Genomic DNA, 57328 nt, shown 5'->3' with positions numbered 1-57328 from the left:
TCGGCGGCGCCGGGCGGCCCTCGCAGTCGAGCCGCGCCCCCGGTGGCAGGACGGGGTCGGTGAGCCGCAGTCCGTACACCGGACGGTTGCCCGGGTTGGCGACGGCGTACTGGATGACCGCGCGGTCCCCGACCACCGCGCGCACCGCCCCGGCGACGGCCAGGCCGCCGGCGACGCCGGTGTACCCGGCGGTGGCGGTCGCGGCGGGGCGCAGCCCGAGGGAGGGGATCTCGGCGCGGGCCCGGACCGTCGCGGTGTGCCGGCCGGGCGCCGCGGGGACGCGGGAGGTGCACACGACGCTGGTCATGCCGCGCATCCAGAAGCTCCGGCCGCCCGGGCAGCGCAGGGCCGCGCCGGGTACGGCCGGGTCGGTGACGGTCACGCGGTGGAGGTCGGCGCCGGAACGGTTGGTGAGCGTGTACCGCTTGACGACCGTGTGGCCGAGGCGGACGCCGGGGTGCTCGGCGCCACGGCCCGGCCGGGCGTTGACGGTGACGGAGAGGCGCAGCGCGCCCGCGGTGCCGGCGCCGTCGGCGGCGGCCCGGGGGGCGGTGTGCGCCGACAGGAGCAGCGCGGCCAGGGCGAGCGGCAGCGAACCGACGAGGAACGTACGCCCGACCCTCATGCGGGCCCTCCTTCCGTCGGACTGCCGTGGCCACCGTGGGGGTGCGCCGTGGTCAGCGTCCGTCGGCGCGGGGGCGCGGCGACACCCGGACTGGGCCGGCCGAGCGCGAATGCACCGTGATGGCCGACGCCCGCCGGCAGCCGAGCGGGGGCGCGCCGACGCCGGCGGGAGACGCACCACCCGACCGTGAGGAGCCCGCACCATTGCTGCTGCACGCCACGATGGACACGACCATGGGCAATGACGCCGCCCGCCCCGGACACGGCGGCGCCGCCCGCCCCTGAGGGCGAGCGGCGCTGCCGGACCGCGGGGCCTACGCCGTCACCAGGCGAAGGCCTCCGGGGAGGGGCCGGGGCCCGGGAAGATCTCGTCCAGCCCGGTGAGCACCTCGTCGTCCAGTTCCAGCTCCAGGGCGCGCAGCGCGCTGTCCAGCTGCTCCGGCGTGCGCGGGCCGACGATCGGGCCGGTCACCCCGGGCCGGGTCAGCAGCCAGGCGAGGGCCACCTCCCCGGGCTCCAGGCCGTGCTTGTCCAGCAGGTCCTCGTACGCCTGGACCTGGGCGCGCACGGAGGTGACGGCGAGCGCGTCGGCGGACCGGCCCGAGGCGCGCCGGCCGCCCTCGACCTCCTTGCGGAGGACCCCGCCCAGCAGGCCGCCGTGCAGCGGCGACCAGGGGATGACGCCGAGGCCGTACTCCTGCGCGGCCGGGACGACCTCCATCTCGGCGCGCCGCTCGGCGAGGTTGTACAGGCACTGCTCGCTGACCAGGCCGACCATGCCGCGGCGGGCGGCGGTCTCGTTCGCCTGGGCGATCTTGTAGCCGGGGAAGTTGGAGGAACCGGCGTAGAGGATCTTGCCCTGCTGGATGAGGACGTCGACCGCCTGCCAGATCTCCTCGAACGGGGTCCGGCGGTCGACGTGGTGGAACTGGTAGAGGTCGATGTGGTCGGTGCGGAGCCGCTTGAGGCTGGCGTCGACAGCCCGGCGGATGTTCACGGCCGAGAGCTTGTCGTGGTTGGGCCACGTCTCGCCATCGGGGGCCATGGAGCCGTAGACCTTGGTGGCGAGGACCGTCTTCTCGCGCCGGCCGCCGCCCTGGGCGAACCACGAGCCGATGATCTCCTCGGTGCGGCCCTTGTTCTCGCCCCACCCGTAGACGTTGGCGGTGTCCACGAAGTTCAGGCCCGCGTCGAGCGCGGCGTCCAGGATGGCGTGGCTGGTGGGTTCGTCGGTCTGGGGTCCGAAGTTCATCGTGCCGAGGACGAGTCGGCTGACCTTGAGTCCGGTGCGTCCGAGCTGCGTGTACTTCATGGGGCACAAGCCAACTGCTTCGAGTCCGCTCCAGGCAAGGGCGGCCGGAGCGCGGAGGCCGGAGGTCGGCGAGGCCCCGTCCGGCGCGGCGGCGTGCGGGGTCGCGGACCGTCCGGCGCGGTGGCGTGCGGGGTCGCGGACCGCGCGGCACGGTGCCGTGCCGCGCGGAGGTGCGCGTGTGCGTGCGGGCGGGGCTGAGGGGGCTACCGGCCGCCGAGCGACGCCACCGCGATGATCGCGAACATCAGGACGAGCACGACGGCCATGATCCGGTTTCGGGTCTTCGGTTCCACCCCTCGAGGTTAACCGGAGCTCATCGGGCGCCGCCCAGGGGCCACGTTCCGACCGTCTCGTACCGGGGTCCCTCGCCGGGCACGCCGGAGACCGGGAGGTCGCTGCGGACGAGGGCGAGCTCGGTGACCTCCCAGCGCGAGCCCTTGAAGTGTTCGAGACCCGCCACGAACGGCCGCAGGTCGGTGTCCTGGCGGCTGCGGGCCAGGGTGAGGTGGGCCTGGTAGCGGCGGTGCTCCTCCATGGACACCCCGGCCCGCCGCGCCGCCGCGTCCGCGCGCTCGGCGAGGAGCCGCAGGTCGTCCAGGCCCCCCGCGGCGCCCGCCCACAGGGCGCGGCGGCCGAACCGTCCGCCGCCGTGGACGCGCAGCGGGAAGGGCTGGGTGCGGTGCGCGGCCCGGGCGAGGCGCTCGGTCAGCTCGGGGAGCAGGTCCTCCTCCACCTCGCCCATGAAGGCGAGGGTGTAGTGCCAGCCGGGGCGGCCCGTCCACCGCAGCTCGTCCGCGCCCGGCAGTGCCCGCAACCCGTCGACGAGCGCGGCCAGTTCCCCGGCCGCCGCGGGGGGCGGCAGCACGGCAGCGAAAAGCCTCATGAGCCGAGTCTGTCACGCGGTGGCGGCGACGTGACCGGGTCGTTCACGCCCTTCCCGGGGGACGACGTGGACGTGCGGGTGGCGCACCAGGCGCCCGCGCCGCAGCTCGACGCGGACCCGCAGTCCGGCCGCGCGGGAGAGCGCGAGCCCGATCAGGGCGGCCGCGGCCAGCGAGACGACGCCGCCCGTGGCGAAGCCGATCCGGGCGCCGTACGTGTCGGTGACCCAGCCGACGAGGGGCGCGCCCAGCGGCGTGCCGCCGGCGAACACCATCATGTACAGGCTCATCACGCGGCCCCGCATGGCCGGGTCGGTGGCCAGCTGGACGAACGAGTTCGCCGTGACGTTCACCGTCAGGCCGAACATCCCGATGGGGACGAGCAGCAGCATGAACAGCCAGAAGCTGGGCGTCACCGCGGCCGTCACCTCCAGGACGCCGAAGGCCACGGCGGCGCCGACCAGCATGCGCAGCCGGGAGGTGCCGCGCCGGGCGGACAGGAGCGCGCCCGCGAGGGAGCCGACCGCCATCAGCGTGTTCATGAGGCCGTACGTGCCGGGGCCGACGTGGAAGACGCCGTCCGCGAAGGCGGTGAGCCAGATCGGGAAGTTGAAGCCGAAGGTGCCGACGAAGCCGACGAGCGCGATCGGCCAGATCAGCTCCGGGCGGCCGGCGACGTACCGCAGCCCCTCGCGCAGCTGGCCCTTGCCGCGCGGGACGCGGGCGACCGGGTGCAGCTCGGCGGTGCGCATCAGGAGGAGGGCGGCGAGCGGCGCCAGGAAGGACAGGCCGTTGACCAGGAACGCCCAGCCGCTGCCGACGGACGCGATGAGCAGACCGGCGACGGCGGGGCCGACGAGGCGGGCGGACTGGAAGTTGGCCGAGTTGAGGCTGACGGCGTTGCGCAGGTGGGCGGGGCCGACCATCTCGGAGACGAAGGACTGCCGGGTCGGGTTGTCCACGACCGTGACCATGCCGAGGAGGAAGGCGACCAGGTAGACGTGCCACACCTGGACGTGCCCGGAGAGGGTCAGCGCGGCGAGGGTGAGCCCGCACAGGCCGAGGGCGCCCTGGCTGAGCAGGAGCAGCCGCCGCTTCGGGTAGCGGTCGGCGATGACGCCGCCGTACAGGCCGAAGAGGAGCATGGGGAGGAACTGCAGGGCGGTGGTGATGCCGACGGCGGCGGCGGAGCCGGTGAGGCTCAGGACCAGCCAGTCCTGGGTGATGCGCGCCATCCAGGTCCCCGTGTTGGAGACGATGGCGCCGGTGAAGAAGAGGCGGTAGTTGCGCACCCGGAGGGAGGAGAACGTGTCGCCGGTCCGGGGTGTGCGGGTGGTGTCGTGGTCGTCGGGGTTGTGTCCGGGGGCGGAGTGTTCTCCGGTTCCCGTCCTCAAAAGGGGTCGCCTCCTCTGTTCGTCGTCCTACAGGTGCGCGAGCTTCTCCAGGACCGGGGCGGCGGCGCGCAGCCGGGCCCATTCGTCCTCGTCCAGCCCCTCGGCGAGCGACGCCAGCCAGGCGTTCCGCTTGCGGCGGGACTCTTCCAGCATGGCCTCGGCCCGCCCGGTCTGGCTGACGACCTTCTGCCGGCGGTCGTCGGGGTGCGGCTCCAGCCGGACCAGTCCCTTGGCCTCCAGCAGGGCGACGATGCGGGTCATCGACGGCGGCTGCACGTGCTCCTTGCGGGCCAGTTCCCCGGGGGTGGCCGTGCCGCAGCGGGCGAGGGTGCCGAGCACCGACATCTCGGTCGGGCTCAGCGACTCGTCGACACGCTGGTGCTTCAGGCGCCGGGACAGCCGCATGACGGCGGAGCGGAGCGCGTTCACGGCGGCGGCGTCGGCCTCGTTGCCGGGACCGCCGCTGGACAGGTCGGGCATCTCGTTAGGGTAACTCATTACCCTCGCTAAAGACCAGTCGGATTATCTGAGGGGCGTGTCACTCGAAAGAGTGAGAAGCGACCGAAAAGCGACACGCGGGCGACGGGCGTGGCGCGACTCTGTCCGGCATGGGATCGACGGTGCTCAGCCTGCGCGTGGACGGGGAGCTGCTCGACCGTGTCCGGCAGCATGCGGCCAGGAGGGGGATGAGCGTCCAGGACTACGTGGTCCGGACGCTGGTCCGCGAGGACTTCGACGAGCGCTTCAGCGCGGCCGTCGACGAGACGGAGAAGTTCTACGGCGTGCCGTGACCCGCTCCCGTACGGGCGGGCCTGCGTACGTACGGGGCGGCCGGGGCGGCGCCGGCGGATTCCCCGGCGGGCGGGGCGGCGCCGGGCGTGCGTACGGGCGGTGCCGGGCGGGCGCGGTGGCGCGGGGCGGCGCCGGGCGTACGGGCGGGCGCGGTGGCGCGGGGCGTAAGCGTGACACCGAAAGGCCGTCCGGGACGTACGGGCCGCCCCGGCGGGCGGGGTGCGGGCCGGCCCCGGTCGGGCCGGCCCGCACCGGCCGTCAGGTGAGGCCCAGCGCCGGCATGGCGTAGTAGAAGACGAAGACGCCCGACACGGCGTACATCGCGACCGGCACCTCCCGGCCGCGCCCGGCGGCCAGGCGCAGCACGCAGAAGGAGACGAAGCCGATGCCGATGCCGTTCGTGATCGAGTACGTGAACGGCATCATGACCATCGCCAGGAACGCCGGCACCGCGATGGTGAAGTCGCTCCAGTCGATGTCCCGGACGGAGCCGGCCAGGATGAGGAAGCCGACCGCGACCAGCGCGGGCGTCGCCGCCTGTGAGGGGACCATCGTGGCGAGCGGCGTGAGGAAGAGCGCGACCGCGAAGAGGCCGCCCGTGACGACGGAGGCCAGCCCGGTGCGGGCGCCCTCGCCGACGCCCGCCGTCGACTCCACGTAGCAGGTGGTCGCCGAGGACGAGGTGGCGCCGCCCGCGGCGACGGCCAGGCCGTCCACGAGCAGGACCCGGTTGATGCCCGGGAACTCGCCCTTCTCGTCCATCAGCCCGGCCTCGTCGCCGACACCGAGGATCGTGCCCATGGCGTCGAAGAAGCAGGACAGCAGCACGGTGAAGACGAAGAGGCAGCCGGTCAGCAGGCCGACCTTCTCGAAGCCGCCGAAGAGGCTGACCTGCCCCAGGAGCCCGAAGTCGGGCGAGGCCACGGGGTTGCCGGGCCACTCGGGTGTGGTCAGGCCCCAGGACGGCACCTTCGCGACGGCGTGCACCACCATGGCGAGGACCGTCATGGCGACGATGGAGATGAGGATCGCGCCGGGCACCTTGCGGACGAGCAGCGCCAGCGTCAGCAGCGTGCCGACGGCGAAGATCAGGACCGGCCAGCCCCCGAGGTGGCCGTCCGCGCCTAGCTGGAGCGGGACGGTGGTGTGCGCGGCGTCCGGGATGCGGGAGACGAAGCCGGAGTCGACGAGCCCGATCAGCATGATGAACAGCCCGATGCCGATGGCGATGCCCTTGCGCAGGCCCACCGGCACGGCGTTCATCACCCGCTCGCGCAGGCCCGTGGCGACCAGCAGCATCACGACGACGCCGGCGAGGACCACCATGCCCATCGCGTCCGCCCACGCCATGCGGGGCGCGAGCTGCAGGGCGACGACCGTGTTGACGCCGAGGCCGGCGGCGAGGGCGATGGGCACGTTGCCGATGACGCCCATGAGGAGCGTGGAGAGCGCGGCGCTCAGCACCGTCGCCGTGACCAGCTCGCCGCTGTCCAGCTGGTGGCCGTACATGTCCTTGGCGCTGCCGAGGATGATCGGGTTCAGCACGATGATGTAGGCCATCGCGAAGAAGGTCGCGAAGCCGCCGCGGACCTCCCGGGCGAGGGTGGAGCCGCGTTCCGAGACCTTGAAGAAGCGGTCCAGGGCGCTGCCGGTACCGCTCGGTGGCTGCTCGGGCGCGTCCGGGGAGGCGGAGACCGTGGAGGGCATGCGGAACCTCGTGGTGCGGAGGGGGTGGGGGTGACGGTCCGCCGCGAGGCCGGGTCGCTTTCGTGTGTTCGTACGAAGAGAACCGGTCGACGGCAAACCGTTTCAGTATGAACATATGACTCGGTGATCGCTATCTCCGCGCGTAGACGAGGGGGCCGCATACGATGGGCCCATGGCGAAGTGGACCCCCAGGCACGAGGCACCCGAACCCCTTGAGGGGCCCGTGGTCGCCACCATCACCGGCGGCACGATCCTCTGGTTCGTCCTCTTCCTCGTCCAGCTCCCCTTCTACGGCTGGTTCGCCGACCGCGACCTCGACTGGTGGGTCTGGACGTGCCTCGCCGGCGCGGGCCTCGGCCTGCTGGGCATCTGGTACGTCCGCCGGCGCGACGCCGCGATCCGCCGCGCCGGGGCCGACACCCCGACGGAAGCCTGACCCCGGCGCCCGGCGCCCGGCGCCCGGCGGGCCCCCGGCGTCCCGCCCCCGCCCGGCGGCCGGTCCCCGCGCGGGGCGCGTACGACCGCGGGAGGGTTCCCGTCCTCCCGCGGTCGGATTCTCCTCCGCGCCCGGGGGGTGATCGGCGCCCGCGACCCGTACCGTCGGAACCATGACGCAGCGTGCCAGGACCGAGGACGCGACCGAGGGCGGGCCCGGGGACACGACCGTGGGGGCCGGCGGGGAGCCGGACCCGCCGTACCGGCCCGGGGGGCTGACCGCCGCCGAAGTGGCCCGCCGGGTCGAGCGGGGCGAGGTCAACGACGTCCCCGTCCGCTCCTCCCGCTCCACCGTCGACATCGTCCGGGGCAACGTCCTCACCCGCTTCAACGCCCTCATCGGCGTGCTCTGGGTGATCATGTTGGCGGTCGCCCCGATCCAGGACAGCCTCTTCGGGTTCGTCATCGTCGCCAACACCGGCATCGGCATCATCCAGGAGCTGCGGGCCAAGAGGACCCTCGACGGCCTCGCCGTCATCGGGGAGGCCCGGCCGACCGTCCGCCGCGACGGCACCGCCACCGAGGTGCCGACCTCCGGGATCGTGCTCGGCGACCTCATCGAGCTCGGCCCGGGCGACAAGATCCCCGTCGACGGGGTCGTCGCCGAGGCCGACAACCTGGAGGTCGACGAGTCCCTGCTCACCGGCGAGGCCGACCCCGTCCACAAGAAGCCCGGCGACACCGTCATGTCGGGCAGCTTCGTCGTCGCCGGCGGCGGCGCCTTCACCGCCACCAAGGTCGGCCGCGCCGCCTACGCCGCGCAGCTCGCCGAGGAGGCGTCCCGCTTCACCCTCGTCCACTCCGAGCTGCGCTCCGGGATCTCCACCATCCTCAAGTACGTGACGTGGATGATGGTCCCCACCGCCACCGCCCTCGTCATCAGCCAGCTCGTCGTCAAGGACACCGACGTCAAGGGCTCCGTCGCCCGGACCGTCGGCGGCATCGTGCCGATGATCCCCGAGGGGCTGGTGCTGCTCACCTCCGTCGCCTTCGCCATCGGCGTCATCCGCCTCGGCCGCAAGCAGTGCCTCGTCCAGGAGCTCCCGGCGATCGAGGGCCTCGCCCGCGTCGACGTCGTCTGCCTCGACAAGACGGGCACCCTCACCGAGGGCGGCATGGACGTCACCGAGCTCCGCCCGCTCGGCGGCGCCGACGAGGCGTACGTCCGCAAGGTGCTCGGCGCGCTCGGCGAGTCCGACCCCCGCCCCAACGCCTCCCTGCGCGCCATCGTCGAGGCCTACCCGGACAACGACGACTGGCGCTGCACCGAGGCCCTGCCGTTCTCCTCCGCGCGCAAGTACAGCGGCGCCGCCTTCAGCGAGGGCGACGGGCAGACCAGCGCCTGGCTCCTCGGCGCGCCCGACGTGCTGCTCCCCGACGACGACCCCGTCCTCGACGACATCGACGGGCTCAACCGGCAGGGCCTGCGCGTCCTGCTCCTGGCCCGGGTCGGCGGCGACCTCGACGACCCGCACATCGCGGCGAAGGCACAGCCGACCGCGCTCGTCGTCCTCGACCAGCGGCTGCGGCCCGACGCCGCCGACACCCTCGCCTACTTCGCCGAGCAGGACGTCGCCGCCAAGGTGGTCTCCGGCGACAACGCCGTCTCCGTCGGCGCCGTCGCCGCCAAGCTCGGTCTGCCCGGCGCCGGGCAGACCGTGGACGCCCGGCGGCTCCCGCAGGAACGGGAGACCATGGCCGCCGCCCTGGAGGACGGGGTCGTCTTCGGGCGGGTCAGCCCGCAGCAGAAGCGGGACATGGTCGGCGCGCTCCAGTCCCGCGGGCACACCGTCGCCATGACGGGCGACGGCGTCAACGACGTCCTCGCCCTCAAGGACGCCGACATCGGCGTCAGCATGGGCAGCGGCTCCGAGGCCACCCGGGCCGTCGCGCAGATCGTGCTCCTGGACAACAGCTTCGCCACCCTCCCCTCGGTCGTCGCGGAGGGCCGGCGGGTCATCGGCAACATCACGCGCGTCGCGACGCTGTTCCTCACCAAGACCGTCTACTCGGTGCTGCTCGCGGTCCTGGTCGTGATCGCGCAGGTCGAGTACCCCTTCCTGCCGCGCCACCTGACCCTGCTGTCGACGCTCACCATCGGGGTGCCGGCCTTCTTCCTCGCGCTGGCGCCCAACACCGAACGGGCCCGACCGCACTTCGTGCGGCGCGTCATGCGGTACGCCGTGCCGGCCGGCGTGATCGCCGCGGCGGCCACCTTCACCACGTACCTGCTCGCCGGCGCCCACTACAGCGGGCCCGAGGCGCTCGACGCCGAGACCAGCGCCGCGACGCTCACCCTGTTCCTCGTCTCCCTGTGGGTGCTGGCGATCATCGCCCGCCCCTACACCTGGTGGCGGGTCGGACTGGTCGCGGCGATGGGGGCCGGGTTCCTGGTGGTCCTCGTCGTGCCGTGGCTCCAGGACTTCTTCGCCCTGCGGCTCGTCGGCACGACGATGCCGTGGGCCGCCGTCGGCATCGCCGCCGCGGCGGCCGCGCTCCTGGAGGGCGCCTGGCGCTGGGTCGACCGCAAGGTCCCGGCGTAGGGCGCGGCGCGGCGGGCGGAGCGGTACGGGCGCGCCACGCCGGGCGGAGCGGTACGGGGCCGGGCGGTACGCAGCCGGGCGGAGCGGTACGCGGGCGGCGCGGGGCCGGGCGCGGTACGGGGCCGGGCGGTACCGGGGCGGGGCCGGGCGGTACCGGGGCGGCGCCCGTGCCGCCCCCCCCGTACCGCCCGGTGGCGGTCAGTCGAACCAGCGGTCCCGCGCCAGCTCCTCCGTGCGCGACGGGTCCTCCAGCAGCGCCGCCACCTCGAACCGGCGCGGCCACTGCCCCGCCGCCCACGCCAGGCCGGCCGCCACGCCCTCCAGCGTGGCCGCGTGCAGCGTGCCGTCCGGGGTGAGCCGCCAGTCCAGCTCGGTCCCGCCGGCCACCAGCTCCTCGTGCTCCACGTACACCTCCGGCGTGCCGGGCCCCAGCAGGGTGAGGACCGAGGGCGGGACGGCGTGCTCCGCCCCGTCCGTGGTGACCTCCGCCCGTACCGTCTCGCTCAGCCGCCGCACCTGAAGCAGCTCCGCCAGGTCCGCGGCCCGCGCCGGGGCCACCGGCAGCAGCGGCACCCCGGACGTCAGCGGCAGCAGGTCGGGGGCGTCGGCCACCACCGCGTCCGCCGCGTCCACCACGCGCACCTCGCCGTCCACGACCACGCGCAGCTCGTCCGGGAGCGTCACCTGCTCCGGGTCCAGCTCCGCCAGCGCCGTGTACAGGGCGTGCAGCTGGGCGCCCGTCACCTCCCGCGCCGGGTCGGCGAGCCGCCCCAGCAGCTCCGCCGCGCCGCCCGGCTCGTCGAGCAGCGCCGCCACCGACGTGCGCACGCCCAGGGCGCGCAGCACCTGCGCGTCGTCGAAGCCGGTCGTGTCGACCGACTCGTACAGGCCCGCCAGCAGCGGGTCGGCGCCCGCCGCGCGCAGTCCGGCGGGGCGGCGGCCGTCGAGGACCGGGTGGTCGCGCAGCCACCAGGCGGTGTACGGGCGGACGGTCTGCGTCGTGCCGTCCGGCAACAGGACCCGCACCGGCTGGGTCAACGCGTCCCGCAGCGGCGGCCGGGAGAGCAGGGCGAGCGCGCGCGGCCAGGCGTCGTCGTCGACCATGTCCAGGTCGCGCACGGCCACCAGCTCCGTGGCGACCGGCGGCACGGGGGCCTCGGGGAGCCGGTCCAGGACGTCCTCGCACCACACGTCGACCGCGTCGAGGAGGCCGGCGTCGTCCGGTTCGGGGTAGTCCGCGTCGCGCGGCTCCAGCTCGTCCGGGTCCAGGACCACGTCCGTGGCCCGGACGAGTGCGAAGTCGGCCAGCACCCCGCAGGCCGCGAGCGGTTGCTCGCCCCAGCGCTCCGCCAGCTCCTCGTCGCACAGGGCCAGTTCACCCGGGCGCATCACCGAGGCGAAGGGGCTGCCCGGCAGGACCAGCTCGCCGGCCGGAGCGGGCTCCCCGTCCTCGTCGGGCAGGGCCAGCGCGCCGAGCCACGGCTCGTCACCCGGTTCGAGACCGGCGTCGCGGACCAGCGCGAGGACCGTCTCCGCCAGCTCCCCGGCGTCCGGGGCGTCGTCGTCCCACGTCTCGTCCGCGTCGAGGGACGCCGCGACCGCCGCCCGCACCTGCGGGGTGGTGAGGACCGCGCGCGGGGTCGCCGGCAGGGCGCCCAGCTTCTCCAGCAGCGGGTGCGCGGCGTCCGGGTGCGCCACCTTCAGGCCCAGCCGGGCCAGGTCCGCGGGCGTGTCCGCCAGCGGCAGGAGGACCTGGCGGGGGCCGATCGTGGTCCGGCCGTCGGCGAGCGGCACCGGCAGCCCGCTGAGGCGGTCGGGGTCGACGCCGGCGAGCGAGTCGTACAGCCGGTACCACCACTCCGGGTCCCGTTCGGCGCCCGCCAGCCGGTCGACGGCGTCGCCCAGCGACAGCCGGGCCACGCCCAGCGCGCGCAGCTCGGCGCGCCGCTCCAGGCCCGCCGGGAGCAGCGTCGGCAGCACCTCCGCCAGGACGCGGACGGTCTCGGCGCCCGCGCCCTCGACGACCTCCGCCTCGAACGGGCGCAGCGCGGTCAGCTCCTCGGAGGGCGCCGCGGGGGCCAGGAAGGGGACGCGGGGGAGGAGGCCGAGGATCGCGCCGCGGACGGCCCCGTCGAGGACGCCCTTGCCGAGCGGGCCGGGCACCAGGTCGAGGGTGCCGGTGGACACCGGGCGCCAGTCGGCGAGCAGTTCGACGTACGCGTCGGCCGCCCGCGCCACGACGAAGTCGCTCAGGGGGCCGGGGGCGGGGTGGCGGCGCGTGGAGTCCAGCGGGAACGACGCGATGAGCAGCGCGGGCAGCGTCAGCGGCTCGTCGGTCGGCGTCGGCGCGTGCACGACGGGCGTGGTGTCCGGGCGGGCGGGGGCGCCCTCCGCGTCGACGGGGACGGCCCAGGTGACCGACCAGTGCGGACGCAGGCGCTCCTCGACGGGGCGGTCCTTCAGCAGCTCGGGCGGGAGGGGGCCGGTACGCGTGACGGTCCGCCAACGGGCCGTGCCGCGGGCGGAGTCGTCGACGACCGTGTACGCGGCGTCCTGCCCGCGCGTGAGGGTACGGGTGCCCGACGGGGTCTCCACGACGATCTCGGCGAGGCCCGGGAGGGTGAGGAGCAGGGCGTCGCCGACACCCGAGAGCAGCCGCTCCACGAGGTCGACGGCGGCGGCGTCGCGCAACGGCAGGACGACGACCGTGTCGTACCCGGCGGGCGGGGCGCCCTCGGCGGGCAGCGGCAGCCGCAGCAGTGGCACGTGGCCGTCGCGGCGGCGCAGCTCGTCGCCGAGGCCGGGGCTGGCCTGGGCGGCGCGGGCGGCCAGGTCGCGGGCTTCGGCGAGGGACCAGCGGACCCCGCCGTGCCGGCCGATGACGGCCGGTTCGTCGCTCACCGCGAGGACCGCGGCGAAGCCGACGCCGAACCGGCCGACCGCGCCCTCGTGGCCCTCGCGCTTGGCGGAGGCGCGGAGCGTGGAGAGCGACTCGACGCCCGTCGCGTCGAGCGGGGCGCCGGTGTTGGCGGCGGCGAGCAGGGCCGGGCCGTCGGCGTCCGCCGGGTGCAGGGTGAGCCGGAGCCGGCCGGGGACGCCGGCGCGGGCGGCCGCGTCGGCGGCGTTCTGCGCCAACTCCACGACCAGCCGGTCGCGGTAGCCGCCGAGGCTCAGCTCCTCCTCGGCGTTGGCGTCCTCCCGGAACCGCGCGGGTCCGGCCCCCCACGCGTCGAGCACCCCGCGCCGCAGCCGCGCGGTCCCGAACGGGTCGGTTCCCTCGCCCGCCGCCGTCGCCCTCACGCTCACGATGTGCTCCGCTCTCCTCGACGTACGAACCGGTCTCCGGCCGAAGGTACCGCGCGTCCGTCCGCGCCCCTGAACGGCCTGGTGGAGGCGGTGTGCGGGGGTCTCGAAGATCTTCGAAAAAAACTTCTGAAGTCACCTGCAACCCCCGTGGGGGCCGCACGTCTATCCAAGTGAGGGCAGCGATACGGCCGATGGGACCGGGGGGACCGGGACGACAGCCGAGCGACGCCGATCACACCGAGAACATGCGCTCCCTGGGGGAACTCCGTCATGCAGAAGCACCTTTCGTCCCGCTTTGCCCTGCGCTCCGTCGTCTCCGCCGCCGCCGTACTGCTGACCGTCGTCACCCCGGTCGCCGTCGCCGTCCCGGCGGCCGCCCGGCCGGCCGCCGCCACCGCGGCCTCCTCGGCGCAGGCCCTGGAGGTCGGCCGGGTCTCCAAGGCGGACGCCCCGTTCGTCGTCGGCGAGAGGAACGACTTCTTCGCCGAGCTCGCCAACCGCTCCGCCGAGACGGTCGCGAACGGCACGGGCCGCGTCACGGTCGCCTACGGCAAGCACGTCGACGCCGCCCTGCAGGCCGTGCCCGCCGATGGCTCGAAGGTCTCCGTCCGCTTCCGCGTCGACGGCTCCTGGCAGTCGGTGTCCCTCTCGCCGGGGGCCGGCGGCGCCCTCCAGGGCAGCTTCCCGGTGGGCGAGGTCAAGCCGGGCGCCACGGTCCGCGTCCAGTTCCAGGTCACCTTCGACCGGTCCGTTCCGGAGACCGTCACCATGGGCGAGGTGTCCGTCGCCGGGTCCGCGGACGGCACGGGCGCGCGGACGGTCGGCTTCGGCATCCCCCGCCACGTCACCGCCCACGAGCCGGAGGTCACCTTCGGCGGGCTGAGCGGCCGCCCCGTCCTGGACACCGGAGGCAAGGGCGTCCCGTTCACCGCCAAGGTCACCAACAACACCGGCCGCGCCCAGAACCCGCTGGACTTCTTCTTCGTCGACGGCAAGGGCGTCGACCTCGACCCCGCGCACATCACGCTGGAGCGCCGCACCGCGGCGGGCGCCTGGGTGCCGGTCGCCCTCGGCGAGCAGGACCAGGTCGTCACGGGCAACCTCGACCAGGGCCCCCTCGAGAACGGCCGGTCCCGCACCTACGAGCTGCGCCTCGGGGCGAGCAAGTACTACCCGGGCAACGTCAAGCAGGGCACGTTCACGCTCATCTCGGGCAACGGCTCCGCCTCCTTCACGTACGGCGTGGAGCACGGCACCCCGCAGACCGGCGACCCGGACGTCAACCGCGAGCTCGGCATCACCGTCAAGGGCGCCGACGGCGTCACCCGGATCGAGAAGGGCGCTGCCAAGGAGTTCACCGCCACCGTCACCAACAAGGGCGACATCTCCCAGCGCATGCACGTCCTGATGGAGATCACCGACCAGGACGTCAAGCGCCGCATGGCCACCGGCGAGGTGCGCGTCGAGCAGTACGCGGTCACCCCGAAGGCGTGGCACGCCACCGAGCTGCGCGCCTCGGACGAGGGCGGCCACCTGATGGCCCGGATCATCCCGACGCAGCCGAAGCTCGCCCCCGGCGAGAGCCTCACCTACCGCCTCCGGATCGTCGCCACGCCCCGGATGAAGGCCGCGTCCTTCTTCGTCGACCTGGAGGCCCGCACGGCGCTCTCCTCGACCCGTAAGCGCCTGCCGTTCACCCTCACCGGGTCCGCCGCGGGCTCGGGCACCGGTTCGGGTACGGGTACGGGCACGGGTGCGCAGGCCGGTGGCACCGCGTCGCCGTCCGCCGCTCCCGGCAAGGGCGCGGGCGCGGTGACCGGCACGGCCGCCCGGACGGGCACGGGCACCACGCCGACCACCGCCGACACCACAGGAGAGATGGCCAAGACGGGCAGCACCGACAGCACCCCGCTGCTGGTCGGCGCCACCGGCCTGCTGATCGCGGGCGGCGCGGCCTCCCTGTTCATCGCCCGCCGCCGGGCCGTCTGACCCCCACCCTTCCAGTGATCATGTCGAGTAGCCTGCGGGGGCTGAAGGTCGCGGGGGTGGGGATCACCGGACGCTGCGGCACGAATCCTGTGTGGCTCCGGAGGACCCGACACCATGAACACGGCCTTAGTCGCCCCTGTGCCGCCCCTCGCCGCCCTCTGGGGACGGTTGTTCCGCTCCCTGTCCCCGGGCCCGGGCGTCGACGACGCGTCGGCGAAGCCCTCACGGCCCCGTTTCCGGCTGCTGGGCGGCGGCCGGGAGCGGCCCGGCCCGGCCACGGGCCCGACCGGCTCGGCCGGGCCGGCGGAGGACCCGGCCCGGCCCACGGTCACCGAGCTCTACCACGCGCACCGGCTGTCCCTGGTGCGGCTGGCGATCCTCCTGGTCGACGACCAGTCGTCCGCCGAGGACGTGGTCCAGGACGCGTTCGTGGCGCTGTACAAGCGGCACGGCGAGCGGCTGGACGACGTGGACAACGCACTGGGCTACCTGCGGACCTCGGTCGTCAACACGGCCCGTTCCATGCTGCGCCGCCGCAAGACGGCTCGCGCGTACGTGCCGCCCCACGAGGCGGACGCGGCGTCGGCCGAGGACCACGCCCTGATCAGCGACGAACACCGCCGGGTGCTCGCCGCGCTCCAGGGCCTCACCTCGCGGCAGCGGGAGGTCCTGGTCCTGCGTTACTGGTCGGACCTGAGCGAGGCACAGATCGCCGAGACGCTCGGCCTGTCGCGCGGGGCGGTGAAGTCCACCGCCAGCCGGGCCCTGGACGCGTTGGAGCGGGCCCTGAAGGCCCAGGACCACGACTGACCGTGCCCGAGGAGAGGAGGACCCCCCGATGAACGCCCCACGCGACCACGATCCGCGTGACCGGGACCCGCGTGACCGGGACCGGCGCACCACCGACGGGCCCGTCCCGGACCGGCACGCACCCGGCCGGCAGGCCACGGACCCGCCCGCCGGGGACCTGCCGGACGCCGGCCCGCTGGAAGGCGACCGGCACGCCACCGGCCCGTACACGACCGGCCCCTACGACCCGCCGGCCGCGTCCGGCCGGCCAGGCGCGCCCGGCCCGTCCGGCGGGGCCGGCCGCACCGAGTCCCCCGGCGGGCCGGGCTCCCCCGGCTCCTCCGGGACCCCCGGGTCCCCTGACTCCTCCGGCCGCTCCTGGCCCTCCGGCCGGACCGGGCTCTCCGGCGGGACCGGGTCCTCCGGCGGGACCGGGTGCTCCGGCGGGACCGGGTCCTCCGGCGGGACCGGGTGCTCCGGCCCCCCGGAATCTCCCGACGCCTCCGGCGGGACCGGCCGCTCCGGCGCGTCGGCGCCGTCCGGTGGGAGCGGCCGCGCCGGGCTCTCCCGGGCGCCCGGCGGTACCGGGCACGCCGGCGATCCGGAGGAGGCGGACGGCCGCCCCGGGCTCACCGAGACCGAGGACCTGCTCGTCCGCGCCCTCGCGGCCCGGGCCGGGCAGCTCACCCCGCACTCGTTGAGGCCCGCCAGCCCGCCCACCGTGAACTGGGCGGCCCGCGGCCGGGGCCCGCTCGTCCTGGCGCTCGCGGCCTCGGTGGCGGCCGCGGCCCTGGTCGGAGGCGCCGCCGTGTCGCTGCTCCGGACCCCCGACCGGACGGACGTCGGTGACACCCCGCCCTCGCGGGTGACGGCCCCGCCGTCGCTCGGCCCCTCGCCCAGTGGCAGCCCGAGCACCCGGGCGAGCGACCCCGGCACCCCCGACGGCTCCCAGCGCCCGTCCACCGGGGCCACGGCACCGTCCAGCCCCGCCGGGGCAGCGGCGCCACCCCTGCCCGAAGGGGAGACGACACCCCCCTCCCGGACGGTCACGCTCGTCTACGGGGCGATGGCGAAGAGCACCACCCTGCGCACCGGTGGCGACGGGACGGTGTTCGTCGCGACCGTCGCCAACACGCTGGGAGAGCCCGCGGAGAACGCCTCCGACATCCTCACCGTCCAGGTCGCCGAGGGGACCGGCACGCTCGAACCGGGCGACGTGAAGGTGTCACTGCTCGACGGCGGGACCTGGCAGGCCGTCGGCTCGACGGGCCCCTCCGGCGTCGAGGCCCGCCTCACCGGCCCCGACGGCAAGACGCTCGCCGAGGACCAGGAGCGGGCTCACGAGGTGCGCATCGCGCTCGGGGAGGACTTCCCGAAGGGCGTCACCCGGCTGCGGATCACCGTGTTCAGTGACGGGGGGTCGGAGATGCTCGAACTCAGAGACTGACACCGGCCGCCGACGAGGTGCCCGCGCGACGAGTCGGGCGCGGGCGCGGACGCCGAGGCAGGCCCCGCCGTGGCATGCGGTCCGCCAGGGGCGGGAGGGGCGGGAGGGGCGGGCGCGGCGGAGCCGAGCGGCACCCGGCTGCCGGGCCCGCGCCCCCAGGACGCCCACCGGTGCCGCGGTACCGCGTGACATGCCCACATGGCGCGGCAGCCGGGCGGGCCGCCGAACCCGCGGCCGACTGGGCGCCGAACCACTTACGGTCGGGCGGGCGCCGAACCATCCGGGGTCGGGCGGGGCGCCGAACCACTCACGGCCGGGTGGGCGCCGAGCCATCCCCGGTCGGGCGGGCGCACCGGACCGGGCGGACCACGGCGGGCGCGGGACACCGCGGAGCGCACCGGGGCGGGCGCAGTGCTGCGGGGCTCAGCACGGGGGCCGTCCTGCCGCCGGGCGGTCAGGAGTGGCCCAGGTCCTCCGACTCCGAGTCGGGAGCGTCCGGGACAGACCCGCCCTCGGGAGACGGCCGCAGCGAGAACGCGTCCGCCCCCATCGAGTCCAGCACCGGCGGCGCCGGACGCGGCGGCTTCGGCATGACGGCCGCCTCGGAGTGCCCACCGCAGCCGTACTCCAGGGACACGACGCGCCCGTCCGCCGGGGAGAACTCGTTCGCGCACACTCCGAAGGCCTGGCCGAGGGACCCGCCGATCGGCGTGAGGAAGCCGCAGGAGATGCACGAGGCGGGCGCCGCCTGGGCCATCGGGGTCTTCGCCCCGTACGCCTCCTCCCAGCGGTCCGCGGCCGTGTGGAGCCCGTAGCGCGACAGCACCCGCGCCCGGCGCAGGCCCAGCTCCTCGGCGATCGCGGCGATGGTGCCGCGCGACGGCGTGCGGGAGACGAACTCGGCGTCCTCGGTGTCGGCCCGCTCCGACATCTCCTCCGACACGGCGGCGTTCGGCGGCGGGGCGTCGTCACCGGAGTAGCCCGGCTCCAGGCGCAGGTCGTCCGCCTCGGTCGGCAGCAGGTCGCCGGGGCCCATGTCACCGGGGCGCAGCCGCTCGCTCCACGGCACCCACTCCGGGGCGAGGAGCGCGTCGGGGCCCGGCAGCAGCACCGTCTCGTCGAGCGTGACGTTCTTCGCGCGCGACGCGCGGGTCACCGTCACCGCCCAGCGCCAGCCCCGGTAGCCGGGTTCGGCGCACTCGAAGAGGTGGGTGACGACCCGGTCGCCGTCGGCCACCGCCTCCACGTACCGGCCGACGACGCCGGGCGCCGCAGCCTCTTCGGCCGCCTCCCGGGCGAGGTCCACCGCCTCGGCGCACAGGCGGTCCAGGGCGGGGGCACGCCGGGCACGGCTTCGCGTCGTCGCAGCACTCACAGGTTCGCTTCTCTCCTACGCCGTCTCACAGGTGCGCCGGGCGCGACTGCACGGGCGGCGGACGGAGCGGACCCGAGGACCGCATCGACGTTCGCGCCCGACGTGCTCGGGCCCACCTCACTTCACCCATTCTGCGGGATGCCGAAGAGGCGCGCGGCCGAGAACTTTCCGCCGGTGGCGCGCTACGCACGCTACCCCCTCCGCAGCCCGCCGCCCACACGGCCGCCCCAAGTAACCCGCCACGAACGGGTCAGGTGGGGCACTATGGCGACGTGGCAACCGCTCGGTGGTCCCCGGAACCGTCGCGGCGCGCCGGCCGGGGCGGGCGTGCCGGACGGCTCCGCGCGGTGGGCCGCCGGACGGGTGCGGCGGGCCGCAGGTTCGGCCGCCGGGTGGGGCGCGCGGCCCACTGGCCCTTCACCTCCACCGCCCGCGGCATCCGCCGGGCCACCCACGCGCACGGCGCGGGCGAGTCCGGCCTCGGAAAGCTGATCGAGCTGCACGCCGTGAACGGCGCGGGTGACGTGATGATCACCGTGGCGCTCGCCTCGACCGTCTTCTTCGCCGTGCCGACCGACGAGGCGCGCGGCCGGGTCGCGCTGTACCTGGCGATCACGCTGGCGCCGTTCGCGCTCCTCGCGCCCGTCATCGGTCCGCTCCTGGACCGCGTCCCGCACGGCCGCCGTGCCGCCATGGCGGGCTCCATGCTCGCCCGGGTGCTCCTGGCGCTCACCCTGTCGACGGCGGTCGCCACGGGCGACCTGGAGCTGTACCCGGCGGCGCTCGGCGTCCTCGTGGCGTCCAAGGCGTACGGCGTGGTCCGCTCGGCCGTGGTGCCGCGGCTGCTGCCGCCCCGCTTCTCGCTGGTGAAGGCGAACTCCCGGGTCACCCTCGCGGGGCTCCTGGCCACGGGCGCGGCCGCGCCCGTGGGGGTGCTGCTGCACCGGGTCGGGCCGGAGTGGCCGCTGTACGGGGCGTGCGTGCTGTTCGGCGCGGGGGCGTTCCTCGCGTTCACCCTGCCGCACAAGGTGGACTCGGCGAAGGGCGAGCGCAAGGCGCACATGCTCACCCACGGAGAGCGCAAGCCGGGGCTGCGGACGGTCGGCCCGGCCGTGCTGCACGCCCTTCAGGCCAACGCGGCGCTGCGTGGCCTGTCCGGGTTCCTGATCTTCTTCCTGGCGTTCCTGCTGCGGGTCCACCCCTTGGGCGGGCAGAGCGCCGCCGTCTCGCTCGCGGTCGTCGGCGTGGCCGCCGGCACGGGCAACGCCTGCGGTACGGCGGTCGGCGCCTGGCTGCGGGACCGCGCTCCCGAGGTGATCATCGCCACGATGCTGGGACTGGTGCTCACCGCCACCGTGGTCGCCGCGATCTTCTTCAGCGGGATCCTCGTGGCCCTGCTCGGCGCGGCCGCGGGGTTCGCGCAGGCCCTGTCGAAGCTGTCCCTCGACGCGCTGATCCAGCGGGACGTGCCGGAGTCGGTGCGCACCTCCGCCTTCGCCCGCTCCGAGACGCTCCTGCAGATGGCGTGGGTCGTGGGCGGCGCGGTGGGGATCGCCCTGCCGCTGAACGGGCCGCTCGGCATGGGTGTCGCGTCGGCCATCCTCGCCACGGGGGTCGTCGTGGCGGGCCGGGGGCTCCTCGCGTCGGCCCGGCGCGACGACCGGGCGCCACGCCGACCGCGCGTCGCGTGAGCCCCCCATGCGCCCTCGGCGGCCAGGCCCGATAGCCTTCGCCCCATGACCGTTGCGTTCTTCTCCGGAAAGGCCCGCCGGGCCGGCGTCGCTCTGGGTGCCGTCTCCGCCGGCCTGCTCGTCCTCTCCGCCTGCGGCTGGACCAAGCCGACGCCGATCGCGACCGTGACGGTCGGATCCGACTCGTACAACACCGAGGCCGCCGACGACTGCTACGACGAGGGCGGCCTGAAGGAGTCCCGCGTCCAGGAGTGCCTCAGCGCCAAGGGCGGCAAGGCCGTGGACGTGTCCGTGGACGACCGGGTCCGCTTCGGCGTCGACCCGGAGATCGCGGAGAACGGCTGGACGCTGTTCCTCGACGGGCAGCGCGCCGAGCAGGAGCCGTACACGAAGTCGTACCGGTCGATCGGTGCGAGCGCGTTCTTCTCCGCCGGCCAGATGGGCGGCGCGGCCCCCGACAGCGTCCGCGTCTCGATCCTGGAGACCGACGCCAAGTCGAAGAAGGCCATCGGCGTCTACCGCTTCGTGCTCAAGAAGGTGTGACCCTGCGCGTCCTGGTCGTGACCGCCGTGGCGGCGGAGGCGGAGGCCGTCGCGGACGGTCTGACCGGCTGCGCCACCCGGTCCGCCCGGCGGCTGCCGAGCGGCCACACCGTGACGAGCCACGTCCTCACGGCCGGACCGGCCACGCGGGCCCCGGCCACTCGGCCGACCGCGCAGGCCCCGACCGCGGCGCAGGCACTGACCGGGCGGGCCCCGGCCGTACCGGCCCCGACCGCGGCGCAGGCCGCCGGGCCCGGCGCGGGCGACGACCCGTCGGCCGACGCGCCCGCGACCGCCGACCCGACAGCGACCGGGGACGCGACCGTCACCGCGCCCGTGACCGCCGGCGGCCCCGCGACCGTCGCCCTGGAGGCGACCGCCACCGTGGACGTGCTCGCCGGCGGGGTGGGGCCCGCGGCGGCGGCCGTGGCCACCGCGACCGCGCTGGCCCGCGCCCCGTACCCGTACGACCTGGTGGTCTCCGCCGGCATCGGCGGCGGCTTCGCGCCGCACGCCCCGCTCGGGGCGCTCGTCGTCGCGGACGCCGTCGTCGCCGCCGACCTGGGCGCCGACACCCCGGACGGCTACCTGACGGTGGAGAAGCTGGGCTTCGGCCGCTCCGTCCACACCCCGCCGCCCGCGCTCACCGCGCGCGTCGCGGACGCCCTGCGCGCCACCGGCGGGCCCTGTCTGACGGCCCCCGTCCTCACCGTCTCCACCGTGACCGGCACCGCCGCCCGCGCCGCCGGGCTGGCCGCCCGCCACCCGCGGGCCGGCGCGGAGGCCATGGAGGGCTTCGGCGTGGCGGAGGCGGCCGCCGCGTACGGGGTGCCCGTCGTCGAGATCCGCGCCGTCTCCAACACCGTCGGCCCCCGTGACCGGGCGGCCTGGCGCATCGGGGCGGCCCTGGACGCGCTGCGCGGCGCGTTCGGGTCGCTGAGCAGCACCGTCTTCAGGGAGGAGTGAGGGCCAGTGGTGATGCGCGTCGCATACTCCCCCTGCCCGAACGACACGTTCGTCTTCCACGCGTGGGCGCACGGGCTGGTGCCCGGGGCGCCCGAGCTGGACGTCACCTTCGCCGACATCGACGTCACGAACGGCATGGCCGAGCGCGGCGAGCTGGACGTCCTCAAGGTGTCGTACGCGGTGCTGCCGTGGGTCCTGGACGAGTACGCGCTGCTGCCGTGCGGCGGCGCGCTGGGACGCGGCTGCGGGCCGCTGGTCCTCACCCGCGAGCCGGGGCTCGACCTGTCGGGCCGCACGGTGGCGGTGCCGAGCGAGCGCTCCACGGCGTACCTGCTGTTCCGGCTGTGGGCGGCGCGGACCGTGCCGGGCGGGATCGGTGAGGTCGTCGTCCTGCCCTTCCACGAGATCATGCCCGCCGTGCGGGACGGGAAGGTCGACGCGGGGCTCGTCATCCACGAGGCGCGGTTCACGTACCGGGAGTACGGGCTGCACCGCCTCGCCGACATGGGCGAGCACTGGGAGGAGACGACCGGCCACCCCATCCCGCTGGGCGCCATCATCGCGAAGCGGTCGCTGGGCGCGCCGGTGCTGCGGCGGCTCGCGGAGTCGGCGCAGGCGTCCGTGCGGAGCGCGTGGGCGGACCCGGGGGCGTCCCGGGAGTACGTGCGGGCCCACGCGCAGGAGATGGACCCGGCGGTCGCCGAGCAGCACATCGGGCTGTACGTGAACCCGTTCACGGAGGACCTGGGGACGGCGGGGTACGCGGCGGTGGAGGCGCTCCTGACGCGCGCCGCGGGCGAGGGTCTGGTGCCGCCCGTCCGTCCGGGCGCGCTCGCCTTCCCGTAGCGCGAAGCCCCACCGGCCCGCAGCCCGGCAGCTCGCAGCCCGCCGGCCCGCAGCCCAGCAGCGCGAAGCACCACCGGCCCGCAGCTCGCAGCCCGCCGGCCCGCAGCCTGCCGGCTCGCAGCCGGGCAGCGCGAAGCCCCACCGGCCCGGAGCCCGGCAGCTCGCAGCCCGCCGGCCCGCAGCCGGGCAGCCCGAGCGCGAAGCCCCGCCGGCCCGCGGCCGACCGCCCCCGTCGGCCCGTGGCTCCGGCAGCCTCAGCAGCACCCGACGGCCCCGCGCGCCTGGCCCCGGCAGTCCTTCGCGCGCGCCCCGGCAGTCCGTCGCGCCAGGCCCCGATGGCCCGGCTCCCCGTGGCCCCGGGCCGCCGGAAACCCGGCGGCGCCGCGCGGACCGGCCCGGGCAGAATGCCCCCATGGCCCTCACCGCGTCCTCCGCCCCGGCGGCAGACCCCGCCGCGCCGTCCCCCGGGGCGGCCGCCCCGCTCACGGTCGGCTTCGACCTCGACATGACGCTCATCGACTCGCGCCCCGGCATCCGCGCGACGTACCTGGAGCTCTCCGCCCGCACCGGCGTGTGGATCGACGCGGAGCTGGCGGTGAGCCGCCTCGGGCCGCCGCTCGAACACGAGCTCGCGTACTGGTTCCCGGAGGAGCGCATCGAGGAGATGGTCGCCGCCTACCGTGAGATGTATCCCACACACGCGATCGAACCGTCCCTCGCCCTGCCCGGTGCGAAGGATGCGATTCAAGCCGTTCGCGCGGCGGGCGGGCGCAGCGTCGTCGTCACGGCGAAGAACGAACCGCACGCCAGGCTGCACGTCGCGCACCTCGGCCTGGAGCCGGACGAGGTCGTCGGGTGGCTGTGGGCCGAGGCCAAGGCGGAGGCGCTGCGCGCGCACGGCGCGACCGTGTACGTGGGCGATCACCTCGGCGACATCCGCGGGGCCCGCGCGGCGGGAGCCCTCGCCGTCTCGGTGGCCACCGGCCCGTACGACGAGGAGGCCCTGCGCGCGGCCGGCGCCGACGTGGTCCTGCCTGATCTGACGGCGTTCCCGGCCTGGTGGGCGGCTTACGCGGAGCGCGTGGCGGCCCGCGCCTGACGCCGCTGCGCGGCGATCGTGCGGAGCACGCCGGCCGCGGCGACGAGGAAGCCGACGCCCATCAGCATCGACACGAGGTACGCGGCCGTCGGGAACGGCTCGGTCCCCAGGAAGAGTGGGGCCACGGTGACGAGTGTGGCGACCGCTCCGACGATGAAGAGGATCGCGCCGACGCGGATGAGCCCGTCGCCCGGCAGGGCGTCGCTCGCGGTGGTTTCGCTACGCATTCGGCCAGGGTAGTTCCCAGGCCGGAGGAACGGGCCGGCGGCGTCTTGTCAGCGGGGCCTGGACCATTAGCCTTGTTGCCCAGCGGGTCCGGGTGGCCCGCTCCACTGCTATCCAGAGCCGTTTTCCACGGCGGCCCCATCGAGTACGAGGACGAGGACAGGACGTGCCTACCGGCAAGGTCAAGTGGTTCAACAGCGAGAAGGGCTTCGGCTTCCTCTCCCGCGACGACGGCGGTGACGTCTTCGTGCACTCGTCGGTGCTGCCTGCCGGGATCGACAGCCTGAAGCCGGGGCAGCGCGTGGAGTTCGGCGTGGTCGCCGGGCAGCGGGGTGACCAGGCCCTGTCGGTGACGGTCCTCGAACCCGCCCCGTCCGTCGCGGCCGCGCAGCGGCGCAAGCCGGACGAACTGGCGTCGATCGTCCAGGACCTGACGACCCTGCTGGAGAACATCACGCCGATGCTGGAGCGGGGGCGGTACCCCGACAAGGTGCACGGCAAGAAGATCGCGGGCCTGCTGCGCGCGGTCGCCGACCAGTTGGACGTCTGACCCCGCCGCCCGCCCCCTCCGCCGCACCGTCTCCTCCGTCGACTTCCGCCTCGCCGCGCGCACCGACTCCCGGCGTGGCTGTGGACCGCCGAACGTCGGACCTGTTGTGGCGCCCCCGTCGCGCGAGACGGGGCGCCGTCCGGCCCGCGCGGCTCCGCCCGGGGAACCAACCCCGGTGACGCTGACGGGTGGTGCGGTGGTGCGGTGGTGCGCTCCCCGGGGCGGCCTCGGCCGCGGGGAGGGTCAGAGGACGCGGGCGAAGATCCGCGCGCCGTTGTGGAAGGTCACGGTGAGGCCCCGCTGGGCCCCGGCGCCGGGGCGGGTCGACCAGCGTTCGAGCGTGGCGATCTCCGGGCACTCGGCATGCGCGAGGGCGGCGGCCAGCCATGCCTCGGGCTCGTCGTCGGCCTGCGGCGCGGGGCCGGCGGGCGCCGGGGGGCCGGTGACCGGCTCGTCCGTGAAGGTGTCGTGCTTGGCGCTTTCCGGCAGCTGCCCCACGAACTGCCACCGGGCCTCGCGGCCGCCACCGGCAGGCGTGATGGCGATGCCGAACGGGCGCTTGGTGTCGCCGGCGTCGGCGAGGGTCTGCACACGATCGGCAGCCGGCGTGTTCTTCACGACGTCGATGACGAAGTCGGTGAAGCGGGCGGGGCGCATTTGTGCTCATCTCCTCTCGTCGCGGCCGGTCAGTCTAGGTGGGCGGGGCGTCCCCCGATGGCTGCGTCGGGCCGGTACACCCAGTGCTCGCCGGCGGGGATGACCCACGGCCGGGCCCGTCCGGCGAGGTGCGGGGCCTGGTGACCGGGGCGGGGCACGCGCAGGTCGCGTACCTGATGGATGGGCCCGTTCTCCTCAGGGACCCTGTCCCCGCGTCGCATGCCGGTCGACTGTGCCCGTCGGCCCGCGCGCACCACGCGGTCCCGCCGGCCCATCGGCACGGGGCCGCACGCGTACGCCCGCCCTCGCCCGTACGCCCGCCGCCGCCCGGACTCGCCCCTACGCCCGCCGCCCGCCCTCGCCCGTACGTCCGGCGGCCCGCCCGTGGTCAGGGGCGGCGGGAGCGCCACAGGAGGTACGCGGCGGAGGCCAGGGCCGCCACCCGCACCGTCCACGGCCACGTCCCGGACAGCGCCTCGCGCAGCGCCGGGCCGCCCGCCGCGATCGGTTCGCCCCACCGCCCGTCGCGGCGGCCCCACAGCCACACGGCGGTGGCCGCCGCGACGAGGCCCGGCAGGCCGAGGACCGCCCACTTCGCCTGGGCGCGGCTCAACCGGCGCGTGGCGTACGCGAGGAGCCAGCCGCCCGCGAGGGCGAGCCAGGAGCCGATGACGGTGCCGACCACCAGCAGGACGGCCGCGGCGAGCAGCACCGGGTTGCCCCACCTTCGCGGGGCGGCGACGACCGGGGCCGCGACGGCCGGTGCGGGCGCCGCGCCCCGGGGCCTGCGGCGGAGCAGGCGCGAGCGCCACGAGGGGACGGCCGGCACGACCACCGCCGTGACCGCCGCCGTCCCGCCGACCGCCGCGCTGCCGGTCACCGCGGTGCCGGGCGCCGCGCCCGGGACGGCCTTCACCGGCGTCGCCGGCGGGGGCTTCCGGCCCAGCAACCGGCGCAGCAGCCGGACGCCCGGCCCTCCGGGCGGGGGCGCGGGCGGCCCGGACCCCGCGCCGTCCCCACCGGCCGCGCCGCCCTCGCCGCCCTGCTCCTCCGGCGGTACCAGCAGCTCCGGCACCTCGACGCCGCCGGTGAACCCGGGCACCACGCTCCACCAGTCCGGCTCCGGCCCGGCGCCGTCCCCGAAGCCCGTCCCGGACCCCGTACCGCCCCCGGCCTCCGCGTCCGCCGACACCCGGTCGCGCCGCGCCGTCGCGGTCCGCTGGCCCGGTACGGCGAGGCCGCCGCCGGCCACGGCCGTCACGACCGCGTCGGGCGAGCCCAGCCGGTCGAGGATGCGCCGCACCCCCGCCGGGCCGTCCGCACCGCCGCCCTCGCGCTGCCGGGCGATCTCGTCACGCAGCGACGCGACGAGGCTCATCCGCTCCTTCGCCGGCAACTGCCGCTGCTGTGCCAGGTCGCCGACCCGGCTCAGGTAGTCGAAGACCAGCTGGTCGCTCTCGATCCCCACCGTGCCCCTCCATGCCGCTGCCCGCCGCCCGGTCGACGTCCCGACGTTAGCGCCTGGGACGGGGCCAGGGGCTAACGTGGTGCGGATGGCGACCGGCGAGACCGAGCGGGAGGCGCACGTGCCCGAGGAGCAAGACGGTACGGCGGCGCCCCGCACGCTCGCGGAGGCGTTGCGGGCGCGGGGCGACGAGGGGATCGCGGCGTTGCTGCGGGCGCGTCCGGACCTGCTGGTGCCGGTCCCGACCGACCTGACGCAGCTCGCCACGCGGGCCGGTACGCGCGCCTCCGTCGTGCGGGCCCTGGAGCGGCTCGACCGGTTCGCGCTCCAGACCGCCGAGGCGCTGGCCGTGGCGCCGGACCCGGCGCCGTACCCGGCGCTGCTCGCGCTCATGGCCGGGGACGTCGGTGACGCGGCCGTGGCACGGGCGCTGCCGGGCGCCGTGGCCGTCCTGCGCGAACAGGCCCTGGTGTGGGGCGGGGACGACCGGCTGCGGCTGGTCCGCACCGCGCGGGAGCTGCTCGCGCCGTCGCCGCAGCACCCGTCGCCGACGGGGCTCGGGCCGACCGTCGCGGAGGCGACGGCCGGCATGTCGCCCGGCCGCGTCCAGGAGATCCTCCAGGCCGTCGGGCTGCCGTCCACGCACGACCCGGTGTCGGCGGTGGCCGCCCTGACGGGGCTGTTCACCGACCGGACGAGGATGGACGCCCTGCTGGACCAGGCGCCCGCCGACGCGCTCGGGGTGCTGGACCGGCTGGTGTGGGGGCCGCCGTACGGCGAGGTGGGCGCCGTGCCCGCGCCGCCCGTCCGCTGGCTGCGCGACCGCGGTCTGCTGCTGCCCGTGTCGGCCCGTACGGTGGCGCTGCCGCGCGAGGTGGCGCTGCACCTGCGCGCCGGGCGGGCGCACCGGGTGCCCGAGCCGGCGCCGCCGGCCGTGGAGCCGGCCCGCGAGTACCGTCCACAGGTTGTGGACGGCACGGCGGCCGGGCAGGCGTACACGGCGCTCGCCACCGCCGAGGAGCTGCTGAAGAAGTGGGACCAGGGCGGGCCGCCCGTCCTGCGGGCCGGCGGCCTGTCCGTCCGCGACCTCAAGCGCACTGCGACCGCCCTCGACGTGCCGGAGCCGGTCGCCGCGTTCTGGCTGGAACTCCTGTACGGGACGGGGCTGCTCGCCCCGGACGGCGAGGCCGGCGAGCGGTACGCGCCGACCCCCGCGTACGACGCGTGGCTGGAGCTGCCCGCCGCCCGACGCTGGGCCCGCCTCGCCGGGACGTGGCTCGCCTCCACCCGTACCCCCGGGCTGGTCGGCGGGCAGGACGCCAAGGGCCGCACCCTGTCCGTGCTCGGCCCCGACCTGGACCGGGGCGCCGCGCCCGAGGTGCGGCGCCGGGTGCTGGAACTGCTCGCCGCGCTCCCGCCGGGCAGCGCCGCCGAGCCGGACGTCCTCCTCGCGCGGCTGCGCTGGGAGCGGCCCCTGCGCGGCGGCGCGGCCGGCGCCGACCTGCGGGCCCGCCTCGCCGTCTGGGCCCTGTCCGAGGCGGAGACCCTCGGCGTCACCGGCCGCGGCGCCCTCTCCGGCCACGGCCGGGCGCTGCTCGACGACCCGGACGGCGAGGCCGCCGTGGCGCTGCTCGCGCCCCTGCTGCCCGAACCGGTCGACCACGTCCTGCTCCAGGCCGACCTGACGGCCGTCGCCCCCGGCCCGCTGCGCCGCCCCCTCGCGGACGCCCTGTCGGTCCTCGCGGACGTCGAGTCCACGGGCGGGGCGACCGTCTACCGCTTCACGCCCGGCTCGGTGCGCCGCGCCCTGGACGCCGGTCGGACCGCCGCAGAGCTGCACGCCTTCCTCGCCGAGCACTCCCGCACGCCCGTGCCGCAGCCGCTCGCGTACCTGATCGACGACGTGGCCCGCCGCCACGGCCACCTGCGCGTCGGCGCCGCCTCCTCGTACGTGCGCTGCGACGACGACGCCGTGCTGGGGGAGATCCTCGCGGACAAGCGGTCCGCGTCGCTGGGCCTGCGCCGGCTCGCCCCGACGGTCCTCGCCTCCAAGGCCGCGCCGGCGGCGCTGCTGGACGGGCTGCGGTCCATGGGCTTCGCCCCGGCCGCCGAGTCCGCCCAGGGCGACGTGCTGGTCACCCGCGCCGACGCCTACCGCACCGGCCCCCGTACGGCGCCCGCGCCGGTCCCGGACGGGCCGCCGGTGCCCGACGCCACCCTCCTCGGCGCCGCCGTCCGCGCCATCCGCGCCGGCGACCTCGCGGCGACCGTCACCCGCAAGGAACCGGAGACCGCGACCACCGCCCGCGCCGACGGCGCCCTGCCGCGCACCTCCGCCGCCGAGACCCTCGCCACCGTCCAGGCGGCGGCCCTGACCAACTCGGCCGTGTGGATCGGCTACGTCAACGCCGAGGGTGCCGCCAGCCAGCGCGTGATCGCCCCGGTCCGTGTGGAGGGCGGCTTCGTGACCGCCTACGACCACACCGCCGACGAGGTCCGCACGTACGCCCTGCACCGCATCACGGGCGTCGCCGAACTCGCCGACGAGTGACGGCCCCGCCGACCCGGCAGCCGCCCGGACCGGGCCGGGTCCGGGGCGGCCGACCGCACCACCCCCGTCGGCCCCCGGACCGTGCCGGGACTGCCCCGACGGGGCCGGGGCCTCCCCGGGCCGCCCCAGGGAGGGGGCCCGGCCCCGGGAGGGCCCGGCCCGGTCGCGGGCGGGCCGGGGCCGGCCCCGCGTCGCCGACCATGCGGCACACTGGAGGTTTGGCCGCGTCCTCGGGGCCGTACGGAAAGGGTGAGGCGTGAACGGACCGCTGATCGTCCAGAGCGACAAGACACTCCTGCTCGAAGTCGACCACGAGCGGGCCGACGCCTGCCGGCGGGCCATCGCGCCCTTCGCCGAGCTGGAGCGGGCGCCGGAGCACATCCACACCTACCGCCTGACGCCGCTCGGCCTGTGGAACGCCCGCGCCGCCGGGCACGACGCCGAGCAGGTCGTGGACGCCCTGGTCGAGTACTCGCGCTACCCGGTGCCGCACGCGCTGCTCGTGGACGTCGCCGAGACCATGGCGCGGTACGGGCGGCTGAGCCTCGGCAAGCACCCCGTCCACGGCCTCGTGCTGACCACGACCGACCGGCCCGTGCTGGAGGAGGTGCTCCGGTCGAAGCGGATCAAGCCGCTCGTCGGGGAGCGCCTCGACCCGGACACGGTCGCCGTCCACCCCTCCGAGCGCGGGCAGATCAAGCAGACGCTGCTGAAGCTCGGCTGGCCGGCGGAGGACCTCGCCGGGTACGTCGACGGCGAGGCCCACCCGATCGAGCTGGACGAGGACGGCTGGGAGCTGCGCCCGTACCAGAAGCAGGCCGTCGAGGGGTTCTGGCACGGCGGGTCGGGCGTGGTGGTGCTGCCGTGCGGCGCCGGCAAGACCCTCGTGGGCGCCGGGGCCATGGCGCGGGCCAAGGCGACGACGCTGATCCTGGTCACCAACACCGTCTCCGCGCGCCAGTGGAAGCACGAACTGGTCAAGCGCACGTCGCTCACCGAGGACGAGATCGGCGAGTACAGCGGCACCCGCAAGGAGATCAGGCCCGTCACCATCGCCACCTACCAGGTGCTGACCACCCGGCGGAAGGGCGTCTACCCGCACCTGGAGCTGTTCGACTCCCGGGACTGGGGCCTGATCGTCTACGACGAGGTGCACCTGCTGCCCGCGCCGGTCTTCAAGTTCACCGCCGACCTCCAGGCCCGGCGGCGGCTCGGGCTGACCGCGACGCTGGTGCGCGAGGACGGGCGCGAGTCGGACGTGTTCTCGCTGATCGGCCCGAAGCGGTTCGACGCGCCGTGGAAGGAGATCGAGGCGCAGGGGTACATCGCGCCCGCCGACTGCGTCGAGGTCCGCGTCGACCTGACGGAGTCCGAGCGGCTCGCGTACGCCACGGCGGAGAGCGAGGAGAAGTACCGGTACTGCGCGACGACGGACACCAAGCGCCGGGTGACCGAGGCGATCGTCCGGAAGTTCGCGGGGCAGCAGATCCTCGTCATCGGGCAGTACATCGACCAGCTGGACGAGCTGGGCGAGCACCTGGGCGCGCCCGTCATCAAGGGCGAGACGTCCAACGCGCAGCGCGAGAAGCTCTTCGACGCCTTCCGCAACGGCGAGCTGAGCGTCCTCGTCGTGTCGAAGGTCGCGAACTTCTCGATCGACCTGCCGGAGGCGACCGTCGCCATCCAGGTGTCGGGGACGTTCGGGTCGCGCCAGGAGGAGGCGCAGCGGCTCGGGCGGGTCCTGCGGCCGAAGGCGGACGGGCACCAGGCGCACTTCTACTCGGTCGTCGCGCGGGACACCATCGACCAGGACTTCGCCGCGCACCGTCAGCGGTTCCTGGCGGAGCAGGGGTACGCGTACCGGATCGTCGACGCGGGCGACCTCCTCAGCGAAACCTGAGCCCTCCGGCGTCTCACAGGTGAAGCCGGCGTCCGCGTCCCCGGCAGTACGTCTTGTGCCGTCGCGGCGTCTGCGGGTCGTCCGCGTGCTCTGCCCTCCAGCCGGAGCCCGGACGGCCTCCGCCACGCGGGCGCCCCAGCGCCGCCGCCGGACCCGGCGGGGGCGCGGTCAGTCGGCGGGGCTGAACAGCCGGTCTCCCCGCGCCGCGAGGGCCAGGACCCCGAGGTGGGCGGCGGCGAGCGCCAGGAGCGCCGCCACGCCGGGTGTGCCCGTCCCCGGTGACGGCTCCCGCGTCCACAGGTAAAGGGCGTACTGCGCCTCGTCCGGAAGCCGCAGCCACGCGGCCACCCAAGTCTGCGGGTGGAGCGGGGCGATGTCGTCGATGCCCACGATCGGGGCGAGCACGATCACGGGTCCCAGGGCGGCCGCCATCGTCCCGACGGTCCTGCGGGTGAGGGAGGCCGCCGCGAACGCGACCGTGACGAAGAGGATCTGGACCACCAGGGACCTGGCCGCGGCCTGCGCGGCCGCCGCCCAGCCGGGGCCTTCGGTCGTGGCGAAGTCCGTCACCCCGGCGGCCATCCGGCCCACGGCGAACAGTACGGCGGCCAGGACAACCGTGAACGCGGTCGTCAGCAGCAGGGCGACGGCCCCTTTCAGGGCGAGCAGCCGGGCCCGTCCCGGCCGGGCCGCCAGCAGCGACGGCCACATGCCGGACTCGCACTCGACCGCGTACAGCGCGCCCGCCAACGCACCGGCGACCAGCAGGCCGACGAAGGTCCCGGAGTGCTGGGCCGCCGCCCACAGGGCGCCCGCCGGCTCGTCGACGTACGTGGCGGGGGCGCCGTCCTCGAAGTGCCGGTAGGCGTGTCGGAAGCCGTACAGGCCCATCACCGCTGCTAGCAGCGCCGCACCGGCGGCAGAGAGGAGGACGACCGGGGACAGGACGGCCTTGCGCAGCTCGGCGTACCAGCAGGCGAACCACCCGGTCATGTGACCTCGTTCCCGCGCCCGGCGGCGTGCATGATCCACCAGATCCCCAGGGCGGTGGCCAGGACGGTGGGCAGGGCCCGGACGGGCAGGGGGACGGCGCTCCCCGATTCCGGGCCCCACCAGACGTTCCACAGCACGTCACCGGGGTGGAAGGCCATCACGTCGGCGACGATGCCCCCGGGCAGCCATCCCCACAGCCAGGTGGCCCCCGAGCCGAGCATGAGGAGGACGAGCAGGGCCCCGGACCGCGCGATCCCGCCCGCCTGGCCGCGCGCCAGTGCGGCCAGCGCGACGGCGACGAGGCTCCACACGGCCGTGACGGCCAGCGCGCCGCCCCACAGACGCAGTCCGTGGAGCAGGTCCTCGCCCGGTGGGAGGTGGAACGCGTGGAGCGGGTAATCCGCGCGCCCCTTCACCAGGCCGAACACGGCAACGGCAGCCCCGGCGCAGCACAGGGCCGCGGCCGTGGTGAGCCACAGAGCGGTGGCCTTGGCCAGGATGTGCGTACGGATGCGCGGGTCGGCCAGCAGGAGGTTCCCGGCGGTCCGGTTGTCGTACTCGGTGCCCATCGACTGCGCGGCGAGGAGCACCAGGACCACCAGCCCGGGGAAGGAGGCGAACGCCTGCGCGGCCCAGCCCAAGGCGCCGGGCACGGTTTGCGCGCGGGCGGCCTCGGCAGCCTTCTCCCGCGAGTCGGCCACCCATTCTTCGGTGCCCTGCCGCTCCGCCTCCCCGGTCCTGGTGCAGTATTCGGGCCCCAGTTTCGGATTGAGCTCCAGACAGCTCCGGTACGACTCACCGTTCTCGATGTTCCGCAAACCGTTCTGGGCCGCGTTCACGGTGTGCGACCAGTAGTCCTGGGCGTAGAACGCCGTCGTCACACAGCCGACGGTCAGGACCGCGAACAACAGGAGCGTCAGCGGACGTGAAGCGATCTTGCGCCATTCCGCGCGCACATGCCAGATCGTCACCAGGACCCCTTGTGCCCGCTGATCCGGAAGAACCAGTCCTCCAGGGACTCGGCCTCGCCCAGGCCGATCTCGTCGAGTGCCCCGCTGGCGACGACGGTACCGCGGTTCATGACGACGACGCGGTCGCAGATCCGCTGGATCTCGTCGAGCTGGTGGCTGGACACCAGGACGGCGGTACCGCTGTCCGCTTCACGCCGGATCAGCTCGCGGACCATGACGACGGCGTGCGGGTCCAGCGCGTTGGTCGGCTCGTCCAGGACCAGCAGGCGCGGTCCGCGCATCAGGGCGGCGGCCAGGGCGAGGCGCTGGCGCATGCCCTGCGAGTACGCGCGGATGCGCTTGCGGGCCTCGTCCTCCAGGCCGACGCGCCTGATCGCGGCGAGGGCCTGTCCCCGGTCCGGTACGCCGGAGGAGTGCAGCAGGCTGCGGAGCTGGGTGGGCCCGGTCATCCACCGGTAGAAGGCCGGCGTGTCCAAGGCGGCGCCGACCTGCCGGGCGACGGCGGGCGAGTACGGCGGGTGCTCACCGAGGACTTGTACGGATCCCGCCGTGGGCCTGACCAGCCCACACGCCACGCGCATCAGGGTCGTCTTACCGGCTCCGTTGGCGCCGAGCAACCCGACGACCTCGCCGGGTGCCACCTCCAGCGTCACGTCCGACACGACGGCTTGCGAGCCGTACGTCTTGCTGACGGAGCGGCAGGCCAGCACGGCCTGCCGCTCCTGCTCATGGAACATCACAGAGCGACTACCTCAGCTGGTCGTGTAGGCGGTGCGGCCTGTCAAGTCCATCGGGCAGTTCCCGCCCGGCGTGAGACAATCCGTCGGCACCGTCCAGAGCTTCCAGTAATACGTCCCGGACGAAGCCTGGTCCCAGGATTTCGTCTGGTCTGTGAGGGAGCAGTCGAATTCCCGGCCATACCCGATTTTCCTATCGGGTGCCACGGAGACATGCCGCCACAGCTCGTACGACACGACGCCACCCCGGCCGCCGCCGGTTCGGGTGCAGGAAGTCTGAGTCTGTGTGTTCCCCCCCAGTGAGTCCCAGCGACGGGACTCACTGCCCTTGCTGAACGCCCCCGCCGTCCAGGGGAACGACTGGCTCGCCGCTATTGCCGTGGGCGCGCCAACGGCCAAAGTGGTGAGGGCAGCTCCATGCGATGCCAGCTTCTTCCATTTCATGACTAAACCCCCCAGTGCTTTCTCTTTGGCTGCAATCATGGCGCTGCTAAAGGCTCGGGCCAACCGGATGATCGCTGATTGGCCGGATTGCTCGCCATGAATCGAGCAGGTGGCGCGTTACCGTGCCCGCCTGCGGCACCTCGCTCGCTGCCGAGGCGGACGCGCGGAAAAACCGTTCGCGTGCGCCGGCCCTGCTCACTACAATTTCCCGCTTGCCCGCCTCCCCGCAGGGAGCGCCGCCCTCCGGTCGGAAACCGGACGGCCCGACCTCACCTCGTGATCGTTCCGCCCGGAGGCACCGCCATGTCCACGACCGACTCGGACCCCCTCGCGCGCGAGCGCGCCCACCTCGGGGCCTCCCGTGCCGCCCTGCGCGCCATGCGGGAGGACGTGGAGGCGCTCGACATCCGGGACGTCACCGCGAACTGGGTCAACGCCGCCGTCCTCTCCCGCCAGATCGAGGAGCGCGTCAAGGCGCTCGCCGACCTCAGCCACACCCCGCTCTTCTTCGGGCGGCTCGACTACCTGCACACCACGCAGGAGGGGCAGCGCTTCTACATCGGGCGGCGGCACGTCCACGACGCCCACGGCGACCCGATGGTGATCGACTGGCGCGCGCCGGTGTCGCAGCCGTTCTACCGGGCGTCGCGCAAGGACCCGCAGGACGTCGGCCTGCGCCGCAGGTTCGGGTACACGGGCGGCGAGCTCACCGCGTACGAGGATGAGCACCTGACCGACCCGGAGGAGGCCGACACCACGAGCAGGCTGCTCCAGGCGGAGATCGAGCGGCCGCGTGTGGGGCCCATGCGGGACATCGTCGCGACCATCCAGCCCGAGCAGGACGAGATCGTGCGCAGCGGCCTGTCCGGGTCGGTGTGCGTGCAGGGTGGGCCCGGAACCGGCAAGACCGCCGTGGGCCTGCACCGGGTGGCGTACCTGCTGTACGCGCACCGGGAGCGGCTGGCGCGGACGGGCACGCTCGTCATCGGGCCGAACCGGTCGTTCCTCCGGTACATCGAGCAGGTGCTGCCCGCCCTGGGCGAGCTGGAGGTGCGGCAGTCGACCGTCGACGACCTGGTCGGCACGCACGTCGAGGTGCGGGGCGCGGACGAGGCGGCGGCGGCCGTGGTGAAGGGCGACGCCCGGATGGCGGAGGTGCTGCGGCGGGCGGTCCGCTCGCACGTGACGCCGCCCGTCGAGCCGGTCGTCGTGGTGCGCGGGTCGCGCCGGTGGCGGGTGCCGGCGTACGAGGTGGAGGAGATCGTCCGGGAGCTGCTCGCCCGCGACATGCGGTACGGCGCCGCCCGTGAGGCGCTGCCGCGGCGCATCGCGCACGCGGTGCTGGTGCGGATGGAGGAGGCCGGGGAGGCGCCGGACGACCGGGTGCAGGACGCGGTGGCGCGCAACGCGGCGGTGAAGGCGGCGGTCAAGGCGGTCTGGCCGCCGGTCGACCCGGCGAAGCTGGTGCTGCGGTTGCTGTCCGACGCGGAGTTCCTCGCGGAGCACGCGCGGGGCGTCCTCACCGAGGAGGAGCAGAAGGCGATCCTGTGGACGCGGCCGCCGCGCGGCGTGCGGTCGGCGAAGTGGTCGCCCGCGGACGCCGTCCTCGTCGACGAGGCGGCCGACCTGGTGGAACGCACCCACTCGCTGGGGCACGTGGTGCTGGACGAGGCGCAGGACCTGTCGCCGATGCAGTACCGGGCGGTGGGGCGGCGCTGTTCGACGGGGTCGGTGACGGTCCTCGGCGACCTGGCGCAGGGCACGACGCCGTGGGCGACGCGGAGCTGGACGGAGGCGCTGGGGCACCTGGGCAAGCCGGACGCGGTGGTGGAGGAGCTGACGGCCGGTTTCCGCGTGCCGCGCGAGGTGATCGCGTACGCCTCGCGGCTGCTGCCGCACATCGCGCCCGGGCTGGCCGAGGTGCGGTCGGTGCGGGAGAACCCGGGGTCGCTGGAGGTGCGGGCCGTCGGCGAGGCGGAACGGGACCCGGCGGTCGTCACGGCGTGCCGGGAGTTCCTGGGGCGGGAGGGGTCCGTCGGGCTCATCGCGGCCGACGCGCGGGTCCCGGAGCTGGCCCGGGCGCTGGACGGGGCGGGGCTCGGCTTCCTCGCGCCGGGCGAGGAGACCTCGGCGCGGGCGCGGCTGACGCTGGTGCCCGCGTCGCTGGCGAAGGGCCTGGAGTACGACTACGTCGTGCTGGACGAGCCGGCGGCGGTGGTGGGCGGGGAGCCGGACGAGCGGACGGGGCTGCGACGGCTGTACGTGGCGCTCACCCGCGCGGTCTCCGGCCTGACCCTTGTCCACGCCGCCCCGCTGCCGGCCCACCTGACCGCCTGACCCCGACCGCCTGACGGGCGGGGGGCGGGAGGCCCGCCAGTCCGCGCCCGTCAGTCCGCGCCCCGTCAGTCCGCGCCCGTCAGGCCGTCGCGTCCGGGTCGCCCCGTCAGTCCGCCCCGGTCAGGGTCGCCCCGTCAGGCCGCCTGGTCCAGGGCGCGGCGCCAGGCGCTGACCGCGCCGGGAACGACCGGGGAGGTCCAGCCGGCCGGGCGGGCAGCGCCGCCGATGTGGAAGGCGTCGACGCCCGCCTCGCGCAGCGCGGGCACGTGGTCGAGGCGCAGGCCGCCGCCGACGAGGAGGACCGCCTCGTACCCGGGGAGGTCGCGCTGCGCGGCCTCGGCGGTCAGGACGGAGAGGCCGGCGTCGACCCCGGCGGCGGAGCCGGCCGTCAGGTACGTGTCGAGGCCCGGCAGGTCGGCCAGGTGCTTGCGGAGGGCGCCGCGGTCGGCGCAGTGGTCGATGGCGCGGTGGAAGGTCCAGCGGCAGCCGTCCAGTTCGGTGACGAGCCGTTCCAGGGCGGCCAGGTCGGGGTGGCCCTCGGCGTCGAGGAAGCCGAGGACGAACTCGTCGGCGCCCTCCGAGCGCAGTTCGCCCGCGGCGCGTACGAGGGCGTCGACGTCCCCGGCGGCGAAGCCGGTGTCGAGGCGGAGCATGACGCGCAGCGGGAGGTCCACGGCGGCGCGGATCCGGGCGTACGTCTCGCGGGACGGGGTGAGCCCGTCCGCGGCCATGTCGGTGACCAGCTCCAGGCGGTCCGCTCCTCCGGCCTGGGCGGCGATGGCGTCCTCGGCGTCGAGGGCGATCACCTCCAGCACTGCACGGTTGCTCATCGGACCCCATTCCTCGCAGGCGGATGTCGATCCCGTACGGGGCTCGTACAGGTCTAGTCCAATGCTAATGCGTGGGGGCCCCGCGGTAGCCGTCCTGTGGGCGCTCGACGCGCGGCCGGCTGGTGGCGAGTGGTCGCCGGATGGCCGCCGCGGGGGTGACGGGGTTACCGGAGGGGGGTATACACTGAAGGAAAGAGATACCCCCCCAGGGTATGGGCCCTGGATGTCCGTCCCGGGGTGTCCGGATCCGCAGGAGTGGAGATGAGCGCGAGATGAGCGGCCCCGCCACCACGCCCGGCACCGCCGAGGTCGAGCTCGCCATCGGCGGCATGACCTGCGCCTCGTGCGCGGCGCGCGTCGAGAAGAAGCTCAACCGCATGGACGGTGTCGAGGCCACCGTCAACTACGCCACCGAGAAGGCGAAGGTCACCTACCGGGGCGACGACGTGTCGGTGGGCGACCTCATCGCCACCGTCGAGGCGACCGGCTACACCGCCCGGCCGCCCGCACCCCCCGCCGGGGCGGGCGCGCGCGACGGCGGGGCGGCGGGCGAGGGGCCCGGCGCCGACGGCGCCGCCGGCGCGGACGCCGACGACCTGCGCGACCTGCGGCAGCGGCTGTTCACGGCCGTCGTCCTCTCCGTCCCCGTCGTGGCCATGGCGATGGTCCCGCCGCTGCAGTTCGCGAACTGGCAGTGGCTCTCCCTCGCGCTGGCCGCGCCCGTCGTCGTCTACGCGGGCTGGCCGTTCCACCGCGCCGCCTGGACCAACCTCCGGCACGGCGCCGCGACGATGGACACGCTCATCTCGGTCGGTACGACCGCCGCGTTCCTCTGGTCGCTGTGGGCGCTGTTCTTCGGCACGGCCGGCATGACGGGCATGACGCACCCCTTCGAGCTGACGATCTCCCGCTCCGACGGCGCCGGCAACATCTACCTGGAGGCGGCGGCCGGGGTGACGGCCTTCATCCTCGCCGGGCGGTACTTCGAGGCGCGCTCCAAGCGGAAGGCGGGCGCGGCGCTGCGGGCGCTGATGGAGCTGGGCGCCAAGGAGGTCACCGTGGTGCGCGGGGGCCGCGAGGTGCGCGTCCCGGCGGAGGAGCTGCGGGTCGGCGACCGGTTCGTCGTCCGGCCCGGCGAGAAGATCGCCACGGACGGCACCGTGGTGGGGGGCCGGTCCGCCGTGGACGCCTCCATGCTGACCGGCGAGTCCGTGCCCGTGGAGGTGGCGGTCGGCGACGCGGTCACCGGCGCGACGCTCAACGCGGGCGGCCGGATCGTCGTCGAGGCCACCCGCGTCGGCGCCGACACGCAGCTGGCCCGGATGGCGAAGCTGGTGGAGGACGCGCAGAACGGCAAGGCCGCCGCCCAGCGGCTCGCGGACCGGATCTCCGCCGTCTTCGTCCCCGTCGTCATCGTCCTGGCCCTCGCCACCCTCGCCGGGTGGCTGCTCGGCGGCGCCGGGGTGACCGCGGCGTTCACCGCCGCCGTCGCCGTCCTGATCATCGCCTGCCCGTGCGCCCTCGGCCTCGCCACGCCCACCGCGCTCATGGTCGGCACCGGCCGGGGCGCGCAGCTCGGCATCCTCATCAAGGGGCCGGAGGTGCTGGAGAACACCCGCCGGGCCGACACCGTCGTCCTCGACAAGACCGGCACCGTCACCACCGGCCGTATGACGCTCCTCGCCGTCCACACCGCCGGCGAGACGGGGGCGACCGGCGAGGCGGGCGACGCCGGCGAGGCCGCCGACGCCGCCGAGGTCGAGGTGCTGCGGCTGGCCGGGGCCCTGGAGGACGCCTCCGAGCACCCGGTGGCCCGCGCCGTGGCGGCCGGGGCGGTGGCGCGGACGGGCGCCCTGCCCGCCGTCGAGGACTTCGTCAACGTGCCCGGCCTCGGCGTCCAGGGCGTCGTCGACGGGCACGCGGTGCTGGTGGGGCGGGAGAAGCTGCTCGACGCGTGGTCGATCGGCCTGCCGGACGAGCTGGCCCGCGCCCGGGACGCCGCCGAGGCGGCGGGCCGGACCGCCGTCGCCGTCGCCTGGGACGGCGAGGCGCGGGCCGTCCTGGAGGTCGCCGACGCCGTCAAGGACACCAGCGCCGAGGCGATCCGCAGGCTGCGCGCGCTGGGCCTCACGCCGATCCTGCTCACCGGTGACAACAGGACCGTCGCCGAGGCGGTCGCCGCCGAGGTCGGCATCGACCGGGAGCACGTCATCGCCGAGGTGCTGCCGCAGGACAAGGTCGACGTCGTACGGCGCCTCCAGGCCGAGGGCCGCAGCGTCGCCATGGTCGGCGACGGCGTGAACGACGCCGCCGCGCTCGCCCAGGCCGACCTGGGCCTGGCGATGGGCACCGGTACGGACGCGGCGATCGAGGCGGGCGACCTGACCCTCGTCCGGGGCGACCTGCGGGCCGCCGCCGACGCGATCCGGCTCTCCCGGCGCACCCTCGGGACGATCAAGGGGAACCTCTTCTGGGCGTTCGCGTACAACGTGGCGGCACTGCCGCTGGCGGCCGCGGGCTTCCTCAGCCCGATGATCGCCGGGGCCGCGATGGCGTTCTCGTCCGTCTTCGTCGTCGGCAACAGCCTGCGCCTGCGCGGCTTCCGGGCCGTGACGTAGCGGGGAAGGGGCCGCGCGGCACAATGGGCCCCATGGCCGCACCCGCCCCGCATCCCGCCCACGACGAACTCCGCGCCCGCTGGCTGGCGACCGTCCGGCGGGCGCGGGGCGCGGGCGATCCCGAGCGGCAGCGGTCGGCGGCCCCCCAGCCGCCCGACCCGCAGGCCCCCCAGCCGCCCGACCCGCAGGCCCCCCGGTCGCCCGACCCGCAGGCCCCCCAGCCGTCCGATCCGTCGGGGCTCCCGGACTCGGAGCCGTACCTGCGGGACCTGCTCGGCCGGTGGGCGGAGCCGCAGCGGCGCTACCACACCACCGACCACCTCCTCGCCGTGCTCCGCCGCGTCGACGAGCTGGCCGGGCACGCCGACGACCCGGCCGCCGTGGAGCTCGCCGCCTGGTTCCACGACGCGGTGTACCTCCCCGACCGCTCCACCAACGAGGAGCGCAGCGCCCGCCTCGCCGAGCGGGCCCTGCCCGAGCTGGGCGTCGACGCGCACCGCACGGCGGAGGTGTCCCGGCTGGTGCTGCTCACCGTCACGCACGACCCCGCGCCCGGGGACCGCGACGGCGAGGTGCTGTGCGACGCCGACCTGGCGGTCCTCGCCGGTGGGCCGGAGGCGTACGCCGCCTACGCCGCGGCCGTGCGCGAGGAGTACGGCTTCGTGCCCGACGACGCGTTCCGCGCGGGCCGCGCCGCCGTGCTGCGCCGGCTCCTCGACCTGCCACGGCTGTTCCGCACCCCGTACGGGACCTCCCGTTGGGAGGCGGCGGCCCGCCGGAACCTCGCCACCGAGCTGGAGCTCCTGGGAATGTAAGCGGCTCAGATGGTGTTCACACCTGTCATGCCGCCCCACGACGATCTTCCCCCCGAGCACACCACCGCCCCGACGCCGTCGACCGCCCCGGCCACCGACCGGGCCCCCGCCACCGACCGGGCCCCCGCCACCGACCGGGCCCCGGCCACCGACCGGGCCCCCGCCCCCGCCCCCGCGCGCATGCCGACGGCCGTCTACATCCTCGGCCTGTCCGTCTTCGCGCTCGGCACGAGCGAGTTCATGCTCTCCGGGCTGCTGCCGCCCATCGCCCGGGACATGAACGTGTCCATCCCCCAGGCCGGGCTGCTCATATCGGCCTTCGCGATCGGCATGGTCGTCGGCGCGCCGCTCCTCGCCGTGGCGACGCTGCGGCTGCCCCGCCGGACGACGCTGATCGCGCTGATCACGACGTTCGGCCTCGGGCAGGTGGCGGGCGCCCTGGCGCCCTCGTACGGGGTGCTGTTCGCGTCCCGCGTCGTGAGCGCGCTCGCCTGCGCGGGGTTCTGGGCCGTCGGCGCGGCGGTGGCCATCGCGATGGTGGCGCCCGGGGCGCGGGCCCGCGCGATGGCGGTGATGATCGGCGGCCTGTCGATCGCGAACGTCCTGGGCGTGCCCGCGGGCGCCTTCCTCGGTGAGCACCTGGGGTGGCGCTCGGCCTTCTGGGCGGTCGGCGCCGCCTCGGCGCTCGCGCTCGTCGGCGTCGTCACCCGCATCCCGCGGATCCCGCTGCCCGCCGAGCGGCCGGCCCTCCGCCGTGAGCTGGCGATCTACCGGGACCGGCAGGTGTGGCTGGCCGTCGTCGTCACCGCGCTCGCCGCGGGCGGGGTGTTCTGCGCCTTCTCGTACCTGGCTCCGCTCCTCACCGACGTGGCGGGCCTGGACTCCGGCTGGGTGCCGATGGTGCTGGGGCTCTTCGGCGTGGGCGCGCTCGTCGGTACGGCCGTCGGCGGCCGGGTCGCCGACGCGCACCTGTTCGGGGTGCTGCTGAGCGGCATCGCCGCGTCGACGGTGCTGCTCGCGGCGCTCGCCCTGTTCGGCGGCAGTCCGGTCGCGGCGGTCGCGGTGTCGTTCCTCCTCGGCGTCTCGGCGTTCTACACCGCCCCGGCGCTCAACGCCCGGATGTTCAACGTGGCCGGCGCCGCCCCGACGCTCGCGGGCGCCACCACGACGGCGGCGTTCAACCTCGGCAACACCGGCGGCCCCTGGCTGGGCGGCACCGTCATCGACGCCGGCCTCGGCTACCCGGCGACCGCCTGGGCGGGCGGCGCCATGACGCTCGTCGCGCTGCTCACCGTGGGCGTCGCGCTGCGACTGCACCGCCGGGAGACCGGTACGCCGAGCCGCGTCGTCATGGGCGCGACCGCCGCAACCGCCGCGCCCACGGACGCCACGGCGCCCACCGGCGTCACCGCGCCCACGGCTTCCGCCGGGGTCACGGCGAAGGCGTCCGGAGGTGCTTCGGGCGGCGCAGCCCGGCGGCCCTGAGGAGCCGCACGATCTCCTTGGGGCCGACCTCCACCGCCCCGGCCGCCACGGCGTCGGCGTAGCGGTCCGCGGGGATGTCGTAGTGGTCGCCGTCGAAGGCGCGCGGTGGCGCGCCGATCGCGGCGGCCGCCGTGTGCAGCTCGTCGAAGGACGTGTCGCTGATCAGGTGCGACCACAGGCGGCCGTGGCCGGGCCAGGTCGGCGGGTCGATGTAGAGCGTCACGTCAGGCCTCCCACGGGGGCGACGACCACGCCGGCCCGGCCGCACACCCAGTGCGGGTCGGGGCCCAGCTCCGGTTCCACGTGGAGGGCGTGCGGGTCGCCCGAGTCGCAGACGGGGCACAGCGGCCAGCGTCCGTACCGCTCCAGCAGCGCGTCCTGCACGTCCTGGGCGACCAGCCCGGAGAGGTACCCCATGCCCTCCGGCCACTGCCCGACCCACCAGCGGCGGTGCGTGACGGCGTCCTCGACCATGGACACGACCTCGGCCTGGGCGACGTCCCGGGCGGCGAGGTCGGCGAGGACGAGCGCGCGGGCGGCGTGCAGTGCCTGTTCCAGCCGGTCCGGTTCGTTCATGCAGCCATTCTGACGCGCGGGGTTGACGGCCACCATCACTGAAAATACGTTTCAGAGGTGATCGACGAAGTGAAGGAAACTTTCACCGCCCGGGTGGGCCCGCCGGACCGGGGCGGCCCGCGCGCGGACGCGGGCGGAGGCCCGGTCGTGGGCGCCGCCGCGGATCCGCTCGCCGCGAAGGTGCGCACCCTGGCCCCGTCGATGACCCGGTCGATGCTGCGCGTCGCGGAGGCGGTCGCCGCCGACCCGGCCGGCTGCGCGGCCCTCACGGTCACCGGTCTGGCGGAGCTGACCGGTACGAGCGAGGCGACCGTCGTGCGCACCGCCCGCCTCCTCGGCTACCCCGGCTACCGCGACCTGCGGCTGGCGCTGGCCGGGCTGGCTGCGCAGCGCACCTCGGGCCGCTCACCGGCGGTCACCTCCGACATCGCGGTCGACGACCCGATCGAGGCGGTCGTCGCCAAGCTCGCCCGCGACGAGCAGCAGACGCTCGCCGACACGGCGGCCGCCCTGGACACCGTCCAGCTGGCCGCGGCGGTCCAGGCCCTCGCGGACGCCCGCCGCACGGACGTGTACGGCATCGGCGCCTCCGGGCTGGTCGCGCAGGACCTGGCGCAGAAGCTGCTGCGCATCGGCCTGGTCGCGCACGCCCACCACGACCCGCACGTGGCGGTGACCGGCGCCGTGCAGCTCGGCTCGGGCGACGTGGCCGTCGCGGTCACGCACTCCGGCGCCACCGCGGACGTCATCGAGCCGCTGCGGGTCGCCTTCGAGCGGGGCGCGACGACCGTGGCGATCACGGGCCGCCCGGACGGGCCGGTCGCCCAGTACGCCGACCACGTCCTCACGACGTCCACCGCCCGCGAGACGGAGCTGCGCCCGGCGGCCATGTCGTCCCGCACGAGCCAGCTGCTGGTGGTGGACTGCCTGTTCACCGGGGTCACGCAGCGCACGTACGCGACGGCCGCGCCCGCGCTGTCCGCGTCGTACGAGGCGCTGGCCCACCGCAGGGCGCCGCGCCCGCGCCCGTCCACCCGCTGACGCACCGGAGAGCCGCGCATGAACGACCCCGCCCCGGCCACCGGCCCCGCCACCCGGACCCCGGCCACCGGCCCCGCCACCCGGACCCCGGCCACCGGCCCCGCCACCCGGACCACGGCCACCGGCCTCGGCCACGCCCCGGCCGCCGCCCCGGAGGACCCGTCCGCCGCCCCGGAAGGGCCGGCCGCCGCCCCGGCCCCCGCCTCCCTCCGTACGCAGCTGGGCACGCTCACCACCGAGGAGTTCCGCCCCGACCTGGCGGACGTCGACACGCGCTCCACCCTGGACATCGCCCGCGCCATGAACGACGGCGACCGGGCCGTCCCGGCGGCGGTGACCGGGCAGTTGCCGCGGATCGCCGCCGCCGTCGACGCCATCGCCGCCCGCATGGCGCGCGGCGGCCGCCTCGTCTACGCGGGCGCGGGCACGGCGGGCCGGCTCGGCGTGCTGGACGCCAGCGAGTGCCCGCCCACCTTCAACGCCGACCCGTCGCAGGTCGTGGGGCTGATCGCGGGCGGCCCCGAGGCGCTGGTCCGCTCGGTGGAGGGCGCGGAGGACGCGGCGTCCCTCGCCCACGACGACCTGAAGGCCCTCGACCTGTGCCCGGACGACACGGTCGTCGGCGTCTCGGCGTCGGGCCGCACCCCGTACGCGGTGGGCGCCGTGGAGTACGCGCGGGACGCGGGAGCCCTGACGGTCGGCGTGGCCTGCAACACGGGCAGTGCCCTGGCCGCGGCGGCGGACCACGCTATCGAGGTGGTGGTGGGGCCGGAGTTCATCACCGGTTCGACGCGGCTGAAGTCCGGCACGGCGCAGAAGCTCGTCCTCAACATGCTCTCGACGATCACGATGATCCGGCTCGGCAAGACGTACGGGAACCTGATGGTCGACGTGCGCGCGACCAACGACAAGCTGCGCGCCCGCTCGCACCGCATCGTCGCGCAGGCGACCGGCGCGTCCGACGGGGAGATAGCGGCGGCCCTGGAGGCGACGGGCGGCGAGGTGAAGCACGCGATCCTCGTCCTGCTGGGCGGGGTGGACGCCCCGACCGCCGCCCGCCTCCTCGCGGAGCACCACGGTCACCTGCGCGCCGCGCTCTCGGCGGTCCCCTGACCCCGACCGAGCACCCGGCGGCCCCCCGGACACCCCCCGCACGGCGAGGCCCCCATGACGACGACCGAAGAACCCCGCCCCCCGGACCACCGGTCCACGGCGGCGGCCCTCCTCCCCCTGGTCGGCGGCGCGCCGAACGTCGCGTCCGTCGCCCACTGCATGACCCGTCTGCGCCTCACCCTGCGCGACCGCTCCCTCGTACGGGAGGCGGAGCTGCGGGCCCTGCCCGCCGTGCTGGGCGTGGTCGAGGACGACGGTACGTACCAGATCGTCCTCGGCCCGGGCGCGGTCGCGCGGGTCACCCCGGAGTTCGCGGCGCTGGTCGCCCCGGCGGCCACCGCCCCGCCCGGCGGCCCCGGCGGCGCGGCCGCCGTCACCGCCCACGGCCCGGGCCCCGGGACCGCCGGCCCCGGGACCGCCGGCTCGGGCCCCGGCGGCCCGGGCCCCGGTCCGGCCGGCTCGGGCTCCGGCGGTCCCGGCGGTCCGGGCGGGCGGCGCCCGGTGCGCCGGCTCCTGCGCCGCGTCGCGAACGTCTTCGTCCCCCTGATCCCCGCCCTCATCGGCTGCGGGATCATCGCCGGACTGAACGGCCTCCTCGTCAACCTCGGCGCGCTGCCCGCCCTCACCCCCGCCCTCACCGTGATCGCTTCCGGCTTCATGGCGCTGATCGCGGTGTTCGTCGGCTACAACACGGCGCAGGAGTTCGGCGGGACGCCCGTCCTCGGTGGGGCCGTCGCCGCGATCGTCGTGTACGCGGGGGTGTCCCGCGTCGAGGTGTTCGGGCAGCAGCTGTCGCCCGGCCAGGGCGGCGTCCTCGGCGCGCTGGCGGCGGCGTTCCTCGCGACGCGCGTCGAGAAGTGGTGTCGCCGCAGGGTCCCGGAGGCCCTCGACGTGCTGGTCACGCCGACGCTGACGGTCCTCGTCGCGGGCCTCGCGACGGTGTACGGGCTGATGTACGCGGCCGGCGAGGTGGCGGCGGCCATCGGCACGGCCGCCGACCGGCTGCTGGCGCACGGCGGCGCGGCGGCCGGGTTCCTGCTGGGCGGGCTGTTCCTGCCGCTGGTGATGCTGGGCCTGCACCAGGCGCTGATCCCGCTGCACGCCACGCTCATCGAGCAGCAGGGTCACACGGTGCTCCTGCCGATCCTGGCGATGGCGGGCGCCGGGCAGGTCGGCGCGTCCCTCGCCGTGTACGTACGCCTGCGCCGCGACACGGCCCTGCGCCGCACGATCCGCTCCGCGCTCCCCGCGGGTCTGCTCGGCGTGGGCGAGCCGCTGATCTACGGCGTGACGCTGCCGCTGGGCCGCCCGTTCGTGACGGCGTGTGTGGGCGGGGCGTTCGGCGGGGGAGTGGTGGGCCTGTTCGGGATGTGGGGCGACACGGTCGGCTCGACGGCGATCGGCCCGTCCGGGTGGGCGCTGTTCCCGCTGCTGGACGGGGCGGGCGGCCTGCTGCGGACGGTCACCGTCTACGCGGCGGGCCTGCTCGCCGGATACGCGGCCGGTTTTGTCGCGACGTACTTCTTCGGCCTGCGCGGGATCACCGCGACCGAGCCGCCGATCACCGGGCCGCCCTCCACGCCTTGACCTCAAGTCCACTTGAGGAAGCAGGCTCGGGTCATGACGACACACGACGACACGACCCTGCTGTTCCACAACACCATGCGGGTCACCGACGGCCACCTGGAGGACTTCCGTGACGCGATCGACCGTGCGGTGGCCTTCGCGCGGGAGCACGGGCCGCAGGTGATGGTGCAGACGTTCGTGGACGAGGAGCGGCTGCTCGCGCACAGCTTCCAGCTGTACCGGGACTCCGAAGCGGTCCGCACCCACTGGCGGCTCGCGGACCCGTACATCAAGGACGTGATGGAGCACTGCCGGGTGGAGCGCTTCGAGGTCTTCGGCACACCCGACGCGGACGTGGCGGAGGGCGTGCGGTCGGGGGTGGGCGAGGACTGCGAGCTCACCTTCACCCCCCGCGCCACCGGCTTCCTCCGCCTCCCGCCCACGACCGGACCCACGGACACGACCCCCGGCGCCTGAGAACGCCCCGGCCCGTGGGGCGTACCGGTGGCCGGAGCCCGCCGCGGCTTCCTCGCTCGGAGGCCGACCCGCCCTCGTCGGGGGCGGCGGGCAGCGCGTCGAGTGCCGCGCGCCAACGGGGCGACGTGGCGGGAGCCTTCGGCTGCTCGGTGGTGAACGCGGGCACGGGCCGGGGCGCCGCCCCCGGCCCGGGGATGCTCCGCGTGTCGACCTCCACCATGTCGCCGTTGGCGGACACGTGGGTGACCGATCGGTCCGGCACGTGCTGGGGGCGGTGCGTCCGCGTGTCGTCGGCTGCGCAGCACGGACCCGTCGGGCGGTTCCTCCCGGGCGCACGGGGGCTCCGGCACCACGCGACCTGCGGAAAGCACGATGCCCGCCGCCCGCCCTGCGGGCCGTACGCGGTCCGGGAAGCGGTCCGGGCGGGACGCGGACCCCGGGCGGGACGCGGTCCGGGACTCCGGGGCCGGCTCCGGCGCGTGGGCGCCGGGGCGGGGCGGGAAGGGGGCCTGCGCCCGGAGGCGGCGAAGAACTCCGCGTCGCGGAGGAGGGAGGGGGCGGGAGACCGCGAGGTGACGGTGGAGGAGACAGACCACACTCTCCGGCACTCTCAACGTATAGCGCACCGGGGGGCTTGCGGCAAGGCCCCCTCCGTGGCGCAGAATCGCTGGCCTAGGCCGGATGCTGGGGAAATGGGAGATTCACTAAGTGCGTTTGCTTTTGTCGTTTCACGGGGCGTGCGGGGACGTAGGACCGGCGCGGGGGGCCGCACCGCGGGTCTCCGCGGCCACGACGCAGGAACGGAGCCGCTGACGTGACCCCTTCCACCACGAGCGCGTTCGCTCTGCCGGAACGTCTCTCCGCGAAGGCGGACCCGGCGCTCATCGCCGCCGACGAGGAGCACTTCGCGGCCATCGCGGCCGCCCTGGAACAGTCGATCGCCGAGGTGTCCGACCGCCTCGAAGCCACGCTGAGGGCACCCGGCGGCATCGGGCGGGAGGTGATGGAGCGGGACGTGGAGGTGCACCGGCTGTCCGGGCGCCTGCGCGCCCTGCGCCGCTTCGGCCTCGACCTGTGCCTGGGCCACGTCGTCGTCGAGGGCGAGCCGGAGCCCCTGTACGTCGGGCGGCTCGGCCTCACCGACGGCGACGGGCGCCGGCTGCTGGTCGACTGGCGCTCCCCGGCGGCGGAGCCGTTCTTCGCGGCGACCCACGCCCATCCGATGGGTCTGGTCAGCCGCCGCCGCTACCGCTGGACCCGCGGCCGGATCAGCGACTACTGGGACGAGGTGTTCACCGCCGACGGGCTGGAGCGGGGCGCCGCGCTCGACGACCAGTCGGCGTTCATCGCCAGCCTGGGCGGCAACCGGTCGGAGCGGATGCGGGACGTCCTCGCCACCATCCAGTCCGACCAGGACGCCATCATCCGGGCGGGCTCCCGCGGCGCCCTCGTCGTGGACGGCGGCCCCGGTACGGGCAAGACCGTCGTCGCCCTGCACCGCTCCGCGTACCTCCTGTACTCCGACCCGCGCCTCGGCCACCGTCGGGGCGGGGTGCTGTTCGTCGGCCCGCACGAGCCGTACCTCGCGTACGTCGCGGACGTCCTGCCCAGCCTCGGCGAGGAGGGCGTGCAGACGTGCACCCTGCGCGACCTCGTCCCCGAGGGCGCCACGGCGGCGGTCGAGACGGACCCGGCCGTGGCCCGGCTGAAGGCGTCCGCGCCCCTGGTCCGGGCGATCGAGAAGGCCGTCCGGTTCTACGAGGCCCCGCCCACGGACGCCATGACGGTCACCACCCCCTGGGGCGAGGCCCGGCTGTCGGCCGACGACTGGGCGGAGGCGTTCGACGCGCCCGAGCCCGGCACCCCGCACAACGAGGCGCGCGACCGGATCTTCGACGAACTGGTCACGATCCTCCGCGACCAGTTCGACGCCGAGGTACCGGACGACCTGTTCCGCAGGGCGCTGCGGCACGACCGGCAACTGGTCGGGGCGTTGAACCGCGCCTGGCCGCTGCTGGAGCCGGCCGACCTCGTCGGCGACCTGTGGACCGTACCGGCGTACCTGCGGATGTGCGCGCCCTGGCTGGGCCCCGACGAGGTGCGGGCGCTCCAGCGCGCGGACGCCCACGCGTGGACGGTGTCCGACCTGCCGCTCCTGGACGCCGCCCGGCAGCGGCTCGGCGACCCCAAGGCGTCCCTGCGCAAGCGCCGGCACGACGCGGACGTCGCCGCCCAGCGGGCCCGCATGGCCGACGTGATCGACAACGTCATCGCCTCCGACCACGACGGCGAGGGCGCGGTGACGATGCTGCACGGCCAGGACCTGCGCGACAGCCTCGTCGACGAGTCCGCGCTGCCCACGGCCGACCCGGACGTCCTCGCGGGGCCGTTCGCGCACGTCGTGGTGGACGAGGCGCAGGAGCTGACCGACGCGGAGTGGCAGATGCTGCTCCTGCGCTGCCCGTCCCGCAGCTTCACCATCGTCGGCGACCGCGCCCAGGCCCGGCACGGGTTCACGGAGACCTGGCAGGAGCGGCTGGCGCGGGTCGGCCTCGACCGGGCCGAGGTGGCCTCCCTCACGGTCAACTACCGCACCCCGGAGGAGGTCATGGCGGAGGCCGAGCCGGTCATCCGGGCCGCGCTCCCCGACGCCAACGTGCCGACCTCCGTCCGCAGCAGCGGCGTCCCCGTCGTCCACGGCTCCGTCGCGGACCGGGACGGCATCCTCGACGCGTGGCTCGCCGCCCATGACGAGGGGGTCGCCTGCGTCATCGGCGACCCCACGTTCCGGGGCCGCCCCCGCGTCCGGTCGCTCACGCCGGAGCTGTCGAAGGGCCTGGAGTTCGACCTGGTCGTCCTCGTGGACCCGGAGAAGTTCGGCGAGGGCGTCGAGGGAGCGGTCGACCGCTACGTCGCGATGACGCGCGCGACGCGGGAACTCGTCGTCCTCACGGGGCCAGGGTCCTGACGAACACGTCCCACGCGCCCGCCCCGACAGCCAGCCCGGGGCGGGCGACGTCCTTCGAGTCCCGCACGTGCACGGTGTGCGGACAGACGGCGACCTCGACGCAGTCACCCTGTTGGTCGCTGCTGTAGCTGCTCTTGAACCAGTTGAAGGCGACTTCGACGCACTCACCCTGCTGGCTGCCGCTGTGGCTGCTCTTGAACCAGTTGAGGTCGGTGCTCATAGCTCTCGTGCCACCTGTTCGATGAGTTCCGCAGAGTCTTCAGGGCTTAACGCCTGTGCTCGCAGGATGCCATAGCGGGCGAACACGTCTGCTACGTCCGGCTGTTCGCTGAGAAAGTAGCGGCCACCCTGCCCCTCCACGTAGACGAGTTGGCTGCGGTGCTTGGCGGTTTCGAGCAGGATGAAGGGGCCATCGAGTCCGGCGTGTGTCTCTCGGTCCTCCGGCATCACCTGGATCGATACGTGGCGGAGCCGCCCCACCTCCAGAATGCTGAGCAGATTCTCCTTGAGAGCTGCCCTGCCACCGATGGGGCGGGTCAGCACAGCCTTCTCGAGAACGAAGCTGATCAGTGGAAGCGGCTTGCGCCGGAACAGGCCCTGCCGGGCGAGCCGCGCTGTGATGGACGCTTCGATGACCTCGTCATCCAACGGCGGGTTGGCGCACTGGAAGACGGCTCGGGCGTATGCCTCCGTCTGAAGGAGTCCCGGGATCACGTGATTCTCGTACTTGTGGACGGAGACGGCCTGGGCCTCCGCGACAAGATAGTCCTCCAGCCACGCCGCCACTCCACTCGCCGTGACCTCCTTGGCGACCTCCAGCAGTGCACCCTGTGCACCCAGGACCTCGTCCGCGACCTCCACGAACCGGGCGCTCGGCTTGCGCTCGCCGCGCTCGATCATGGCCACCTGGGACTTGGAGTACGCGGTGTGCTCGCCCAGCAGCTCCAGGGAGACCTTCGCGCGCTGCCGGTGGAAGCGCAGCAGCCGTCCGAACGCCTTCGCGGCACCGGGGGTGCCGTTGGTCCCGATGTTCACAGGGTTCACAGTCGCCGCTCCCATTTGCACAGCTCAGCACAGACGCCTTGTGGCGCTGGTCACAGTAGAGCCGAGTCGTGAAGCTGGTCTCATGAATCTCCCCAAGCCGCTTGACACGGCTCCCTCTTGGGTGCCCGCCTCCGGTCATGCCCTGCGCCACGCGGGCGTTCACTTCGACGCCGTACGGATCGCCGGGATGCTCGCGGAGGAGGTGACGTACCGGCTCATGACGTACACGGACTTCCAGGCGGGGCCGATCGTGCGGCAGTTGGCGGGCCAGCGGAACATGTACTTCCTGGTGCCGCCGCAGACGGCCGCCGCCTACGGCTGGCCGGGGGGCCGGGCGCGGGCGCTGTCGCGCGGGGCGGGGTGCGCGGCGTACGTCGGGGTGCCGGCGCTGGACGGGCTGACGTGGCCGCTGGACTGGCGCTCACGCCCCACCCGGGACATGCCCTTCGTCGACCCGGAGCTGCTGCACCACCTGCTGCTGGAGGTCCTGTGAGGACGCGGGCCGTACCCGTGGGCATGCGAAAAGGCCCGGCAGCGCCCACGAGGGCGTCGCCGGGCCACCGCGGTGGTCGCCGTCAGCGGGACAGGGACTTGGCGAAGAGGGCGTAGAGGTGCTTGTGGGCCTCGTCCTGCGTCGGGAGGAGCACCAGGACGCGGATGGTCAGCTTGCCGCCCTTCGGGACGACGTGGACGCCCGCGGGAGGCGAGCCGAGGAGGACGTCCCCGTGGGAGCCGTCCTCGATGATCATCCCCCAGAACGTGCTGGTGAACTCCTTGTGGAGCACCGACCCGACCGGGAGCTGTCCGAACCCGACGTTCCAGTGGGTCACGTCGGATTCACCGGCGTACAGGGTGATGTCGTAGGAGTGGATGTACTTCTGGGTCTCCCAGTCCTGCCAGCTGGAGTTGAAGGTGGAGTCGACGGTGAGGTTCTTCTTCGCGGCGGTGAAGGTGACCGTGTCCGGCTCCGACTCCTGGCTGCCGCGCACGGCCGTCGCCGTCACGGCGTGACCGCCCGTACTCCATCCGCCGTCCGGGGTGAAGGACCAGTTCTGACCGCTCACCGTGGCGCTGCCGAGTTTGGTGCCCCCCTCGATGAGGTGGACGGAATCGGCGTTGAAGGCGACACCGTCGATCGAGCTCCCGGTGTCGACCTCCGCGCCGTTCAAGGGCGACCTGATGTCCACGACGGGGCTCGGCAGCGTGACGTAGAAGCGCTGGTACGCCTTGCCGGAGGTCACGTCGTCGCGCACGGCCACGGCGGCGAGGTCGTGCTGCCCGAGCGGCCAGTCGGCGTCCGGGGTGTACTCCCACGCGCCGTCCTTGACCGGGAGGCCGGCCAGCTGCTTGGTCCCCTCGTAGAGCAGCACCTGCTGCACGTCGGGGGCGGCGGTGCCCCGGACGGGCTGACGGCGGTCCTCGGTCTGCGCCCCGGCCGCGGGGGCGGTGAAGACCGGGAGCGGCACGGGTCGGGCGAAGGCGAGGGCGGACTGGGCCTGGTCGTTCCACGTGCTGGTCGGGCTGCCCGGCAGGGGGATCTTCGTCATGTCGTCGATCGACGTGCCGGCCTTGACGGGCAGCCGGCTGCCGCCCTGGTTGGTGCGCGTGAAGAGGATGTTGTCGTCGGCGGTGTTGTTGACGACGGAGCTCACGCCGTCGTCGCTCTGGTCGAATTCGTACTCGCTGAAGTTGTTCGCCGTGCCCTTGGTCGGGATGACGAGGATCTTGTCCCGTGGTCCGCCCACGTTGTAGTTGACGTCCGCGAACAGCGCGAAGGTGCCCGCCGGGGCCTTGTCCTTGCCTCGGCCACGGATCACGTAGGGCTTGTCGGGGGTCTTTCCGCTCTCGTCTGCCACGCTTCGTCCCGCTCCTTTGCTGTCGGTTCCTCCCCGGCAAGGCTTCCGGTAGATCTGACGGGCCGTCAATTACTGGATGTTCGTTCGAGTGCGATCAGGCCAGCCGGCGCGCCGGCCGGATCGCGCGCGGGGAAACGGTCCTCCCCGCTCTTCCGCGCGGGTGCCGTTCGGTGAAGCGCGCCGGCCGGTCGCGACGCCGGGGCAAGTCCGCCGCCCCGGGCCCGGCCGGGCCCGGCGGGGCGAGGTGTGGCGGTCGGCGGGCCGCCGCCGTGCCGTGGGGTACCGGTCGGGGGTCGTCACCGAGGGGTGCGAATCCGGCCCGCGCTCGATCCTCGTTCCGTGTGGGGGCGGCGGGTCGTTCGCGTGATCCGATCGGCCACCAGTTCCCCCCGGTGTCCGCCCGTCGAACGACATGCCGATGGCCGGGTCGGCTCGGCGCCCGGGCCCGCAGGCCGTGGGCGGCTCGTCAGGGGCGCGGGGGGTTCGGGGGCAGGGCGGCGGCCAGGCGGTCCGCGAGGGTGCGCAGGTGTGTGAGGAGCTCCGGCGGCTCGTGGGCCTCGAAGGGGACGACCAGCAGGTCCACCCACAGGGTCGGTTCGTCGAGGGAGTCCGACCCGCAGGTCGGCTCGCACGTGTCGGGGCCGAGCGCGGTGACGGTACCGCTCGTCGGTGACAGGTGCTCCGCCACCGCCTCCGCCGGCGCCCGCAGGGTGAAGCGCGCCCGGTGGCGGTAGGGGGCGCTGGAGACGGCGCGGGAGGTGTACCGGGCCAGGTCCTCGTCGGGCAGCTCGCGCGGTGTGAATCGCGGGCCGTTGGGCGTGCGCGGCGTCAGCCGGTCGCGGCCGGTGGTGTTCGGCGTGCCGGACGGGTGTCGACGGGTGGGGCGGGTGGTGCCGTAGTGGTCGGTGAGGGGTGAGGTACCGGCCAAAACCACATTGGTTGGGTATGCCACGTACCGCGTACGGGCAGCTCGTGAGCGCCGGGTCGATGCCGCACCCGACCGCCTTACCGAGGAGCACACCGCCATGAGGTTCGGACTGCTGTACCAGCACCAGTTGCCCCGCCCGTGGGAGTCGGGCAGTGAGGAACGTTTGCTGCACGAAGCCCTCAACCAGATAGAACTGGCCGACCGGCTCGGCTACGACTACGTGTGGGAGACGGAGCACCACTTCCTGGAGGAGTACTCCCACTCCTCCGCCCCCGAGGTGTTCCTCGCCGCCGCGGCCGCCCGCACCGATCGGATCCGGCTGGCCCACGGCATCGTCACGCTCGCCCCCGGCGTGAACCATCCCGCCCGCGTCGCCGAGCGGATCGCCACCCTGGACCTGATATCGCGCGGACGCGTCGACTTCGGTACTGGACAAGGCAGTTCGCAGATGGAGCTGGACGGGTTCGGCGTCTCCCGGGAGACCAAGCGGGAGCAGTGGCAGGAGGCGCTCGGCGTCGTCACGCGGATGCTCGCCGACGAGCCGTTCACCGGGCACAAGGGCCGCTGGATCGACGTCCCGCCGCGCAACGTCCTGCCCAAGCCCAAGCAGCGGCCCCACCCGCCGCTGTGGGTGGCGTGCATGGCGCGGCAGACCATCGAGTCCGCCGCACGGGCGGGCCTCGGCGCGCTCTCCCTCTCCTTCGTCACGCCGGAGGAGGCGAAGGAGTGGGTCGACCTGTACTACCGGGTGATCGCCTCCGACGACTGCGTCCCCGCCGGGCGGGCCGTCAACCCGAACTTCGCGGTCGTCCTGCCCCTCATGTGCCACCCCGACGAGGAGACGGCCCTCGACCGTGGCCTGGACGGCGCGCACTTCTGGTCGTTCGGCCTCAAGTACTACTACGGGCTCGGCCGCCACCGGCCCGGCAGCAGCGACCTGTGGCAGCAGTTCCAGGAGACGCGGGCGGAGCACGGCCTGACGCGCGACCCGGTCGCGGCGCTCGGCGAGCCCCGCACCCCGGAGGACGAGGCGCGGCTCGCGCAGATCGCCTCCCTGCGCCAGGGCATCGGCACGCCTGAGCAACTGGCCGACCTGGTGCGCCGGTACGAGGCGGCCGGAGTCGACCAGGTGATCTTCGCGGCGCAGCTGGGCCGGACCCGGCACGAGCACGTGTGCGAGTCGCTGCGCACCTTCGCCGGGGAGGTCATGCCGGAGTTCGCCGCCCGCCGCGCCGAGCGCGACGCGGACAAGGCGGCGCGGCTCGACGGGCCGATCGCGAAGGCGCTGGCGCGGATCGAGCCGGACACGACGGACATCGGCGACTACGCGGTCGCGCCGGAGCCGCGGGGGAGGTGAGCGGGAGGGGGCGGCCGCCCGGCCCGGACGGGAGGCCGCCCGCCCCTCGGCGCGCGACGCGGGGCGCCGGCTCGCCGGGTGGTCAGGCGCGCCCGCCAAGCCGAGGCGCGCGCACGTCCTCCACCCCGGGTCGCATCACCGCCTCGCCGGGGACGACGGCGCCCCACTGCTCGTCGGTCCCCACGGCGGGCAGCATGACCGCGACGGTAGACGGCCGGGATCCGTCCCCCCAACGGATATTCGGTGGGCAGGCGGCCGTCCGGCGGCGACAATCCGCCCATGGGATCCACGGAAGTCTTCCTGACGACGGACCGTCTGGTCCTGCGCCCCTTCGCGCCCGGTGAGGAAGGGCTGCTGGTCGCGCTCGACGGTGACCCCGAGGTCATGCGGTACCTGAGCGGGGGGCGGCCGACGCCCCTGGAGGTGGCGCGCGACGAACACCTGCCGGGGATGCTGCGCCGGTACCCGTGCACGGGGACGCGCGGCTACTGGGCGGTCGAGGAGGCGGCGACGGGGGAGTGGCTCGGGTGGTTCGAGTTCCGGCCGCTGAAGGAGGACAGCGCGGCCGAGGTCGAGCTCGGCTACCGGCTGCGCCGGGTCGCGTGGGGGCGCGGACTCGCGACCGAGGGGGCGCGGGCGCTGGTCGACAAGGGCTTCGCCGAGCTGGGCGTCGAACGGGTCGTGGCGTACACGATGGCCGTCAACAGCGGCTCGCGGCGCGTGATGGAGAAGGCCGGGCTGACGTACGTGACCACGCACTTCGAGAAGTGGCCCGACCCGATCGAGGGCGCCGAGGAGGGCGAGGTCGAGTACGCCCTGACCCGCGCGCAGTGGCTGTCCCGCCGGTCGGCACCGGAAACGGCACCCGGCAGCCCGGCGGACGCGTCGGCGTGGGCCCCGATCGGGTCGCCGTGACCCGGGCGCGGTCCCGGGTCACGCCCGCGACCCGTCACGCGTGGCCGGTCCCGCTCAGGGGGCCGGGCGGTACGGGGCGCCCAGGCCCCATGCCTGGTGCAGGGCGGTCGCGTAGGCCGCGGCCAGTTTGTGCTCGCCCGACGGGCCCGGGTGGGTGCCGTCGTACGTGTCGGCGCGCAGGTCGTACCCGGCCGGCGGGGACGCCAGCAGCAGCGGGGACATGCCGTGGTCCAGGTCGGCGACCGTCTTCGCGAGCAGTTCGTTGAAGCGGGCGCACTCCGCCGCGAACGGCGGCTCCTCCTCGGCGCGGACGTTCGGGATGACCGGCAGCAGCACCGCCCGCACCCGCGGGTTCGCCGCGCGCGCCGCCGCGACGAACGCCCGGACGTTCTCCACCGTCTGGTCGCTGTTGGTGTAGAAGCCCAGGTCGATCAGGCCGAGCGAGACCAGCAGCACGTCCGCCCCGCCGTCCGCCACGGCGTCGCCGATGAGCGGCGCCATGTGCAGCCAGCCCTCGCCCCATCCGGCCAGGTGCGCGCGGGCCGGCTCGGGGAACGCGGGGTCGGCGTACGCGGTGGAGACCGGCGCGCCGGCCTCCGGGTCGTACAGGGTCGTGCGGGGGCCGACGATGCCGTACCGGCCGGGGCCGAGCGCCGCGTCCAGGTGCTGCCACATGCGGTAGCGCCAGGTGTGCTCGCCCGCGCTGCCGATGGTCATCGAGTCGCCGACGAACAGGAACCTGGGACACATGGCCGCCATCATGGCCGGTCGCGCGGGTGGAACGCCACGTGACCGTGGACACTGGGGCCATGGCTCTTCTCCGCGCGCTGTGCACGACCCTGGGCGGCGCCGCCCTCGCCCTCACCGCGCCGCTGCTCGCCGCCGGGCCCGCCCTCGCGGACGACGGCGGCGACGGGTTCACGCTCGCGGACCCGCGGATCACCGAGTCCAGCGGGCTCGCCGCCAGCCGCGCCCACCCGGGCGTCTACTGGACCCACAACGACCAGGACGAGCCGCGGCTCTTCGCCGTCGACGGGCGCACCGGACGGACCGTCGCGACGATCACGCTGCGCGGCGTGGGCAAGCCCCGCGACATGGAGGCCGTCTCCGT

Annotated in this window: 49 protein-coding genes (2 of these 49 only partly in view); 27 read left to right on the top strand and 22 right to left on the bottom strand. The window is 75.1% G+C overall.

Features of this window, described 5'->3' with window-relative positions:
- From NRO40_RS13365 to NRO40_RS13345, 5 genes are all read right to left on the bottom strand, one after another.
- Positions 1-625 carry the start of a hypothetical protein gene (locus NRO40_RS13365; RefSeq protein ID WP_257375416.1) on the bottom strand. The gene continues 1418 nt to the left of window position 1, outside the view, so 625 of the gene's 2043 nt are visible here — the first part of the coding sequence; its start codon is at positions 623-625; the stop codon falls past the left edge of the window.
- 321 nt (positions 626-946) lie between these two features.
- Positions 947-1936 (bottom strand): aldo/keto reductase, encoded by a 990-nt coding sequence (locus NRO40_RS13360; protein ID WP_058943237.1) that lies wholly within the window; start codon positions 1934-1936, stop codon positions 947-949.
- Between the two features lie 313 nt (positions 1937-2249).
- Entirely contained in the window at positions 2250-2819 is a 570-nt protein-coding gene (gene thpR / locus NRO40_RS13355; RefSeq protein WP_058943236.1) for an RNA 2',3'-cyclic phosphodiesterase, read from the bottom strand.
- A gap of 12 nt (positions 2820-2831) precedes the next feature.
- Positions 2832-4211, bottom strand: a complete 1380-nt coding sequence (locus tag NRO40_RS13350; RefSeq protein ID WP_058943235.1) for an MFS transporter — start codon at positions 4209-4211, stop codon at positions 2832-2834.
- Positions 4212-4238: 27 nt separating this feature from the next.
- Complete coding sequence (locus NRO40_RS13345; protein ID WP_058943234.1) at positions 4239-4691, bottom strand: MarR family winged helix-turn-helix transcriptional regulator; 453 nt, start codon at positions 4689-4691, stop codon at positions 4239-4241.
- A gap of 128 nt (positions 4692-4819) precedes the next feature.
- Between NRO40_RS13345 and NRO40_RS13340 the strand changes: the two genes are divergently transcribed.
- A complete protein-coding gene (locus NRO40_RS13340; protein WP_058943233.1) occupies positions 4820-5002 on the top strand; it encodes a hypothetical protein in 183 nt (60 codons plus the stop codon).
- A gap of 259 nt (positions 5003-5261) precedes the next feature.
- Here the strand turns inward: NRO40_RS13340 and NRO40_RS13335 are convergent, their stop codons facing one another.
- The gene (locus tag NRO40_RS13335; protein WP_058943232.1) at positions 5262-6710 is read right to left on the bottom strand and encodes an NCS2 family permease; all 1449 of its coding nucleotides are present in this window, start codon (positions 6708-6710) and stop codon (positions 5262-5264) included.
- Positions 6711-6882: 172 nt separating this feature from the next.
- Between NRO40_RS13335 and NRO40_RS13330 the strand changes: the two genes are divergently transcribed.
- Positions 6883-7146 (top strand): DUF2530 domain-containing protein, encoded by a 264-nt coding sequence (locus NRO40_RS13330; protein WP_058943231.1) that lies wholly within the window; start codon positions 6883-6885, stop codon positions 7144-7146.
- A 172-nt stretch (positions 7147-7318) separates the two neighbouring features.
- The gene (locus NRO40_RS13325; RefSeq protein WP_058943230.1) at positions 7319-9748 is read left to right on the top strand and encodes an HAD-IC family P-type ATPase; all 2430 of its coding nucleotides are present in this window, start codon (positions 7319-7321) and stop codon (positions 9746-9748) included.
- Positions 9749-9946: 198 nt separating this feature from the next.
- Here NRO40_RS13325 and NRO40_RS13320 read toward each other — a convergent pair whose 3' ends face one another.
- On the bottom strand, positions 9947-13054 hold the full coding sequence (locus NRO40_RS13320) for a sacsin N-terminal ATP-binding-like domain-containing protein (protein ID WP_058943229.1): 3108 nt from the start codon (positions 13052-13054) through the stop codon (positions 9947-9949).
- Between the two features lie 270 nt (positions 13055-13324).
- Between NRO40_RS13320 and NRO40_RS13315 the strand changes: the two genes are divergently transcribed.
- From NRO40_RS13315 to NRO40_RS13305, 3 genes are all read left to right on the top strand, one after another.
- The gene (locus NRO40_RS13315; RefSeq protein WP_058943228.1) at positions 13325-15043 is read left to right on the top strand and encodes a hypothetical protein; all 1719 of its coding nucleotides are present in this window, start codon (positions 13325-13327) and stop codon (positions 15041-15043) included.
- Between the two features lie 114 nt (positions 15044-15157).
- Complete coding sequence (locus NRO40_RS13310) at positions 15158-15853, top strand: RNA polymerase sigma factor (protein ID WP_107115139.1); 696 nt, start codon at positions 15158-15160, stop codon at positions 15851-15853.
- Between the two features lie 28 nt (positions 15854-15881).
- Positions 15882-17279: a hypothetical protein gene (locus NRO40_RS13305; RefSeq protein WP_058943227.1), complete on the top strand. Its 1398-nt coding sequence runs from the start codon at positions 15882-15884 to the stop codon at positions 17277-17279.
- A gap of 454 nt (positions 17280-17733) precedes the next feature.
- Here the strand turns inward: NRO40_RS13305 and NRO40_RS13300 are convergent, their stop codons facing one another.
- Positions 17734-18654: a DUF3027 domain-containing protein gene (locus NRO40_RS13300; protein WP_058943226.1), complete on the bottom strand. Its 921-nt coding sequence runs from the start codon at positions 18652-18654 to the stop codon at positions 17734-17736.
- Between the two features lie 347 nt (positions 18655-19001).
- On the opposite strand from NRO40_RS13300, the gene NRO40_RS13295 reads away from it, so the two are divergent.
- From NRO40_RS13295 to NRO40_RS13275, 5 genes are all read left to right on the top strand, one after another.
- The gene (locus NRO40_RS13295) at positions 19002-20345 is read left to right on the top strand and encodes an MFS transporter (protein WP_058943225.1); all 1344 of its coding nucleotides are present in this window, start codon (positions 19002-19004) and stop codon (positions 20343-20345) included.
- A 45-nt stretch (positions 20346-20390) separates the two neighbouring features.
- Positions 20391-20888, top strand: coding sequence for a hypothetical protein (locus tag NRO40_RS13290; RefSeq protein WP_058943224.1), 498 nt, complete (start codon positions 20391-20393; stop codon positions 20886-20888).
- Between the two features lie 335 nt (positions 20889-21223).
- Entirely contained in the window at positions 21224-21853 is a 630-nt protein-coding gene (locus tag NRO40_RS13285; protein WP_058943252.1) for a futalosine hydrolase, read from the top strand.
- Between the two features lie 12 nt (positions 21854-21865).
- A complete protein-coding gene (locus NRO40_RS13280; protein ID WP_058943251.1) occupies positions 21866-22699 on the top strand; it encodes a 1,4-dihydroxy-6-naphthoate synthase in 834 nt (277 codons plus the stop codon).
- A 412-nt stretch (positions 22700-23111) separates the two neighbouring features.
- Entirely contained in the window at positions 23112-23798 is a 687-nt protein-coding gene (locus NRO40_RS13275; RefSeq protein ID WP_079047219.1) for an HAD family hydrolase, read from the top strand.
- Here the strand turns inward: NRO40_RS13275 and NRO40_RS13270 are convergent.
- Positions 23768-24025, bottom strand: a complete 258-nt coding sequence (locus tag NRO40_RS13270) for a hypothetical protein (RefSeq protein ID WP_058943223.1) — start codon at positions 24023-24025, stop codon at positions 23768-23770. The two genes, NRO40_RS13275 and NRO40_RS13270, sit on opposite strands and share 31 nt — an antisense overlap.
- Positions 24026-24189: 164 nt before the next feature.
- Here NRO40_RS13270 and NRO40_RS30575 point away from each other — a divergent pair, with 164 nt between their 5' ends.
- Positions 24190-24573 (top strand): cold-shock protein, encoded by a 384-nt coding sequence (locus NRO40_RS30575; RefSeq protein ID WP_058943222.1) that lies wholly within the window; start codon positions 24190-24192, stop codon positions 24571-24573.
- 243 nt (positions 24574-24816) lie between these two features.
- Here the strand turns inward: NRO40_RS30575 and NRO40_RS13260 are convergent, their stop codons facing one another.
- Complete coding sequence (locus tag NRO40_RS13260) at positions 24817-25230, bottom strand: hypothetical protein (protein WP_058943221.1); 414 nt, start codon at positions 25228-25230, stop codon at positions 24817-24819.
- Between the two features lie 388 nt (positions 25231-25618).
- On the bottom strand, positions 25619-26698 hold the full coding sequence (locus NRO40_RS13255; protein WP_058943220.1) for an HAAS signaling domain-containing protein: 1080 nt from the start codon (positions 26696-26698) through the stop codon (positions 25619-25621).
- A gap of 85 nt (positions 26699-26783) precedes the next feature.
- On the opposite strand from NRO40_RS13255, the gene NRO40_RS13250 reads away from it, so the two are divergent.
- Together NRO40_RS13250 and NRO40_RS13245 are read left to right on the top strand one after the other, a co-directional pair.
- On the top strand, positions 26784-29246 hold the full coding sequence (locus tag NRO40_RS13250) for a helicase C-terminal domain-containing protein (RefSeq protein ID WP_079047218.1): 2463 nt from the start codon (positions 26784-26786) through the stop codon (positions 29244-29246).
- Positions 29247-29502: 256 nt separating this feature from the next.
- Positions 29503-31146, top strand: a complete 1644-nt coding sequence (locus NRO40_RS13245; protein WP_058943219.1) for a DNA repair helicase XPB — start codon at positions 29503-29505, stop codon at positions 31144-31146.
- A 168-nt stretch (positions 31147-31314) separates the two neighbouring features.
- Here NRO40_RS13245 and NRO40_RS13240 read toward each other — a convergent pair whose 3' ends face one another.
- The 3 genes from NRO40_RS13240 to NRO40_RS13230 are packed head-to-tail and all read right to left on the bottom strand — an operon-like array spanning position 31315 to position 33847.
- A complete protein-coding gene (locus NRO40_RS13240) occupies positions 31315-32139 on the bottom strand; it encodes an ABC transporter permease (RefSeq protein ID WP_058943218.1) in 825 nt (274 codons plus the stop codon).
- The gene (locus tag NRO40_RS13235; RefSeq protein ID WP_157901894.1) at positions 32136-33110 is read right to left on the bottom strand and encodes a hypothetical protein; all 975 of its coding nucleotides are present in this window, start codon (positions 33108-33110) and stop codon (positions 32136-32138) included. The genes NRO40_RS13240 and NRO40_RS13235 overlap by 4 nt, the downstream gene beginning before the upstream one ends.
- Positions 33107-33847 (bottom strand): ABC transporter ATP-binding protein, encoded by a 741-nt coding sequence (locus tag NRO40_RS13230; RefSeq protein WP_058943216.1) that lies wholly within the window; start codon positions 33845-33847, stop codon positions 33107-33109. Before NRO40_RS13230 ends, NRO40_RS13235 begins: the two co-directional genes overlap by 4 nt.
- A gap of 747 nt (positions 33848-34594) precedes the next feature.
- On the opposite strand from NRO40_RS13230, the gene NRO40_RS13225 reads away from it, so the two are divergent.
- Positions 34595-36628, top strand: a complete 2034-nt coding sequence (locus tag NRO40_RS13225; protein WP_058943215.1) for a HelD family protein — start codon at positions 34595-34597, stop codon at positions 36626-36628.
- 134 nt (positions 36629-36762) lie between these two features.
- On the opposite strand, the gene NRO40_RS13220 is transcribed toward NRO40_RS13225, so the two are convergent.
- Positions 36763-37458, bottom strand: a complete 696-nt coding sequence (locus NRO40_RS13220; RefSeq protein WP_058943214.1) for a copper homeostasis protein CutC — start codon at positions 37456-37458, stop codon at positions 36763-36765.
- Between the two features lie 272 nt (positions 37459-37730).
- Here NRO40_RS13220 and NRO40_RS13215 point away from each other — a divergent pair, with 272 nt between their 5' ends.
- The 3 genes from NRO40_RS13215 to NRO40_RS13205 all read left to right on the top strand — a co-directional run bounded on the left by NRO40_RS13215 (position 37731) and on the right by NRO40_RS13205 (position 42376).
- The gene (locus NRO40_RS13215; protein WP_058943213.1) at positions 37731-40076 is read left to right on the top strand and encodes a heavy metal translocating P-type ATPase; all 2346 of its coding nucleotides are present in this window, start codon (positions 37731-37733) and stop codon (positions 40074-40076) included.
- Positions 40077-40108: 32 nt separating this feature from the next.
- Positions 40109-40891: an HD domain-containing protein gene (locus NRO40_RS13210; RefSeq protein WP_079047217.1), complete on the top strand. Its 783-nt coding sequence runs from the start codon at positions 40109-40111 to the stop codon at positions 40889-40891.
- Between the two features lie 180 nt (positions 40892-41071).
- A complete protein-coding gene (locus NRO40_RS13205) occupies positions 41072-42376 on the top strand; it encodes a Cmx/CmrA family chloramphenicol efflux MFS transporter (protein ID WP_058943248.1) in 1305 nt (434 codons plus the stop codon).
- Here the strand turns inward: NRO40_RS13205 and NRO40_RS13200 are convergent.
- Entirely contained in the window at positions 42324-42599 is a 276-nt protein-coding gene (locus tag NRO40_RS13200) for a DUF4031 domain-containing protein (RefSeq protein ID WP_058943211.1), read from the bottom strand. The two genes, NRO40_RS13205 and NRO40_RS13200, sit on opposite strands and share 53 nt — an antisense overlap.
- The gene (locus NRO40_RS13195; RefSeq protein ID WP_058943247.1) at positions 42596-42952 is read right to left on the bottom strand and encodes a hypothetical protein; all 357 of its coding nucleotides are present in this window, start codon (positions 42950-42952) and stop codon (positions 42596-42598) included. Before NRO40_RS13195 ends, NRO40_RS13200 begins: the two co-directional genes overlap by 4 nt.
- A 57-nt stretch (positions 42953-43009) precedes the next feature.
- Here NRO40_RS13195 and NRO40_RS13190 point away from each other — a divergent pair, with 57 nt between their 5' ends.
- The 5 genes from NRO40_RS13190 to helR all read left to right on the top strand — a co-directional run bounded on the left by NRO40_RS13190 (position 43010) and on the right by helR (position 50117).
- A complete protein-coding gene (locus NRO40_RS13190) occupies positions 43010-43993 on the top strand; it encodes a MurR/RpiR family transcriptional regulator (protein ID WP_079047216.1) in 984 nt (327 codons plus the stop codon).
- A gap of 18 nt (positions 43994-44011) precedes the next feature.
- On the top strand, positions 44012-45106 hold the full coding sequence (gene murQ / locus NRO40_RS13185) for an N-acetylmuramic acid 6-phosphate etherase (protein ID WP_079047215.1): 1095 nt from the start codon (positions 44012-44014) through the stop codon (positions 45104-45106).
- A gap of 54 nt (positions 45107-45160) precedes the next feature.
- Positions 45161-46693, top strand: a complete 1533-nt coding sequence (locus NRO40_RS13180) for a PTS transporter subunit EIIC (RefSeq protein ID WP_257375415.1) — start codon at positions 45161-45163, stop codon at positions 46691-46693.
- 33 nt (positions 46694-46726) lie between these two features.
- Entirely contained in the window at positions 46727-47149 is a 423-nt protein-coding gene (locus tag NRO40_RS13175) for a hypothetical protein (RefSeq protein ID WP_058944616.1), read from the top strand.
- 814 nt (positions 47150-47963) lie between these two features.
- Positions 47964-50117: an RNA polymerase recycling motor ATPase HelR gene (gene helR / locus NRO40_RS13170; RefSeq protein ID WP_058944617.1), complete on the top strand. Its 2154-nt coding sequence runs from the start codon at positions 47964-47966 to the stop codon at positions 50115-50117.
- Here the strand turns inward: helR and NRO40_RS13165 are convergent.
- Positions 50098-50337: a DUF397 domain-containing protein gene (locus NRO40_RS13165; RefSeq protein WP_058944618.1), complete on the bottom strand. Its 240-nt coding sequence runs from the start codon at positions 50335-50337 to the stop codon at positions 50098-50100. The two genes, helR and NRO40_RS13165, sit on opposite strands and share 20 nt — an antisense overlap.
- A complete protein-coding gene (locus NRO40_RS13160; protein WP_257375414.1) occupies positions 50334-51152 on the bottom strand; it encodes a helix-turn-helix domain-containing protein in 819 nt (272 codons plus the stop codon). The genes NRO40_RS13165 and NRO40_RS13160 overlap by 4 nt, the downstream gene beginning before the upstream one ends.
- 91 nt (positions 51153-51243) lie before the next feature.
- Between NRO40_RS13160 and NRO40_RS13155 the strand changes: the two genes are divergently transcribed.
- A complete protein-coding gene (locus NRO40_RS13155; RefSeq protein WP_058944620.1) occupies positions 51244-51654 on the top strand; it encodes a hypothetical protein in 411 nt (136 codons plus the stop codon).
- An 82-nt stretch (positions 51655-51736) separates the two neighbouring features.
- On the opposite strand, the gene NRO40_RS13150 is transcribed toward NRO40_RS13155, so the two are convergent.
- Positions 51737-53017 carry an Ig-like domain-containing protein gene (locus NRO40_RS13150; RefSeq protein ID WP_058944621.1) on the bottom strand — a complete coding sequence of 427 codons (1281 nt, stop codon included), beginning with the start codon at positions 53015-53017 and terminating at the stop codon, positions 51737-51739.
- A 466-nt stretch (positions 53018-53483) separates the two neighbouring features.
- The gene (locus NRO40_RS13145) at positions 53484-53951 is read right to left on the bottom strand and encodes a WYL domain-containing protein (protein ID WP_157901927.1); all 468 of its coding nucleotides are present in this window, start codon (positions 53949-53951) and stop codon (positions 53484-53486) included.
- A gap of 91 nt (positions 53952-54042) precedes the next feature.
- On the opposite strand from NRO40_RS13145, the gene NRO40_RS13140 reads away from it, so the two are divergent.
- Positions 54043-55302 carry an LLM class flavin-dependent oxidoreductase gene (locus NRO40_RS13140; RefSeq protein WP_058944623.1) on the top strand — a complete coding sequence of 420 codons (1260 nt, stop codon included), beginning with the start codon at positions 54043-54045 and terminating at the stop codon, positions 55300-55302.
- A gap of 279 nt (positions 55303-55581) precedes the next feature.
- Positions 55582-56217: a GNAT family N-acetyltransferase gene (locus NRO40_RS13135; protein ID WP_079047429.1), complete on the top strand. Its 636-nt coding sequence runs from the start codon at positions 55582-55584 to the stop codon at positions 56215-56217.
- Between the two features lie 54 nt (positions 56218-56271).
- Here NRO40_RS13135 and NRO40_RS13130 read toward each other — a convergent pair whose 3' ends face one another.
- On the bottom strand, positions 56272-56967 hold the full coding sequence (locus NRO40_RS13130; protein WP_058944624.1) for a GDSL-type esterase/lipase family protein: 696 nt from the start codon (positions 56965-56967) through the stop codon (positions 56272-56274).
- Positions 56968-57026: 59 nt separating this feature from the next.
- Between NRO40_RS13130 and NRO40_RS13125 the strand changes: the two genes are divergently transcribed.
- On the top strand, positions 57027-57328 hold the 5' end (the start) of the coding sequence (locus NRO40_RS13125) for a hypothetical protein (protein ID WP_058944625.1). The gene runs 715 nt beyond the window's last position; 302 of the gene's 1017 nt are visible here — the first part of the coding sequence; its start codon is at positions 57027-57029; its stop codon lies beyond the right edge, outside the window.

This window comes from Streptomyces changanensis (assembly GCF_024600715.1).
GTDB lineage: Bacteria > Actinomycetota > Actinomycetes > Streptomycetales > Streptomycetaceae > Streptomyces > Streptomyces changanensis.
The sequence above is the reverse complement of the archived record's forward strand: the minus strand, read 5'-3'. Positions and strand labels throughout refer to the sequence as shown.

Bases quoted from the DNA above. Each gene is read 5' to 3' on its own strand.
- murQ (WP_079047215.1), top strand. From the start codon at position 44,012: ATGAACGACCCCGCCCCGGCCACCGGCCCCGCCACCCGGACCCCGGCC.
- NRO40_RS13250 (WP_079047218.1), top strand. From the start codon at position 26,784: ATGGCGACCGGCGAGACCGAGCGGGAGGCGCACGTGCCCGAGGAGCAA.
- NRO40_RS13325 (WP_058943230.1), top strand. From the start codon at position 7,319: ATGACGCAGCGTGCCAGGACCGAGGACGCGACCGAGGGCGGGCCCGGG.
- NRO40_RS13205 (WP_058943248.1), top strand. From the start codon at position 41,072: ATGCCGACGGCCGTCTACATCCTCGGCCTGTCCGTCTTCGCGCTCGGC.
- NRO40_RS13225 (WP_058943215.1), top strand. From the start codon at position 34,595: ATGTCCACGACCGACTCGGACCCCCTCGCGCGCGAGCGCGCCCACCTC.
- NRO40_RS13305 (WP_058943227.1), top strand. From the start codon at position 15,882: ATGAACGCCCCACGCGACCACGATCCGCGTGACCGGGACCCGCGTGAC.
- NRO40_RS13345 (WP_058943234.1), bottom strand. From the start codon at position 4,691: ATGCCCGACCTGTCCAGCGGCGGTCCCGGCAACGAGGCCGACGCCGCC.
- NRO40_RS13180 (WP_257375415.1), top strand. From the start codon at position 45,161: ATGACGACGACCGAAGAACCCCGCCCCCCGGACCACCGGTCCACGGCG.
- NRO40_RS13280 (WP_058943251.1), top strand. From the start codon at position 21,866: ATGCGCGTCGCATACTCCCCCTGCCCGAACGACACGTTCGTCTTCCAC.
- NRO40_RS13340 (WP_058943233.1), top strand. From the start codon at position 4,820: ATGGGATCGACGGTGCTCAGCCTGCGCGTGGACGGGGAGCTGCTCGAC.
- NRO40_RS13140 (WP_058944623.1), top strand. From the start codon at position 54,043: ATGAGGTTCGGACTGCTGTACCAGCACCAGTTGCCCCGCCCGTGGGAG.
- NRO40_RS13330 (WP_058943231.1), top strand. From the start codon at position 6,883: ATGGCGAAGTGGACCCCCAGGCACGAGGCACCCGAACCCCTTGAGGGG.
- NRO40_RS13195 (WP_058943247.1), bottom strand. From the start codon at position 42,952: ATGAACGAACCGGACCGGCTGGAACAGGCACTGCACGCCGCCCGCGCG.
- NRO40_RS13175 (WP_058944616.1), top strand. From the start codon at position 46,727: ATGACGACACACGACGACACGACCCTGCTGTTCCACAACACCATGCGG.
- NRO40_RS13270 (WP_058943223.1), bottom strand. From the start codon at position 24,025: ATGCGTAGCGAAACCACCGCGAGCGACGCCCTGCCGGGCGACGGGCTC.
- NRO40_RS13210 (WP_079047217.1), top strand. From the start codon at position 40,109: ATGGCCGCACCCGCCCCGCATCCCGCCCACGACGAACTCCGCGCCCGC.
- NRO40_RS13135 (WP_079047429.1), top strand. From the start codon at position 55,582: ATGGGATCCACGGAAGTCTTCCTGACGACGGACCGTCTGGTCCTGCGC.
- NRO40_RS13240 (WP_058943218.1), bottom strand. From the start codon at position 32,139: ATGACCGGGTGGTTCGCCTGCTGGTACGCCGAGCTGCGCAAGGCCGTC.
- NRO40_RS13215 (WP_058943213.1), top strand. From the start codon at position 37,731: ATGAGCGGCCCCGCCACCACGCCCGGCACCGCCGAGGTCGAGCTCGCC.
- NRO40_RS13130 (WP_058944624.1), bottom strand. From the start codon at position 56,967: ATGTGTCCCAGGTTCCTGTTCGTCGGCGACTCGATGACCATCGGCAGC.
- thpR (WP_058943236.1), bottom strand. From the start codon at position 2,819: ATGAGGCTTTTCGCTGCCGTGCTGCCGCCCCCCGCGGCGGCCGGGGAA.
- NRO40_RS13165 (WP_058944618.1), bottom strand. From the start codon at position 50,337: ATGAGCACCGACCTCAACTGGTTCAAGAGCAGCCACAGCGGCAGCCAG.
- NRO40_RS13360 (WP_058943237.1), bottom strand. From the start codon at position 1,936: ATGAAGTACACGCAGCTCGGACGCACCGGACTCAAGGTCAGCCGACTC.
- NRO40_RS13310 (WP_107115139.1), top strand. From the start codon at position 15,158: ATGAACACGGCCTTAGTCGCCCCTGTGCCGCCCCTCGCCGCCCTCTGG.
- NRO40_RS13155 (WP_058944620.1), top strand. From the start codon at position 51,244: ATGAATCTCCCCAAGCCGCTTGACACGGCTCCCTCTTGGGTGCCCGCC.
- NRO40_RS13315 (WP_058943228.1), top strand. From the start codon at position 13,325: ATGCAGAAGCACCTTTCGTCCCGCTTTGCCCTGCGCTCCGTCGTCTCC.
- NRO40_RS13220 (WP_058943214.1), bottom strand. From the start codon at position 37,458: ATGAGCAACCGTGCAGTGCTGGAGGTGATCGCCCTCGACGCCGAGGAC.
- NRO40_RS13335 (WP_058943232.1), bottom strand. From the start codon at position 6,710: ATGCCCTCCACGGTCTCCGCCTCCCCGGACGCGCCCGAGCAGCCACCG.
- NRO40_RS13290 (WP_058943224.1), top strand. From the start codon at position 20,391: ATGACCGTTGCGTTCTTCTCCGGAAAGGCCCGCCGGGCCGGCGTCGCT.
- NRO40_RS13230 (WP_058943216.1), bottom strand. From the start codon at position 33,847: ATGTTCCATGAGCAGGAGCGGCAGGCCGTGCTGGCCTGCCGCTCCGTC.
- NRO40_RS13275 (WP_079047219.1), top strand. From the start codon at position 23,112: ATGGCCCTCACCGCGTCCTCCGCCCCGGCGGCAGACCCCGCCGCGCCG.
- NRO40_RS13260 (WP_058943221.1), bottom strand. From the start codon at position 25,230: ATGCGCCCCGCCCGCTTCACCGACTTCGTCATCGACGTCGTGAAGAAC.